This is a genomic window from Arthrobacter sp. 05T47, assembly GCF_056395825.1.
Genome location: NZ_JBFTKG010000029.1, coordinates 1 through 54580 on the forward strand (window position 1 = coordinate 1; position 54580 = coordinate 54580).

At 67.7% G+C, this 54580-nt stretch carries 47 protein-coding genes, 6 tRNA genes and 1 riboswitch; of the genes, 30 read left to right on the forward strand and 23 right to left on the reverse strand.

The window, feature by feature from the left end:
* The first annotated feature begins 151 nt into the window (after nucleotides 1–151).
* Nucleotides 152–535 carry a VOC family protein gene (locus AC1DEY_RS17300; protein WP_476869037.1) on the forward strand — a complete coding sequence of 128 codons (384 nt, stop codon included), beginning with the start codon at nucleotides 152–154 and terminating at the stop codon, nucleotides 533–535.
* Between the two features lie 163 nt (nucleotides 536–698).
* On the opposite strand, the gene AC1DEY_RS17305 is transcribed toward AC1DEY_RS17300, so the two are convergent.
* Nucleotides 699–3227, reverse strand: a complete 2529-nt coding sequence (locus AC1DEY_RS17305) for a DNA gyrase/topoisomerase IV subunit A (protein ID WP_476869038.1) — start codon at nucleotides 3225–3227, stop codon at nucleotides 699–701.
* A 68-nt stretch (nucleotides 3228–3295) separates the two neighbouring features.
* On the opposite strand from AC1DEY_RS17305, the gene AC1DEY_RS17310 reads away from it, so the two are divergent.
* The 3 genes from AC1DEY_RS17310 (at nucleotide 3296) to AC1DEY_RS17320 (ending at nucleotide 8122) form a co-directional block, all read left to right on the forward strand.
* On the forward strand, nucleotides 3296–6007 hold the full coding sequence (locus AC1DEY_RS17310; protein WP_476869039.1) for a bifunctional acetate--CoA ligase family protein/GNAT family N-acetyltransferase: 2712 nt from the start codon (nucleotides 3296–3298) through the stop codon (nucleotides 6005–6007).
* Nucleotides 6008–6087: 80 nt separating this feature from the next.
* Nucleotides 6088–6831: a DUF5998 family protein gene (locus AC1DEY_RS17315; RefSeq protein ID WP_441409865.1), complete on the forward strand. Its 744-nt coding sequence runs from the start codon at nucleotides 6088–6090 to the stop codon at nucleotides 6829–6831.
* A 52-nt stretch (nucleotides 6832–6883) separates the two neighbouring features.
* The gene (locus AC1DEY_RS17320) at nucleotides 6884–8122 is read left to right on the forward strand and encodes an alkaline phosphatase family protein (protein WP_476869040.1); all 1239 of its coding nucleotides are present in this window, start codon (nucleotides 6884–6886) and stop codon (nucleotides 8120–8122) included.
* Between the two features lie 261 nt (nucleotides 8123–8383).
* On the opposite strand, the gene sepH is transcribed toward AC1DEY_RS17320, so the two are convergent.
* Complete coding sequence (gene sepH, locus AC1DEY_RS17325; RefSeq protein ID WP_476869041.1) at nucleotides 8384–9799, reverse strand: septation protein SepH; 1416 nt, start codon at nucleotides 9797–9799, stop codon at nucleotides 8384–8386.
* A 333-nt stretch (nucleotides 9800–10132) separates the two neighbouring features.
* On the opposite strand from sepH, the gene AC1DEY_RS17330 reads away from it, so the two are divergent.
* Nucleotides 10133–10432, forward strand: a complete 300-nt coding sequence (locus tag AC1DEY_RS17330; RefSeq protein WP_091255680.1) for a DUF4193 domain-containing protein — start codon at nucleotides 10133–10135, stop codon at nucleotides 10430–10432.
* 121 nt (nucleotides 10433–10553) lie between these two features.
* Here AC1DEY_RS17330 and AC1DEY_RS17335 read toward each other — a convergent pair whose 3' ends face one another.
* Nucleotides 10554–11039, reverse strand: coding sequence for a DUF3093 domain-containing protein (locus AC1DEY_RS17335; protein ID WP_476869042.1), 486 nt, complete (start codon nucleotides 11037–11039; stop codon nucleotides 10554–10556).
* Nucleotides 11040–11249: 210 nt separating this feature from the next.
* On the opposite strand from AC1DEY_RS17335, the gene dut reads away from it, so the two are divergent.
* The 4 genes from dut to AC1DEY_RS17355 all read left to right on the forward strand — a co-directional run bounded on the left by dut (nucleotide 11250) and on the right by AC1DEY_RS17355 (nucleotide 14110).
* Nucleotides 11250–11768, forward strand: coding sequence for a dUTP diphosphatase (gene dut / locus AC1DEY_RS17340; protein WP_441409861.1), 519 nt, complete (start codon nucleotides 11250–11252; stop codon nucleotides 11766–11768).
* Between the two features lie 290 nt (nucleotides 11769–12058).
* Nucleotides 12059–12805 (forward strand): DUF3710 domain-containing protein, encoded by a 747-nt coding sequence (locus AC1DEY_RS17345; protein ID WP_476869043.1) that lies wholly within the window; start codon nucleotides 12059–12061, stop codon nucleotides 12803–12805.
* On the forward strand, nucleotides 12798–13256 hold the full coding sequence (locus AC1DEY_RS17350) for a hypothetical protein (protein WP_476869044.1): 459 nt from the start codon (nucleotides 12798–12800) through the stop codon (nucleotides 13254–13256). The genes AC1DEY_RS17345 and AC1DEY_RS17350 overlap by 8 nt, the downstream gene beginning before the upstream one ends.
* A complete protein-coding gene (locus AC1DEY_RS17355) occupies nucleotides 13253–14110 on the forward strand; it encodes a DUF3159 domain-containing protein (RefSeq protein ID WP_476869045.1) in 858 nt (285 codons plus the stop codon). The genes AC1DEY_RS17350 and AC1DEY_RS17355 overlap by 4 nt, the downstream gene beginning before the upstream one ends.
* A gap of 79 nt (nucleotides 14111–14189) precedes the next feature.
* Here the strand turns inward: AC1DEY_RS17355 and AC1DEY_RS17360 are convergent, their stop codons facing one another.
* Together AC1DEY_RS17360 and AC1DEY_RS17365 are read right to left on the reverse strand one after the other, a co-directional pair.
* Nucleotides 14190–14933 carry a potassium channel family protein gene (locus AC1DEY_RS17360; RefSeq protein WP_476869046.1) on the reverse strand — a complete coding sequence of 248 codons (744 nt, stop codon included), beginning with the start codon at nucleotides 14931–14933 and terminating at the stop codon, nucleotides 14190–14192.
* Nucleotides 14934–15605, reverse strand: coding sequence for a potassium channel family protein (locus AC1DEY_RS17365; protein WP_476869047.1), 672 nt, complete (start codon nucleotides 15603–15605; stop codon nucleotides 14934–14936). It abuts the gene before it with no gap.
* Nucleotides 15606–15760: 155 nt separating this feature from the next.
* On the opposite strand from AC1DEY_RS17365, the gene AC1DEY_RS17370 reads away from it, so the two are divergent.
* The 11 genes from AC1DEY_RS17370 to AC1DEY_RS17420 all read left to right on the forward strand — a co-directional run bounded on the left by AC1DEY_RS17370 (nucleotide 15761) and on the right by AC1DEY_RS17420 (nucleotide 30799).
* Nucleotides 15761–17737: an APC family permease gene (locus tag AC1DEY_RS17370; RefSeq protein ID WP_476869048.1), complete on the forward strand. Its 1977-nt coding sequence runs from the start codon at nucleotides 15761–15763 to the stop codon at nucleotides 17735–17737.
* Entirely contained in the window at nucleotides 17734–19122 is a 1389-nt protein-coding gene (locus AC1DEY_RS17375) for a class I SAM-dependent RNA methyltransferase (protein WP_476869049.1), read from the forward strand. The genes AC1DEY_RS17370 and AC1DEY_RS17375 overlap by 4 nt, the downstream gene beginning before the upstream one ends.
* 224 nt (nucleotides 19123–19346) lie before the next feature.
* On the forward strand, nucleotides 19347–22160 hold the full coding sequence (locus AC1DEY_RS17380) for an aconitate hydratase (protein WP_476869050.1): 2814 nt from the start codon (nucleotides 19347–19349) through the stop codon (nucleotides 22158–22160).
* A gap of 155 nt (nucleotides 22161–22315) precedes the next feature.
* The gene (gene dxs / locus AC1DEY_RS17385) at nucleotides 22316–24289 is read left to right on the forward strand and encodes a 1-deoxy-D-xylulose-5-phosphate synthase (RefSeq protein WP_476869051.1); all 1974 of its coding nucleotides are present in this window, start codon (nucleotides 22316–22318) and stop codon (nucleotides 24287–24289) included.
* Between the two features lie 75 nt (nucleotides 24290–24364).
* Nucleotides 24365–24922: a hypothetical protein gene (locus tag AC1DEY_RS17390; protein ID WP_476869052.1), complete on the forward strand. Its 558-nt coding sequence runs from the start codon at nucleotides 24365–24367 to the stop codon at nucleotides 24920–24922.
* A 96-nt stretch (nucleotides 24923–25018) separates the two neighbouring features.
* The gene (locus tag AC1DEY_RS17395; RefSeq protein WP_441409850.1) at nucleotides 25019–25237 is read left to right on the forward strand and encodes a helix-hairpin-helix domain-containing protein; all 219 of its coding nucleotides are present in this window, start codon (nucleotides 25019–25021) and stop codon (nucleotides 25235–25237) included.
* 62 nt (nucleotides 25238–25299) lie between these two features.
* Nucleotides 25300–26277 (forward strand): aldo/keto reductase, encoded by a 978-nt coding sequence (locus AC1DEY_RS17400; protein WP_476869053.1) that lies wholly within the window; start codon nucleotides 25300–25302, stop codon nucleotides 26275–26277.
* A gap of 86 nt (nucleotides 26278–26363) precedes the next feature.
* Entirely contained in the window at nucleotides 26364–27407 is a 1044-nt protein-coding gene (locus AC1DEY_RS17405) for a nucleoside hydrolase (RefSeq protein WP_476869075.1), read from the forward strand.
* 112 nt (nucleotides 27408–27519) lie between these two features.
* On the forward strand, nucleotides 27520–28404 hold the full coding sequence (locus tag AC1DEY_RS17410; RefSeq protein WP_476869054.1) for an ECF transporter S component: 885 nt from the start codon (nucleotides 27520–27522) through the stop codon (nucleotides 28402–28404).
* 71 nt (nucleotides 28405–28475) lie between these two features.
* On the forward strand, nucleotides 28476–29234 hold the full coding sequence (locus tag AC1DEY_RS17415; RefSeq protein ID WP_476869055.1) for an energy-coupling factor transporter transmembrane component T: 759 nt from the start codon (nucleotides 28476–28478) through the stop codon (nucleotides 29232–29234).
* Nucleotides 29231–30799 carry an ABC transporter ATP-binding protein gene (locus tag AC1DEY_RS17420; RefSeq protein ID WP_476869056.1) on the forward strand — a complete coding sequence of 523 codons (1569 nt, stop codon included), beginning with the start codon at nucleotides 29231–29233 and terminating at the stop codon, nucleotides 30797–30799. Before AC1DEY_RS17415 ends, AC1DEY_RS17420 begins: the two co-directional genes overlap by 4 nt.
* 132 nt (nucleotides 30800–30931) lie before the next feature.
* On the opposite strand, the gene AC1DEY_RS17425 is transcribed toward AC1DEY_RS17420, so the two are convergent.
* The 9 genes from AC1DEY_RS17425 to AC1DEY_RS17465 form a co-directional block, all read right to left on the reverse strand.
* On the reverse strand, nucleotides 30932–33109 hold the full coding sequence (locus AC1DEY_RS17425) for a 3-hydroxyacyl-CoA dehydrogenase NAD-binding domain-containing protein (RefSeq protein WP_476869057.1): 2178 nt from the start codon (nucleotides 33107–33109) through the stop codon (nucleotides 30932–30934).
* Nucleotides 33106–34428, reverse strand: coding sequence for a thiolase family protein (locus AC1DEY_RS17430; RefSeq protein WP_476869058.1), 1323 nt, complete (start codon nucleotides 34426–34428; stop codon nucleotides 33106–33108). The genes AC1DEY_RS17425 and AC1DEY_RS17430 overlap by 4 nt, the downstream gene beginning before the upstream one ends.
* Nucleotides 34429–34577: 149 nt before the next feature.
* Nucleotides 34578–35936, reverse strand: coding sequence for an HRDC domain-containing protein (locus AC1DEY_RS17435; RefSeq protein ID WP_476869059.1), 1359 nt, complete (start codon nucleotides 35934–35936; stop codon nucleotides 34578–34580).
* 61 nt (nucleotides 35937–35997) lie between these two features.
* Nucleotides 35998–36645: a DUF3000 domain-containing protein gene (locus AC1DEY_RS17440; RefSeq protein ID WP_476869060.1), complete on the reverse strand. Its 648-nt coding sequence runs from the start codon at nucleotides 36643–36645 to the stop codon at nucleotides 35998–36000.
* Nucleotides 36646–36717: 72 nt separating this feature from the next.
* Nucleotides 36718–37806 (reverse strand): threonine aldolase family protein, encoded by a 1089-nt coding sequence (locus AC1DEY_RS17445; RefSeq protein ID WP_476869076.1) that lies wholly within the window; start codon nucleotides 37804–37806, stop codon nucleotides 36718–36720.
* Nucleotides 37807–37879: 73 nt separating this feature from the next.
* Nucleotides 37880–38653 carry an SDR family NAD(P)-dependent oxidoreductase gene (locus tag AC1DEY_RS17450; RefSeq protein WP_476869061.1) on the reverse strand — a complete coding sequence of 258 codons (774 nt, stop codon included), beginning with the start codon at nucleotides 38651–38653 and terminating at the stop codon, nucleotides 37880–37882.
* Nucleotides 38650–40062 carry a DUF6421 family protein gene (locus tag AC1DEY_RS17455; protein ID WP_476869062.1) on the reverse strand — a complete coding sequence of 471 codons (1413 nt, stop codon included), beginning with the start codon at nucleotides 40060–40062 and terminating at the stop codon, nucleotides 38650–38652. The genes AC1DEY_RS17450 and AC1DEY_RS17455 overlap by 4 nt, the downstream gene beginning before the upstream one ends.
* Nucleotides 40063–40303: 241 nt before the next feature.
* Nucleotides 40304–40828, reverse strand: coding sequence for a peptide-methionine (R)-S-oxide reductase MsrB (msrB, locus tag AC1DEY_RS17460; protein WP_476869063.1), 525 nt, complete (start codon nucleotides 40826–40828; stop codon nucleotides 40304–40306).
* A gap of 14 nt (nucleotides 40829–40842) precedes the next feature.
* On the reverse strand, nucleotides 40843–41331 hold the full coding sequence (locus AC1DEY_RS17465; RefSeq protein ID WP_390202991.1) for a hypothetical protein: 489 nt from the start codon (nucleotides 41329–41331) through the stop codon (nucleotides 40843–40845).
* A 179-nt stretch (nucleotides 41332–41510) separates the two neighbouring features.
* Between AC1DEY_RS17465 and AC1DEY_RS17470 the strand changes: the two genes are divergently transcribed.
* On the forward strand, nucleotides 41511–42884 hold the full coding sequence (locus AC1DEY_RS17470; RefSeq protein ID WP_476869064.1) for an alpha/beta hydrolase family protein: 1374 nt from the start codon (nucleotides 41511–41513) through the stop codon (nucleotides 42882–42884).
* A 116-nt stretch (nucleotides 42885–43000) separates the two neighbouring features.
* On the opposite strand, the gene ybaK is transcribed toward AC1DEY_RS17470, so the two are convergent.
* From ybaK to AC1DEY_RS17485, 3 genes are all read right to left on the reverse strand, one after another.
* Nucleotides 43001–43498 carry a Cys-tRNA(Pro) deacylase gene (gene ybaK, locus AC1DEY_RS17475; protein WP_476869065.1) on the reverse strand — a complete coding sequence of 166 codons (498 nt, stop codon included), beginning with the start codon at nucleotides 43496–43498 and terminating at the stop codon, nucleotides 43001–43003.
* 28 nt (nucleotides 43499–43526) lie between these two features.
* Nucleotides 43527–44000 (reverse strand): SufE family protein, encoded by a 474-nt coding sequence (locus AC1DEY_RS17480; RefSeq protein WP_476869066.1) that lies wholly within the window; start codon nucleotides 43998–44000, stop codon nucleotides 43527–43529.
* A gap of 145 nt (nucleotides 44001–44145) precedes the next feature.
* Complete coding sequence (locus tag AC1DEY_RS17485) at nucleotides 44146–45066, reverse strand: sulfurtransferase (RefSeq protein WP_476869067.1); 921 nt, start codon at nucleotides 45064–45066, stop codon at nucleotides 44146–44148.
* Between the two features lie 227 nt (nucleotides 45067–45293).
* Here AC1DEY_RS17485 and zapE point away from each other — a divergent pair, with 227 nt between their 5' ends.
* On the forward strand, nucleotides 45294–46331 hold the full coding sequence (gene zapE, locus AC1DEY_RS17490; protein ID WP_026536986.1) for a cell division protein ZapE: 1038 nt from the start codon (nucleotides 45294–45296) through the stop codon (nucleotides 46329–46331).
* 228 nt (nucleotides 46332–46559) lie between these two features.
* On the opposite strand, the gene AC1DEY_RS17495 is transcribed toward zapE, so the two are convergent.
* The 6 genes from AC1DEY_RS17495 to AC1DEY_RS17520 form a co-directional block, all read right to left on the reverse strand.
* A complete protein-coding gene (locus tag AC1DEY_RS17495; RefSeq protein ID WP_476869068.1) occupies nucleotides 46560–46829 on the reverse strand; it encodes an antitoxin in 270 nt (89 codons plus the stop codon).
* Nucleotides 46830–47077: 248 nt separating this feature from the next.
* A tRNA-Val gene (locus AC1DEY_RS17500) sits at nucleotides 47078–47152 on the reverse strand.
* 49 nt (nucleotides 47153–47201) lie between these two features.
* Nucleotides 47202–47274 (reverse strand) — tRNA-Gly (locus AC1DEY_RS17505).
* Between the two features lie 60 nt (nucleotides 47275–47334).
* Nucleotides 47335–47409 (reverse strand) — tRNA-Val (locus AC1DEY_RS17510).
* A gap of 39 nt (nucleotides 47410–47448) precedes the next feature.
* Nucleotides 47449–47519: transfer RNA gene (locus tag AC1DEY_RS17515), tRNA-Cys, on the reverse strand.
* Between the two features lie 46 nt (nucleotides 47520–47565).
* Nucleotides 47566–47638: transfer RNA gene (locus AC1DEY_RS17520), tRNA-Gly, on the reverse strand.
* 423 nt (nucleotides 47639–48061) lie between these two features.
* On the opposite strand from AC1DEY_RS17520, the gene AC1DEY_RS17525 reads away from it, so the two are divergent.
* From AC1DEY_RS17525 to AC1DEY_RS17560, 8 genes are all read left to right on the forward strand, one after another.
* Nucleotides 48062–48133 (forward strand) — tRNA-Val (locus AC1DEY_RS17525).
* Between the two features lie 86 nt (nucleotides 48134–48219).
* Nucleotides 48220–49065 carry a cytochrome gene (locus AC1DEY_RS17530; RefSeq protein ID WP_476869069.1) on the forward strand — a complete coding sequence of 282 codons (846 nt, stop codon included), beginning with the start codon at nucleotides 48220–48222 and terminating at the stop codon, nucleotides 49063–49065.
* A gap of 89 nt (nucleotides 49066–49154) precedes the next feature.
* On the forward strand, nucleotides 49155–49727 hold the full coding sequence (gene def / locus AC1DEY_RS17535) for a peptide deformylase (protein WP_476869070.1): 573 nt from the start codon (nucleotides 49155–49157) through the stop codon (nucleotides 49725–49727).
* The gene (gene fmt / locus AC1DEY_RS17540) at nucleotides 49724–50644 is read left to right on the forward strand and encodes a methionyl-tRNA formyltransferase (protein WP_476869071.1); all 921 of its coding nucleotides are present in this window, start codon (nucleotides 49724–49726) and stop codon (nucleotides 50642–50644) included. Before def ends, fmt begins: the two co-directional genes overlap by 4 nt.
* On the forward strand, nucleotides 50641–52236 hold the full coding sequence (locus AC1DEY_RS17545; protein ID WP_476869072.1) for an RsmB/NOP family class I SAM-dependent RNA methyltransferase: 1596 nt from the start codon (nucleotides 50641–50643) through the stop codon (nucleotides 52234–52236). The genes fmt and AC1DEY_RS17545 overlap by 4 nt, the downstream gene beginning before the upstream one ends.
* Before the next feature lie 81 nt (nucleotides 52237–52317).
* On the forward strand, nucleotides 52318–52974 hold the full coding sequence (rpe, locus tag AC1DEY_RS17550; protein ID WP_476869073.1) for a ribulose-phosphate 3-epimerase: 657 nt from the start codon (nucleotides 52318–52320) through the stop codon (nucleotides 52972–52974).
* A 110-nt stretch (nucleotides 52975–53084) separates the two neighbouring features.
* Nucleotides 53085–53236, forward strand: a riboswitch (FMN riboswitch).
* 94 nt (nucleotides 53237–53330) lie between these two features.
* Nucleotides 53331–54050 carry a nicotinamide riboside transporter PnuC gene (gene pnuC, locus AC1DEY_RS17555; RefSeq protein ID WP_476869074.1) on the forward strand — a complete coding sequence of 240 codons (720 nt, stop codon included), beginning with the start codon at nucleotides 53331–53333 and terminating at the stop codon, nucleotides 54048–54050.
* 140 nt (nucleotides 54051–54190) lie between these two features.
* The coding region (locus AC1DEY_RS17560; RefSeq protein WP_476869077.1) for a bifunctional diaminohydroxyphosphoribosylaminopyrimidine deaminase/5-amino-6-(5-phosphoribosylamino)uracil reductase RibD at nucleotides 54191–54580 on the forward strand (390 nt) is incomplete at its 3' end.

A 54580-nucleotide genomic window follows, 5' to 3' on the forward strand; every position in this document is an offset into this window, starting at 1 on the left:
GCGCCAGCCGAAGCAGTAACCCCCGCACTACGGACAAAGGCGCAGGCCACGCAGCTGGAGACCGCTGGAATCCGCTGTTCGGCTCACAGGTACTTGGGCGGCGGGAGGAGTATCATTCCTCCCGGGGGGCGGGCCTGGAAAGGGAATAGCCATGCTCAAGGACGTGCAAGCCGTTGCAGTGCTACCGGCAGCGGACATCACCCGTGCGCGGGATTTCTACCGCGATAAGCTCGGGCTCGAGCCCGAAAACCCGGATGCCGAGGACAATCTGCAGTACAAATGCGGTGGGGGAAGCGGGTTCCTCCTGTATCAGACACCCAATGCCGGAACAGCCAAGAACACACAGATCGGGTGGTTGGTCGATGACCTGCCGGCAACTGTTGCCGAACTCCGCGCCAAGGGARTCGTCTTCGAGGAATACGATTTCCCGGGCTTAAAAACCGAGGRCGGCATCGCCRCCACTCCGGACGGAAGCACCGCCGCSTGGTTCCTGGACACCGAGGGCAACATCCTGAACCTCAGCCAYATGCCCTAATCGGCCCGTTCACTGAATGCAGGCGAGGCCTCACCAGGATTACTGGGCCCGGTCACGCATCCAGATCACAAACAGYCAACRYAARGAAACGCAGCCCGGCCGGAGCGCGAAAACGACTCCGGCCGGGCTGCGTTGTCCTCGCACCTGTGCGTGCTCCGTGGGGCTACGCGTCCGTGCCGGCGGCCTGTTCCTCTGCCCACGCCATGCTGGGTCCGATCGCGTCGATCGCCTGGGACAGCGGTATTCCGGAGCCGTCGCGGCGGCCRTGCTCGCCCGGGAGCGAGCGCGCCACGCCAGCCAGGGAGGAAGCCTTGGCCGGACCATGGCCGGCCCAGCCGAGAAGCAAAGTGTCCTCGCCCTTGAGGAAACGGTGAGCSCGCACACCCGCCGTSGCCCGGCCCTTGGCCGGATATTCCTCCAGCGCGGTGACCTTCGCAGCCCCSGGTGCCGTGCCCGGCAGSGCGCCGTCGGTCCCCGCAATGGTCACCACRACGGCGGCGGCGTCAGCGGCGCTGGCTGTCCCGAAGAACATCACYCGGTCCCCGGCGGCCAGCTTGATGCCGGCCATGCCGCCGGCGGTCCGTCCCTGCGGGCGGACGGYGGAGGCGCCGAAGCGCAACAGCTGGGCYTGRCGMGTGATGAAGACGAGGTCGACGTCGTCGGATCCGGCGGGCGCAACGCCAATAACGGTGTCCTTGTCCTTGAGGGCGATCACTTCCCAGTCCTCGCGGTTCAGCGGATAGTCCGGCTGCACCCGCTTGACCACGCCCTGGACTGTTCCGATGGCMAGGACCTGGTCCAGCGGCGCGAACGCCACCAGCGTCTCGCCCTTGAGGAGCGTGATGAAGTCCTTGGCCGGTACGCCGCCGGCCATATTCGGCGTGCCCGAGGTTGGCGGCAGGACAGGCATGTCCATGACCTGCAGGCGCAGCATGCGGCCCTGCGAGGTCACGGCCGCGATCTCGCCGCGGGCGGTGGTCTTGACCACGGAGGAGAAAACGTCGTGCCGGGTCCGCGGGCCGGCCTCCGCCAAGCTGTCCTGGTTTGCGGTGCGGGCGATCTGTCCGGACACGGTGAGGATGGCCCAGCAAGGATCGTCGGCGATTTCAAGGGCCAGCGGTGCGGCCTTGCCCTTGGCTCCGGCGGCGGCGCCCACGGCGGCTGCCACGGTGGGGGAGACGGCCTCGGATTCCAGCAGCACGGTCCGGCGCGGGGTGCCGTACTTCTCCGCGATCTCGCCCAATTCGTCCGACACGAGGGCGCGGAGCAGTGCGGGGGAGCCCAGGATCGCTTCGAGTTCGGCGATCTCCCGGCGCAGCTCCTCCTGCTCCTTCTCCAGTTCGATCCGGGAATACTTGGTCAGCTGCCGCAGCCGAAGTTCCAGGATGTAGTTGGCCTGGATTTCGGAGAGGTCGTAAATGGACATCAGCCGGGTCCGGGCGGCGGCAACCTCGTCGGAGGAMCGGATGATCTGGATGACCTCGTCAATGTCCACGATCGCGACCAGGAGGCCCTCGACCAGGTGGAGGCGGTCCTTCTTCTTGCCCAGCCGGAACGCGGTGCGGCGCCGGACCACGTTGATCCGGTGGTCCACGTAGACCGAAAGCAGCTGGAGCAGCCCGAGGGTCTGYGGCTGGCCRTCGACCAGCGTGACGTTGTTGATGCCGAAGGAGTCTTCCATCGGGGTGAAGCGGTAGAGCTGCTGCAGCACGGCCGTGGGGTTGAAACCGTTCTTGAGCTCAATGACCAGGCGGAGGCCGTGCTTGCGGTCGGTGAGGTCCACGACGTCGCTGATGCCGGTGAGCTTCTTGCCGTTGACGGCGTCCTTGATTTTCTCGATGACCTTTTCCGGGCCCACCATGTACGGCAGTTCCGTGACCACCAGGCCGGTGCGGCGGGCCGAGAGCTGCTCGATTTCCACCTTTGCCCGGGTCTTGAACGAGCCGCGGCCCGTGGCGTAGGCGTCGCGGATACCGTCCAGGCCCACGATCCGGCCGCCCGTGGGCAGRTCCGGTCCCGGGACGAACCTCATGATGTCCTCAAGMGTGGCGTCCGGGTTGTCRATCAGGTGCCGGGCGGCGGCGATGACTTCCACGAGGTTGTGCGGRGCCATGTTCGTGGCCATGCCGACGGCGATGCCCGTGGCGCCGTTGACCAGCAGGTTCGGGAACGCAGCCGGCAGCACGTCCGGCTGGGTCAGCTGGTTGTCGTAGTTGGGAACGAAGTCGACGACGTCCTCGTCGAGGTGGTCCGTGAGGGTCAGGGCGGCGGCCGCCAGCCGGGCCTCGGTGTAGCGGGGGGCCGCGGGACCGTCGTCGAGCGAGCCGAAGTTGCCGTGTCCGTCGATCAGCGGCAGCCGCAGCGAGAAGTCCTGGGCCATGCGCACCATGGCGTCGTAGATCGCCGCGTCGCCGTGCGGGTGCAGCTTGCCCATGACCTCGCCCACCACGCGGGCGCTCTTGACGTGGCCGCGGTCCGGGCGCAGCCCCATGTCGGACATCATGTACAGRATGCGTCGCTGCACGGGCTTCAGCCCGTCGCGGGCGTCCGGGAGGGCCCGMGAGTAGATCACCGAATAGGCGTATTCGAGGAATGAGCCTTCCATCTCGGACGTGACATCGATATCAACGATGTTYTCGGTGAAATCYTGGCTGGCTTCCCCTGCCGGGGGCGTGGTTTGGCGGCGTGCCATAAGGCTGGTGGGTCCTTCTGAGGGAGTGCTGAACGGGTACTGCGTAAGTTTATGACTAGGCTAAGCCTATGGTGGATCAGCCCGCGGACGGCGTATATCCGGAATATTGGGAAGCCGATGTTGTCCTGCGCGACGGCGGCACCGCCCATGTTCGCCCCATCCACCCCTCCGATGCCGACGCTGTCCAGGCCTTCCACGTGGGCCAGTCCCAGAAGTCCATCTACATGCGCTTCTTCGCCTTCAAGTCCAAGCTCTCCGCCAAGGAACTCAAACGCTTCACKGAGGTGGACTACAAAGACCGSGTGGCCCTGGTGATCACCATCGGCGGCGAAATCCTCGGSATCGGCCGTTACGACCGGCTCGACGACCCGGCSGAGGCCGAGGTCGCCTTCAACATYGCCGACGCCCACCARGGCCGCGGCATCGGCTCCATCCTGCTCGAACACCTTGCCGCGGCCGCCCGCGAGAACGGGATCCGCAAATTCAGCGCCGAAGTGCTCCCGGAGAACCGCAAGATGCTCATGGTGTTCTCCGATGCCGGCTACGACGTCAAACGCCACTTTGACGACGGCGTGGTGAGCCTTGAGTTCAACATCGACCCYACCGACAAGTCCCGTGCGGTGATGGAATCCCGCGAGCACCGCGCCGAGGCGCGCAGCATCCAGGAGCTGCTCGCCCCGTCATCGGTCGCCGTAATCGGCGCCAGCCGCAAATGGGGCAAAGTGGGATACCAGCTCCTYGAGCACGTCATCGAAGGCGGMTTCAGCGGCCCGGTCTATGCGATCAACCCCGAAGCCCTGGAACTCGCCGGCATGCTCTCCTTCGCCCGGCTCTCCGAGGTCCCCGGCCAGGTCACGCTCGCCATCATCGCGGTCCCGTACGACGAGGTTCCCAAGGTGGTCCAGGAATGCGCGGCAGCCGGAGTGAAGGGRATCGTGGTGGCCACCGCCGGMTACGCGGACGACGGCGAACGCGGCCTCGCSCGCCAGCGCGAACTCGTGCGGCAGGCMCGTGCCAACGGCATGCGCGTGATCGGCCCGGCGTCCCTGGGCATCGTCAACACCAACCCTGCGGTGTCCCTCAACGCTTCGATGGCGCCGGCCCTGGCACGCCGCGGTGGCCTGGGCTTGTTCAGCCAGTCGGCCGCGATCGGKGTCTCCCTCTACGCCGCCTCCAGCCGCCGCCGSGTCGGCATCTCGACCTTCCTCTCCGCCGGCAACCGAGCGGACGTCTCGGGCAACGACATGATGCAGTACTGGGAGGACGACGCCGACACCACTGCYGTGGGCCTGTACCTGGAATCGATCGGCAACCCGCGCAAGTTTTCCCGGCTGGCCCGACGCCTCGCCCGGACCAAGCCCGTGATTGTGGCCAAGTCCGACGCCATGGGCCTGAACCTGCCGCCCGGSCATGCCGTCCGCACCACGCTGGCGCCCCCGGAAGCGCTGGACGCCATGATGCGCCAGGCCGGCGTGATCCGGGTCGAGACCATTGAAGAGCTCATGGATGTCGCCCAGATYGTGTCGAGCCAGCCGCTGCCCGGGGGCCCGGGAATTGCCGTCTTCAGCAACTCGCGCGCGCTGGGCAAGGTGGTCGCGGACAGTGCAGCCCGGCAGGGGCTCGGAGTGGAACGSATCATCGGGGACCTTGAYCTCGATGYGGGCATGTCCCGGGCGCTGCCGGCGCTGCGGCGAAGCCTGCAGGAAATCCTGACCGCCGACACCGTGCACGCGGCGGTGGTGGCGCTGCTTCCTGCGCAAGGTCTCACGGTTGAAAAGATCGCCGGCGTGCTGGCTGAATGTTCGGCGGCGGCCGGTAAACCCGTGGTGGCAGCGTTCAGCGGAATTCTTGATCCGTCCATCTATGTGGAGGGCATGGTCGGTGCGGAGCCGGAGCACCCACACGGCTCCGTGCTCGCCCTGCCGGTTCCGTGCTACTCCAACCCGGGTGCGGCGGTGGCGGCACTGGCCGCCGTCGTGCGGTACGCCCAGTGGCTGGACCGGGACCAGGGCCTCTTCGTGGAACCCGAGGGCTGCCACCCGGACGCCGCCCGGGAGGACCTGGAGCARCTGCTGCGCAAGGTGGGCGGCGAGCAGCTCGTCCGGCTGGACCAGGACACAGCCGCACGGCTGCTGGGSCATTACGGCATYCGGGTGGTCCCGTCYGTGGGATTCGAGACGGCGGAGGAGGCCGTAGCGGCGGCCGGGCAGCTCGGCTGGCCGGTGGCRCTAAAGACTACRGATCCCGCMCTTCGGCACCGGCTGGACCTCGGCGGCGTGCGGCTGGACATCCAGGACACGGACTCCCTGCGGCTCAACGTGGCGCAAATGCGCAAGTCGCTTGAGCGGTACGGGTCCCCGTCCCTGGAAGTGCAGACGATGATGCCGGTCGGGCAGGCCTGCACCTTCCGCGCSATCGAAGACCCGCTGCTGGGACCGGTCATCTCTTTCGGCCTGGCCGGCGACGCCGTGAAYCTGCTSGATGACTGGGCGCACCGTGTGCCGCCGCTCTCSGGTTCCGATGTGCACGATTTCATCCGGGCACCCCGGGCGTCGAGGAAACTCTTCGGGTAYCAGGGCCTGCCGGCCGTTGAYGYCACGGCGCTGGAGGATCTCGCCGCCCGCCTCACCAGGCTCAAGGACAACCATCCGGAGGTMGCCCTGGTTGAGTTCAACCCCGTCCTCGCCGGGCCSGACGGSGCCTCRATCCTTGCCGCCGACGTCAGGATCGCGAACGCCGCCCAACGCACCGACAGCGCACGCCGGGCGATGCGCAGTTAGGCCGGTTGCTGCCCGGCCCTAAGCCGCATTCCGGGCCGGGCAGTTAGCAAGTCCCCAGCCGATCTGTGAAAATGGAGACTATGAGCTCCCAGCCTCCAACACCCAAGCCMCTGGCGACCGCCCCCGGACGCCAGACCGCGCACCACCACGGGCTCCATGACCACAGTGCGCAGGGCCAGAGCCTGGAAGGGTCCCTCCAGCAGGCCGGTTTCTACCCCCGGCTCGTGGCCGACGTCGTCGCCGACGCCCTGGACGGCCGCGACTGCGTGGCCCACCTGGTTCATCTTGAGACTCACTTCGACCGCGCCGAGGTCCGCCGCCACATTACGGTCCTGGTGCTGACCGAGGACATGCTGGTCATCACCCACGTGGACGACCAGCAGCTTGACGAGGCCGGCGAGCAGACCGTCGCGCAGGTGTCGACCGAGTCCGTTCCCGTGACCCAGATCCGCTCGGTGGTCCTGAGCTACGTTTACGCCCAGCCGCAGGACTACAAGCCCTCCGACCCGGTSCGGGAGCTGACGCTCTCCATTGCCTGGTCCGGCGGCCAGCGCCTGGACATGGGCCCGGCCAGCTGCGGGGACCCGCAGTGCGAGGCCGATCATGGCTACAGCGGCACCATCGCGCAGGAAGACATCGTCCTGCGGATCAGCGCCGAAGCGGACGGTCTGCAGGCTGTGCAGGACGCCAAGCTCTTCGCCCGCGCCTTGCGKGCAGTGAACACCGGYTCCGCGGCCCCGGTCCCRCACATTGGGCCCGGCCTGCCGCCCCGACCGCGGATGGGCGTGTTCGGAAACCGCCTCAGCCGCGGCCACCAGCGCTGACATGGCCCACTTCCGCCAGCCTGAGCCCGCGCAGGATCRGCTGTCWGATCCGATGCYCATTCCYTCCCTGGCCGCCTCCGGCGTCGCCTCGCCGGTYCCGCTGTCCGCCGGCACSTCCYCRYTGCCSCCCGCGCCGGCGTTCGGACAGCGYTCCATCGCCGAGGTCCTGACCAGCGCCGCCGCCAGCCTGGGAGTCCCGGGGTTCGAGAACAAACTGAACCTTCCGGCCGCCAAACGGGTGTGCGTGGTGCTGGCTGACGGGCTGGGCCGGAACCTGTTGAAGCAAAAGATCGCCCACACCCCCTTCCTGCGAGGAATCCAACAGGCCGGCCAGGGCCAGGTGCCCGTGTCGCTGGACTCGGCGTTCCCGTCCACCACAGCTGCGTCGCTTGCAAGCTTTGGCACCGGGCTCTCGGCCGGCCAGCACGGCATGGTGGGCTATGACGTCCTGGATCCGGACCAGGACCGGGTGGTGAACATGCTTGGCAACTGGGACGCCGGCGTGGACCCGCGGACGTGGCAGCCGTTCCCGACGGTYTTCGAAAGGGCCGARGGYCACGTCGATGTCACCACCGTCAGCCTCCCGCAGTTCAGCACCTCGGCCATGACCGAGGCCGCGCTCCGCGGAGGCCGCTTCATCACCGGAACCACGTCCCACGCACGGACCGAGGCGGCCGCCGAAGCCATGGCCGGCCCCGGGCCCTCGCTGATGTACTTCTACGTCAACGAGCTCGACAAGGCCGGGCACCGCCACGGCTGCCAGTCACCCCAGTGGGARCACCAGCTCGAGGAACTCGATGCCACAGTGAGCCGGCTCAACGCCACCCTGCCGCCGGGCACCACCGTGYTGCTGACCGCTGACCACGGCATGGTGGATGTGCCCGAGTCGCAGCGGATCGACTACTCCGCCGAGCCRGCGCTCCTTGCCGGTGTGCGGCACACCGCCGGCGAGCCGCGGATGGTCCACCTGTACCTGGAKGATGGAAACGACGACGGCGCCCGCGMCCGGCTGCTGGCGAACTGGCGGTCCCGTTTTGGAGACAGAATTTGGGCCTTCACCCGAGAGGAAGCGATCGGGGCCGGGTTGTTTGGCGACGTGCGGGCCGAGGCCGCCCTGCGGATCGGCGAYGTCATGATCGCGGCTCGGGATGCCCTGGCGCTTTACGATACGCGCAGRGTCCGTCCCACCGCCCTGGAAGTCGTGGGCCAGCACGGTTCCCTCACGAAGGCCGAGCGGGAAGTCCCGCTGCTGTGCTTCCARGCCGACGGCAAGAGAGCGCCGCGGCGCTGACTGCCGGAGCCCGATTCCCGGCCGATCCGATCCCAGCACCCGGCAGGTACCTGGATCCGGCGGCTCAGAACTTGAGAATGTTCAGGTCCCCWGCGGGCTCGAAGCCCAGCCTGGCATAAAAGCTCTGTGATTCGGGGTCGTCCGTGAGGGAGGGATCCTGCTCTGCGGCCCATGCCACGCGGAGCCCCGCAAGGCCGGGTGTGTCTTCCGGACGTCCTTCTCGAACCATCAGCATGGGGTCACCCCAAGTTGCCGGCTGCCTTATTGGTCGTTGCGGGTTCCGAAGACGATTTCGTCCCAGCTGGGAACGCTTGAGCGCTTCGGCTTGGTTGGCTGGCGCTCAGGCTGGTCGGTGCCGGCTTCATTCCTGCCAGCGGCGTTGGATTCGCGGTGCTGCCGCCGGGACGTGCCGCCGCCGATCAGTTCATCCAGGCCTGGGCTAGCGGTGGGGCTCTTGCCCGCCGGACGCAGTTGCGAAGCTGCGATGGTGACTTCCCGGGTCTCGGTGCTGACGCCGTCGTGCAGCTTCAGGGCATCGTCCTCCTCCGGGAGGCGCGGCGCGAGGGTCAGCCGGGACATCATGGACGGCCTGCCGTCGCGTCGCCGCGTGAAGGCATCGGTGTCCGAGGGCGCGGCCTCCGCGGTCGGAACGTCGGCCGGTGCGGGGTCCGCGGTCGGAACTTCGGCCAGAGCGGGTTCGTCAGCCCCGGCGGTTTCGGAAGCCGACTCCGGTTCTGTCGGCTGCGGAACTTCGGGCGCCTCGGGTACCTCTGCCGGGCGGGGGTGAGCTGCGGGAACCCCGGTGGCCATGAGCATGGCAAGGGCGTCGTCCGCGTCCTCGTCCACTCCAATCCGGTGGCCGCGGCGGGAACGCAGCATGTCCAGCAGCCCGTCGGCGTCCTGCTCCTGGTGGATCCTGTCCTGCTGGAGCAGCATCTGGTGAATGATGCTGTGCTGGCCGGTCGCTGTCCGGGCTGCGGCCTCGGCGTCGGTTTCAAAGTCAAAGGGCCGGTCGGAGACGGCAGTAAGGCGCCGGGTCGGCACGGGGCCTTCGAGCGGCTCCAGCTCGCTCAGCTGCTGCGCCCAGCGGTTGGCGTTTTGCAGGGACTTCCGGGCGGGATGGAAGGTCCACATAGCCGGCGGCTCCTCGCCGATGCCGGCCGGTCCGCCGGGCTTGGGCTCGAAACGGGCCACGACGTTCCAGCTGCCGTCCTGGCGCCGCCAGGAGTCCCACTCCAGTGTTGAGGGCTCCACGCCGTAGGCCCGCAACCGGTGTTCGACCATGTCGTTAAGGGATGCCGGGTTGTCGCCGAACACGGACCGGAAGAGGTCCTGGCCGGGGGCGGGGGAGGCCACTTCCACCTTGCGGGCCTGCTGGGCAATGTACTCGCGCTCGGCAAGGACCGGTCCCTCGTAGCGCTGGACTTTCTCCAGCGGGATACCGGAGAGCTCTGCCACTTCGGCGGCGGTTGACCCGTTGCGGATCCTCGTCTGGATGTCGCGCGGAGACATGGCAATGGGAGCTGCGGCCGCGCTGGACGCGGCCTTCGCCGCCGTCCGGCTGGCAGCCACCCGAAGTGCTTCATCGATCGGCAGCTGGAACATCTCGCCGCCGGTGCCACTCAACAGGAGATGCTCTCCGTCGTCGTGGACGCCTACAAGCCGTAGATCCTGCATACAAATCCTCCACCCTGGCATTACTAACAATCGAAACTCTGCCACCAGCGGGACACATTTCGGGTTAGGACGGCTGGCGCGCCGTGATTTTCCGCGACATTCCGCGACTTTCCGCCGGTTTCGGATTCTCCACGGAAAAGATCCCAGGGAGGAGACCCGTGGGCTCTGGCATTCCTGAGGCGCTTAAGCAAAAATGACCCGACACCGGGCACAAAAACCGCATGTCCGGTGTTACATCGGTGAACCGCTCCCGGAGCCCAGGGTTACCATCCCGGCGGGGCCATCTTGGAGCGGCGAGCCAACCGAACGAATGCGGAGTGTGAGCGACAAATAATGGCGACCGATTACGATGCGCCGCGCAAGACCGAAGAAGACCTCAGTGAGGATTCCATTGAGGCCCTGAAGGTGCGGCGTACAGAGAAGCCTTCCGCCGTGGTGGATGAAGACGAGTCCGACCTTGCCGAAGGCTACGAACTTCCCGGCGCTGACTTGTCCGGGGAGGAACTGCTGGTCCGGGTCCTGCCCGCCCAGGCAGACGAATTCACTTGTGCCTCCTGCTTCCTGGTCCGCCACCGTTCGCAGATTGCCCGCGAAAAGGACGGCCTGAAGTACTGCAAGGATTGCGAGGGCTAGGCAGGCGGCAGCCCTGGAGAGGAACCCGGATCCCGGGGCCCGGGGCCCGCGACGGTGCGAAGCGGGCCGCGGGCCACTAACAACTAGGAGCAGGAGCCCAGCTAACTAGGAGCCCAGCTAGCTAGGAGGCCAGCGCGGCGATCAGTTGCTCCGGGTGCCGTGTGGACGTGAGCCAGTAGGGGGTGCGATCCGAGGGGTCCTCGATCTCGATCCGGACCACCGGATCCACCCAGCCGCGGATACACAGAAATGCCAGTCCATTTAGCCGCGTTCCCCGCTCGGCCGTGGCTTCCTTGCCCCGGAACGCCGTGGCCTTGCCCAGGAACCCGCGTTCGATCGTGGCCCTGCCCACCGTCAGCGTGGTCCTGGTGACCGTGATCGAGGGCGTGGACAGCACCAGCAGCACGGAGATGACGACGAAGATCACGATCGCCGCGGTAATGCCGGCCCAGATGCTGATGGGCGCCAGCATGAGGATCCCTGCGCTGGAGAACAACACCGACACCAGCCAGATCCAGAAGTTCGGCCAGAGCTTCTCGGCGTAAAGGACAGGGGAGTCGCTCGGGGCGCTCTTCGGGGCAGGCGCAGCTGCGCTGGATTCGGGCATAGGCACAGCTTTTCATCTTTAGCTGGGTATTTCATCTCGGCCCCTTGCTGAGGGGGCACCCCGTTTCAGGGCTGCTGCCGCCCCACTTGAAGGCCGCTTGATGGCCACCCTGAACGCCGCTACAAGCCTGCGTGAACACCGCGGGCGGCATGCGCGGGCGGCCAGCGGCGGCTAGGTCGATGTTACGTGCGGGCGTTAGAGTGAGGGACTGTGACTGAAGAAAACACCGCCGTCGCCAGTGCCGCACCTACGGCCGGCGACGCAGCCTACGGAACGCCCACTTTGACGGTACAGCTGAAAATGCTCGACGACGGGCTGGAGCCGCCGTCGTATGCGCACCCGGGCGACGCCGGCGCCGACCTTCGCGCCCGCGAGGACGTCGTCCTCGCGCCGGGGGAGCGCCGCCTCGTTCCGACCGGCGTCGCCATTGCGCTCCCGGATGGTTTTGTTGCGCTCATCCACCCACGCTCTGGCCTCGCCACGAAGCACGGACTGACGGTTGTGAACGCCCCCGGGACGGTGGACGCCGGCTACCGCGGAGAAATCGCGGTGACACTGCTGAATACTGACCGTGACGAGGCGATCGAGCTGCGGCGCGGCGATAGAATTGCACAGATGGTCATTCAGCGCGTGGAGTACGCGAAGTTCCTGCCGGTCGAGGAGCTCGAYGGCTCGGTCCGCGGCGGGGGCGGCTTCGGCTCCACTGGCGGTTTCGGCGGACCGGCCTGAAGCCCAGGTTCKCCCTAAACGCTGGGACAACCGGGCGCTGGGCGACCGGGGATWTTCGGCGCCGCGCACTTTGAACCAAYGCAGGCACCGAAGAACACCAGCACGTAAGAACATCAGCACGGAAGCATCACCAACACTGCACGAGACACGCATCCAGGCAACAGCAGCGGTGCACCAACGGGTGCAGGAGTATTGAGCAGGCGGCCGCAGGGTAGCGGGCAGCCACGCGGACAGGCGCCAGGACGGCGCCGGGCGGCGGCACAGGATCACAACTGAAGGAGACAACCCCCATGGTTTTTGGGCGTGGCAGGAAAGCCAAACAGGAGCAGCCGACCGGGGCCGATACGGACCAGAACGCTGTGGCCGCGGACGCTGCGATTGACGGCGCCGGCACGCCGGCCGGGAATGACGCCAAAACTGCCGGCCGGGCCGCGACCGGGCCCTTCGACGTCTCGGAGATCGAGGCCCAGGACGGGTACGTGGACCTCGGCGCGCTCCTGATCTCCCCCCGCGAGGGACTCCAGCTCCGCCTGGAAGTTGAAGAAGCGAGCCAGCGCGTCGTCGCCGTCACCATGGACCTGGAGGGTTCCAGCCTGCAGCTGCAGGCCTTCGCCGCCCCCCGTTCCGAGGGGCTGTGGGATGAAATCCGTGAACAGATCGGCCAGTCGGTCGGGAGCCAGGGCGGCCAGGTCGAGGAGGTCGAGGGCGGCTTCGGCACCGAGCTCGTGGCCAAGCTTCCGGCCGGAGCGGCGGATGGCAGCCAGGGGTACCGTGTGGCCCGCTTCATCGGCGTCGACGGCCCGCGCTGGTTCCTCCGCGGCGTTTTCGGCGGCGAGGCGGCAATGGACCGGGACGCCGCAGCCGGGCTCGAAGAGCTGTTCCGGCAGATCGTCGTCGTCCGCGGCGAGAACCCCATGCCTCCGCGCGACCTGCTGCAGCTCCGCCTGCCCAAGGACACCCCCGCCGCCCCGACGCCTCAGGCGGCCCCGGAATTCGGACAGCCCGAACGCGGACCGGAGATAACCCAGATTGGCTGATGCCGCCGGCAAAAAAGCGGCCGCCGTGTCCGTCCGGGAGCTGCCGGACCGCGGGCGGGTGCTGTGCCACGGCTTCATCGAGTCCGTCACGTACGTGCCCGCCAGCCAGGTGGCGTCTTTCATCGCGATCCTGATCGATCACGAAGCGCCCCCTCCCGTTACCCGCCTCCTGCCCTTCGGCGGCAAGGGCCAGGGCGGCAAAGGTGCCGGAACGGCCAACAGCCTTCCCGCCAACGGGGTGGCCACGCACAAGGTCAGCCCCAGTGCACAGCGCCAGCGGCCCGCCGGGCCCAAGGAACGGCTGCGCGTCGTGTGGCTTGGCCGCCGCCGGATTCCCGGTGTCGACGCCGGAACGGAGCTCCGGCTCGAGGGCATGGTCACCATGCGCGACGGGCTGCCCACGATCTTCAATCCCCGCTACGAAATACTCTCCCGCCAGGAGGAGCAATGACATTGCCCGAACATCCCGAGCGGGCACGCCCGGACCGGGCGCATCAGGACCGGTCACAAGAGGAAACAGCCCAGCAGGAAGCGGGGGAAGCCGCGGCGCTGACCCGGGACGATGCCGCACCTGCTGCGTCCCAGCCCACCAGCACCCAGCCGACCAGCACCCAGCCCACGGTGGCCCAGCTGGCCGAGGACTATGCCGCAAAGGCTGGTTTGCACCGCTCCAGCAACGGCAACATCGATGTGCTCAAGAGCGCCGGCGGCGTCCAGGGCATCGCGGAAAGCATCCTGCCGGGACTCGTCTTCCTGATTGCCTTCACCATCGACCGGGAAAACCTGACGCTGGCCGTTATCGCCTCGCTTGCGGTCGCCGCCGTCTTTACCGTGGCCCGGCTGGTCCAGCGCAAGCCGCTGACCCAGGCGCTGGCCGGGTTCATCGGCGTCGGACTCTCCGCGTGGCTGGCCACCTCGACCGGCAAGGCAGAGAACTTCTACGTCCTGGGGTTCTTTACCAACCTCGGCTACATCCTGGCGATGTCCATCTCCGTGGCCGTGCGCTGGCCGATCGCAGGGCTGCTCTTCGGCTTCATCCGCAACGAGGGCCTGGAATGGCGCAAGGACCCGAAGCGGGTCAGGGCGTACTCAATCGGCACATGGGTGATTGTCGCGGTGCTGGTCCTGCGGCTGGTGGTGCAGGTGCCGCTGTACTTCATGGGGGAGCAGGGCCTCGCCGCCCTGGCAACCACCCGGCTTCTGATGGGCGCCCCGCTCTACATCCTCGGCGTCTGGATTGCCTGGCTGCTGACCCGGCCGGCCCGGGAGCCAGCCGAGGCCAACGAGGCCGAAAAAGCCAACTGACCCGATGCGCTGTCAGTTGTGGCTGTTCCCGAGCGTTGGGAACGGCCACAACTGACAGCGCAACTGGTTTAAAACGGGCTTAGCCGTCGAAGCCGTCGTTCTCGGCCGGCTGGGGGCCGTGGCCGTGCTGGTCCGAAGTCACGGGGTGCTGGTCCTCGAGCGGGGATTCCGGTGCCAGCAGGGCGCGGAGTTCGTCCTCGGCCGCGATCGTGGTCACAAAGAACAATTCGTCGCCGCCGTCGATCACGTCGTCCCGGCTCGGCGTGATGGGCGCCTGATCCCGCAGGATCGCGACGAGGGTGGAGTCCTCGGGCCACTGGACATCACCCACGGTCAGCCCGATCACATGGGAGTCGTGGGGAACCGTGAACTCAACCAGCGAGGACACCCCGGTCTGAAGCGTCAGCAGCCGGACCAGGTCACCGATCTCCACCGCCTCCTCCACGAGGGCGGTCATGAGCTGCGGGGTGTTGACCGCGACGTCGACGCCCCATGAGTCGTCGAACATCCAGTCGTTCTTGGGGTTGTTGACCCGGCCGACCGTTCGCCCGACGCCGAATTCCGTCTTGGCCAGCAGGGAAACGACGAGGTTGACCTTGTCGTCACCGGTGGCGGAGACCACGACGTCGGCGTCCTCAAGTTTGGCGTCCTGCAGCGTGCTCAGCTCGCAGGCGTCACCGACCAGCCAGTGCGCGCCGCGCAGGCCGCTCCGGCCGATGACCTCCGGCTTCTCGTCGATCAGCAGGATTTCGTGCTTGTGGGCCAACAGCTCCCGGGCGATCGAGGAACCGACGCTTCCGGCACCGACGATGACGACTTTCACTTAGGACTCCTTGGCGGGGGATTTGGCGAGGATGTGGCCGATCTCGGAGCTCCGGTCCACGTTCAGCATGGCGTGGACGGTGTCGCCGTCCTGATAGGACGTGCCGGCAGCGGGTAGCATGCCCTCGCCGAACCGGGTCAGATACGCGATGCGGATGCCGGCCGCCTTCTCGATCGAGGAGACCGGGTGCCCGATCCAGTCGGGGTTGAGGTCCACCTCGGCGAGGACCAGCCGGCCCGAGGGCTCCCGATAGTCGCCGGCGATGTGCTGCTCGGGCAGGATGCGGCGCAGCACCTGGTCGGCGCTCCAGCGGACCGCGGCGACCGTGGGAATGCCGAGGCGCTGGTAGATTTCCGCGCGGCCCGGATCGTAGATCCTCGCCACCACGTGAGGAACGTGGAARGTCTCCCGGGCCACCCGGGTGGCGAGGATGTTGGAGTTGTCGCCGCTGGAAACGGCGGCGAAGGCATAGGCTTCCTCGACGCCGGCCCGCTTCATCGTCTCGCGGTCGAATCCGACCCCCGTGACCTTCCGTCCGGAAAACCCTGCGCGGAGCCGCCGGAAGGCACGGTCGTCCTGGTCGATGATGGCCACCGAATGGCCGGCGTCCTCGAGCGTGTGCGCCAGGGTTGACCCGACACGGCCACAACCCATGATCACGAAGTGCGCCACATGGGCCTCCTCTTGGTTCTTACGTCTGATACTGCGTAAAACTCTACCGGCCACGCGGCGGCGGGAGGCCACGGCCACGGGGCGCCGGCCGGCGTTCCTGTGCACGCCAACTTCGCCGTCATGACATCGCGTCCGAATCAGACTAGCTTTGTGTGGTGCTGACAATTTTCAATGCCGTGAAGCGGGTGCTGGTAGGCAAGCCCTTCCGGAACGACCGTCTGGCCCACACGCTCTTGCCGAAGCGGATCGCGCTGCCCATTTTCGCTTCGGACGCCCTGTCTTCGGTGGCCTATGCGCCGGATGAAATCCTCCTGACCCTGGCCCTGGCCGGCGTGAGCGCGGTGGCCATTGCGCCGTGGGTGGGCCTCGCCGTCATGGTGGTGCTCCTGACCGTGGTTGCCTCCTACCGCCAGAACGTCCACGCCTACCCCTCCGGCGGCGGCGACTACGAGATCGCCAACGTCAACCTCGGCAAGTACGCAGGGCTCACCGTAGCCTCGGCTCTGCTGGTTGACTATGTGCTGACCGTTGCCGTGTCCATGTCCTCGGCCGCGACGTACCTGACCACCGCCGTGCCCTCGCTGCACGGACAGCAGGCCGCGATCGCCACGATCGGCGTCGTCATCCTGGCCCTCGTGAACCTGCGCGGCATCAGGGAGGCTGGCAGCGTCTTCGCCGTCCCGACCTACATCTTCATGGCCTCAATCCTCGGCATGACCGCCGTCGGTGTCTTCCAGGCGGCCACCGGCCAGCTGGGGCAGGCGCCGTCGGCAGCGTTCGAGATCGTGCCGGAGCAGGGCTTCGACGAAGGCCTCGTCGGGCTGGCCGGGGCATTCCTGCTGCTGCGCGCCTTCTCCTCCGGCGCCGCGGCCCTGACCGGCGTCGAGGCCATCAGTAACGGTGTGCCCAACTTCCAGAAGCCCAAGAGCAAGAACGCTGCCACCACGCTGCTGCTGCTCGGCGTGATTGCCTCCGCCATGCTCGCCGGCATCATCTACCTGGCCAACGCCACCAAGGTGCACATCGTGCAGGATCCGGCCACGGAGTTCCTCCTGAACGGCAATCCGCTGCCAGAGGGGTACATCCAGAACCCGGCCATCAGCCAGATCGCGCAGACCGTCTTCGGTGCGGGCTCCATCCCGTTCTACATCGTGGTGGCCGCCACCGGCGTCATCCTGGTGTTCGCCTCCAATACGGCGTTCAATGGCTTCCCGGTGCTCGGCTCCATCCTGGCCCAGGACGGCTACCTGCCGCGCCAACTGCGCACCCGTGGCGACCGGCTGGCCTTCAGCAACGGCGTCCTGGCCCTGGCCGCAGGCGCCCTCGTCCTGATCATCGCCTTCAACGCGGACGTCACGAAACTCATCCAGCTCTACATCGTGGGCGTCTTCATCTCGTTCACCATGAGCCAGCTGGGCATGATCCGGCACTGGGGCCGGGAACTGAAACTGTCCAAGGAGCCTGCCGTGCGGCTGCGCATCATCAAGTCCCGGACCATCAACACCGTGGGCTTCTGCATGACCGCCCTGGTTCTGGTCATCGTCCTGATCACCAAGTTCTCGCAGGGCGCCTGGATCGCGCTGCTGGCCATGTTCGTGCTGTTCCTGATCATGTGGAGCATCCGGGCGCACTATGACAACGTGGCGAAGGAACTCGCCGTGGACGAGGACTCCTCGCCGCGCGCACTGCCCACCCGTGTGCACGCCGTGCTGCTTGTCTCGCACGTGCGTAAACCGGTGCTGCGCGCCCTGGCCTACGCCCGGGCCTCACGCCCGTCGCGGCTGGACGCCATCACCGTGGACATCAGCCCGGAGGAGACCGAAGCGACTGTCGCGGACTGGGAAAAGCTCGAAATCCCGGTGCCCCTGACCGTKCTKGCCAGCCCGTTCCGCGAAACGGTSACKCCSATCATGGAGTACATCAAAAACATGCGCCGGGATTCGCCCCGCGACCTGATCGTSGTCTACATYCCCGAGTAYGTCGTGGGCAAATGGTGGGAGCAACTGGTCCACAACCAGACCGCGCTGCGCATCAAGACCAGGCTGCACTTCGAGTCTGGCGTCATGGTGTGCAGTGTGCCGTGGCAGCTGAAATCATCCGAAGAAGCCAAGAAACTGCAGGATATCCAATGACCCCCGACACCCGGACGCACACCCACACCGATCTCGTCGTCGACGTCGGACCCGTCGCCCACGGCGGGCACTGCGTGGCCCGGCATGAGGGACGCGTCGTGTTTGTCCGGCACGGCATTCCCGGCGAGAAGGTCCGGGTCCGGCTCACCGACGCCGGCCCCGACGCCAAGTTCTGGCGCGCCGATGTGGTGGAGGTCCTGGAGGCCTCACCGGACCGCGTCCCGCACTTCTGGGACCTCGCCGATTCGGCGCGCTCCTGGTCACACCGGCATCCTCCGGTCGGCGGCGCCGAACTCGGCCACATTTCGCTGCCGCGCCAGCGCAGCCTCAAGGCYGACGTTCTGGCCGAACAGCTCAAGCGGCTCGCCGGCGTCGAACTCTCTCCCGCAGGGGAGATCACCGTCGAAGCCGTCGGCGCTGCCGCCGAAACTGCCGCCGAAACTGCCGCCCCGGGCGGCGCTCGCGTATCCGGCCTTGGCTGGCGGACGCGCGCCGGCTTCGCGGTGACTCCCGCCGGCAAGCTTGGCATGCACGCCCACCGCTCAGACGCCATCCTGCCCGTGCGCGAAATGCCGCTGGCCGTGGACAGCATCAACGCACTCCGGCTCTGGGAAATGGACCTGCAGGGCATCGACCGCGTCGAGGTCGCCGCCCCGGCGAACGGCTCCCGGCCGCTCGTACTGCTCGTCCCCGCCCCCGGCACCCGGTCCAAACGGCTCGGCGGCATCCTGGCCCAGTTCCCCGACGACGTCTCGGTGGCCAGCCTGGACCCGGCCACGGGAGAGGTGCTGCAACTGCGCGGCCGCACCTATGTCCAGGAGACCGCGGCAGGCCACGACTACCGGGTTACCGGCGACGGCTTCTGGCAGATCCACAAGGACGCCCCGGAGACACTCGTCGGGGCTGTGACCGGGTTCCTGCACGACGGCGGCTACCTCGCGCCGGGCTCGGTGGTGGCGGACCTGTACGCCGGTGCCGGGCTGTTCACGGCACCGCTGGCCGATGCCGTCGGCGTCACGGGATCGGTGCTCTCGGTCGAGGGCGCGCCCGGCACCAGCCGTGATGCACGCAAGAACCTGCACGACGCCACCCAGGTGGAGATCGTCCAGGGCCGCGTGGAGCGGGTGCTGCGGCAGAAGCCCCGCAACTTCGATGCCCTGATTCTGGACCCGCCGCGCGCCGGTGCCGGCAAAGCCGTGGTCAAGCAGCTGATCGACGCCGGTCCCCGGGCCGTCGCGTATGTCTCCTGCGATCCGGCGTCGTTTGCCCGCGACCTCGGCTACTTCCGGCAGGGCGGCTGGGGGCTGGCCGGGCTGCGTGCCTTCGACCTGTATCCGCACACCCATCACATGGAGACGGTGGCGTTACTGACTCCCCAACCGTGATGCCACTAGGATGGGCGTAGTAGTCCGTCGTCGCGCTGCATCACCACAGCTTGTACTTCAGCGTTGCTGTGCATGAGATTGGCGTTATTGAAGCGGCCGTTCCCTGCGTTTCTTACCTGCATTTCGTACCACGATGTACTGATGCCTGTATTAGTTAGGCCGACCTAACTAGCTTGGGTCCTGCGGCGCGACAAAGATGAAACTGTTGCGAGAGGAGTCCTGCGATGAGCATTGTGGACAGCTTCGGTTCAAAAGGCAAACTTAATGTAGCCGGAACCGAATATGAAATTTTCCGGTTGAACTCCGTCGAAGGTGCAGAAAACCTTCCGTTCAGCCTCAAGGTATTGCTTGAAAACCTGTTGAGGACCGAGGACGGTGCCAACATCACGGCCGACCACGTCCGTGCGCTTGCAGGCTGGGACCCCAGCTCCGAGCCCGACACCGAGATCCAGTTCACGCCGGCGCGCGTGATCATGCAGGACTTCACCGGCGTGCCCTGCGTCGTTGACCTCGCCACTATGCGTGAGGCCGTCAAGGAGCTCGGCGGTGACCCGAAGCGGGTCAACCCGCTGGCACCGGCCGAAATGGTCATTGACCACTCGGTCCAGATTGACGCCTTCGGCAACTCCGGCGCGCTGGAGCGCAACATGGAGATCGAATACCAGCGCAACGGTGAGCGCTACCAGTTCCTGCGCTGGGGCCAGACCGCATTCGATGACTTCAAGGTTGTCCCCCCGGGCACCGGCATCGTGCACCAGGTCAACATCGAGTACCTGGCCCGCACCGTCATGACCCGCGAAGTTGACGGGGCGCTGCGCGCATACCCGGACACCTGCGTCGGCACCGACTCGCACACCACCATGGTCAACGGCCTGGGCGTGCTCGGCTGGGGCGTTGGCGGCATCGAAGCCGAGGCAGCCATGCTCGGCCAGCCCGTCTCCATGCTCATCCCGCGCGTCGTGGGCTTCAAGCTCACCGGCTCGATTCCGGCCGGCGCCACCGCCACCGACGTCGTCCTGACCATCACCGAGCAGCTGCGCAAGCACGGTGTGGTGGGCAAGTTCGTCGAGTTCTACGGTGAAGGCGTCGCGGCTGTGCCGCTGGCGAACCGTGCAACGATCGGCAACATGAGCCCGGAGTTCGGCTCCACCGCCGCGATGTTCCCGATCGACGACGTCACCCTCGACTACCTGCGCCTCACCGGCCGGTCCGACGAGAACGTCGCCCTCGTGGAGTCCTACGCGAAGGAACAGGGCCTCTGGCACGATCCCTCCCGCGAGATCAAGTTCTCCGAGTACCTCGAGCTGGACCTGTCCACGGTTGTTCCGTCGATCTCCGGCCCGAAGCGCCCGCAGGACCGCATCATCCTCACCGAGTCCAAGGCCCAGTTCCGCGAGGACCTGCGCAACTACGTGAAGGAAGACCTGGCCGACGGAAGTCTCGACGAAGCGATCGACGAAAGCTTCCCGGCTTCAGACTCGCCCTCGTTCACCGCCTCAGCCTCGCACCTGAGCGACGTGGCCCCGCACGCACACGGCCCGAAGTCCAACGGCCGTCCGTCCAACACGGTCAGCGTCAAGACCGCGGACGGACGTGAGTTCGAGCTGGACCACGGCGCAGTGTCGATCGCCTCGATCACCTCGTGCACCAATACGTCCAACCCGTCCGTGATGCTGGCCGCCGCGCTGCTGGCCCGCAACGCAGTCGACAAGGGCCTGACGTCCAAGCCGTGGGTCAAGACCTCCGTGGCTCCGGGCTCCAAGGTAGTCACCGACTACTACAACAAGTCCGGCCTCACCCCGTACCTGGAGAAGCTCGGCTTCTACATCGTGGGCTACGGCTGCGCGACCTGCATCGGCAACTCCGGTCCGCTGGACGCCGAGATCTCCGAGGCCATCCAGGCCAACGACCTCTCCGTCACCGCCGTGCTGTCCGGCAACCGCAACTTCGAAGGCCGGATCAACCCGGACGTGAAGATGAACTACCTGGCCTCCCCGCCGCTGGTCATCGCCTACGCCCTGGCCGGTTCCATGGACTTCGACTTCGACAACGACGCGCTGGGCCAGGATGAGGCCGGCAACGACGTCTTCCTGAAGGACATCTGGCCGAACCCGGTCGAGGTCCAGCAGGTCATCGACTCCTCGATCGACAAGGACATGTTTGCCCGCGGCTACGAAGGCGTCTTCGAAGGCGACGATCGCTGGAAGGCGCTCGACACCCCGGCCGGCGACACCTTCGCCTGGGACGAGAAGTCCACGTACGTCCGCAAGCCCCCGTACTTCGAGGGCATGAAGGCCCAGCCGGAGCCGGTCCAGGACATCACCGGCGCGCGCGTGCTGCTCAAGCTCGGCGACTCCGTCACCACGGACCACATCTCCCCGGCCGGTTCCTTCAAGTCGGACACCCCGGCCGGCCAGTACCTGCTGGCCAACGGTGTGGAGCGCAAGGACTTCAACTCCTATGGCTCACGCCGTGGCAACCACGAGGTCATGATCCGCGGCACGTTCGCGAACATCCGCATCAAGAACCAGCTCCTGGACGGCGTGGAGGGCGGCTTTACCCGCGACTTCAGCCAGGCTGACGGCCCGCAGGCTTACGTCTACGACGCCGCGCAGAACTACCAGGTTGCCGGCACCCCGCTGGTGGTCCTGGCAGGCAAGGAGTACGGTTCCGGTTCGTCCCGTGACTGGGCGGCCAAGGGCACGGCGCTGCTCGGCGTCAAGGCTGTTGTGGCCGAGAGCTACGAGCGCATCCACCGCTCCAACCTGATCGGCATGGGCGTCCTGCCGCTGCAGTACCCGGCCGGCCAGAACGCTGCCACCCTGGGCCTGACCGGCACGGAATCCTTCGCAGTTGAGGGCGTCACCGCCCTGAACGAAGGCACCACGCCGAAGACGCTGAAGGTCACCGCCACCGCCGAAGACGGTTCGGTCACGTCCTTCGACGCCGTGCTGCGCATCGACACCCCGGGCGAGGCGGATTACTACCGCAACGGCGGGATCCTGCAGTACGTTCTGCGCCAGATCTCCGCGAACTAGGCGGAGCTGCCGGCTGGTCCGGTAACGCAGTCAAAGGCCCCGGCCGGTCACTGACCGGCCGGGGCCTTTGCGTACCCGGATTCGGACACCGGCGCGGCGGCCCGTCCCGAGGCGTTAGAGTTAAAAGGCATGTCTACCACCCGAAGGAGGGGCCGTTGGGAATCTTGGACACCATCCGGAATCCGCAGGACCTGAGTAAGTTGTCCGAGGCGCAGCTGGAACAGCTGGCAGCCGAAGTCAGGGACTTCCTGATTGGCAACGTCTCCCAAACGGGAGGGCACCTGGGCCCGAACCTCGGCGTCGTCGAGCTCACCATCGCGGTGCACCGGATCTTCGATTCCCCCCGCGACAGCATCGTTTTCGACACAGGGCACCAGTCTTACGTGCACAAGCTCCTCACCGGACGGCAGGACTTCAGCACGCTTCGCCAGCAGGGCGGCCTGTCCGGCTACCCCGACCGCGGAGAATCCGAGCACGACATCGTCGAAAGCTCACACGCGTCCTCGTCACTGTCCTGGGCCGACGGCATCTCCCGTGCCCGGCAGCTGACCGGCGACGGCGACCGCTTCGTCGTCGCGGTGGTGGGCGACGGCGCCCTGACCGGCGGCATGGCCTGGGAGGCCATCAACAACATCGCGGCGGACAAGAAGCGCCGGGTGGTGATTGTGGTCAACGACAACGGCCGCTCCTACGCCCCGACCGTCGGCGGGTTGGCCGACCACCTCGCGTCCCTGCGCCCCACAATCGACTCCCTACGCGCTGCCCCCTCCTACGAAGGCACCCTCGATTGGTGGAAGCGGAAACTGCAGAACGGCGGGCCTGCGGGCCAGTTCACGTACAAGAGCCTGCACGCCATGAAGAAGGGCATCAAGGACTGGTGGGCCCCGCAGGGCATGTTCGAGGACCTCGGCATGAAATACATCGGTCCCGTCGACGGCCACAACCTCCAGGCCATGGAAAACGCCCTCTCCACTGCCCGGAACTACGCCGGCCCAGTGATCGTGCACGCCATGACGGAAAAGGGCCACGGCTACGCCCCGGCCCGCGCCCACGAGGCGGACCAGTTCCATGCCGTGGGGATCATCGATCCAGAGACCGGCGCACCCACCGAGGCCGGCGGCGCCAAATCCTGGACCGCGGTCTTCGCCGATGAAATCGCCGACATCGCCGACGAACGCAAGGACATCGTCGGCATCACCGGGGCCATGCTGATTCCGGTCGGACTGCACAAGTTCGCCGCCCGGCACCCGGAGCGGGTATTCGACGTCGGCATCGCCGAACAGCACGCCCTCACCTCCGCCGCCGGCATGGCGTTCGGGGGACTGCACCCGGTGGTCGCGGTCTACGCGACATTCCTGAACCGTGCGTTCGACCAGCTGCTGATGGATGTGGCCCTGCACAAAGCCGGTGTCACGATCGTCCTGGACCGGGCCGGCGTCACCGGACCCGACGGCGCCAGCCACCATGGCATGTGGGACATGGCCATGGTCCAGATCGTCCCCGGGCTGCACCTCGCGGCACCGCGCGACGCCACCCGCTTGCGGGAGGAACTGCGCGAGGCCGTGGCCATTGAAGACGCCCCCAGCGTGATCCGCTATTCCAAGGGCAGCGTCGGCGCCGAAGTCGAGGCCGTCGAGCGCCTGGACGACGGGGTGGATGTACTGGCCCGCCGCCCCGAGGGTTCCAGCGAGAACGACGTCCTGATTGTCAGCGTGGGCGCAATGTCCGAACTCGCGCTGGACGTCTCCAACCGGCTCGGCGCCCAGGGCATCAGTTCCACGGTGGTGGACCCCCGCTGGGTCCTCCCGGTCCGGCGGTCCATCATCGACCTCGCCGCAAGCCACCGCCTGGTCATTTGCATCGAGGACGGTGTGCGGGCCGGCGGCGTCGGTTCCCGGATCCGCCAGGAGATGCGGGCCGCCGGCGTGGACACCGCCCTCAACGAGGTCGGCCTCCCGGTGGAGTTCCTCGATCACGGCACCCGCAGCCAGGTGCTCGAACGCGTCGGGATGACTGCCCAGCAGATCACGCACGACGTCGTCGCCCAGGTATTGGGCACCAAGGTGCCGTTTGCGCGTCCCCTGCCCGGCCAGGAACACCCCAGCACCGGCAGCCTGCCGCTGCTGTAGCCAGCACATCTGTTGAGCACAACCCGTACGGCGCCATCACTTCCGGCGCCGGACGGCCCAGGAAGGAACTGGCATATGAGTGGAATTATCAGGGTTTACAAACGTGACGAAGAGGGCATCCTGCAGTTCAGGGAAGCCTGGTTTGACGAGGACTACAGCCAGTTCGTGATGAACCACGGCGTCGTGGGACACCAGAGCAAGACCGATGAGACCGACGTCGTGGACGCCGAGGCCGCCGAGCGACTCATGGACGCCTTCGCGGTGCAGTGCGCCGAGGACGGCTACGCCGAAATCCCGGTGGAGGAGCAGTCCTGGGTGGTGGCCCAGTACGCGCTTAAGACCAAGGACGGGACCAGCCGCGACCGTTATCTCGAGGAAAAGGCCAAAGACGCCCTCATCAGCCACCTGGCCTGGCGGGGCCTGGGGATTGTGGACCGCAGCGAGTTTTCCGACGCGCGGCTCAACATCTTCTGCCTCACGCCCGACGTCAACAAGACGGTCAACGCCATCAAGGTCTGCATCCGGGGCGAGGACCTGGACTTCACCAAGCTGAGCATCGGCGCCGCGCACTATGGCGAAGAGACCTTCAAGCTTAAGCACTCGCCGAAGCCGGCCAACAGCTTCACGCTCTAGGCATTACCTGTTTGCGCATTACCTGTTTGGGCATCACCTGTAGGGAGCCGGGCACGGCTCACATCAATTTGGGGGATCCGACTGGAAGGGAACGCAATGACGCGAAAAACCACGAAACCAGGCTGCACTCCTCTCCCGGCGGGTCTGGACGCGCCGGCGCGCAAGTCGCTCGCGCACGCGGGGGTCGAAACCCTCGAACACCTCGTGGAGCTTGGCCGGCGCCGGCTTGCCGGCATGCCGGGCGTCTGCCCGCGCACCGTCGCGCAACTCCAGGACGCCATGGACGAGCACGGGCTGGAACTGCCGGCAGGGTAGTGGCACTGCCGCCCGCGGCGGGCTTGAACGGGATGCCGGTCTGGTCGATATAGGCTGATTCCATGACTGAATACCGCCGCGTGGGAAATTCCGGACTGTCCGTCTCGGTCGTGGGGCTTGGGTGCAATAACCTGGGCCGCTCCGGGACTGTGACTGAATCGCAGGAGGGTACGGACGCCGTCGTGCACGCGGCACTGGACGCCGGGATCACCTTCTTTGACGTCGCCGATACCTACGGCCGGGAACCCGGGCTCAGCGAGTCCATGCTTGGCCAGGCCCTTGGCGCCCGCCGCGGCGACGCCGTCATTGGCACCAAATTCGGCATGGACATGCGCGGCGCCAACGGCGAGGACTTCCGCGCGCGCGGATCCCGCCGCTACATCATCAAAGCAGCGGAAGCCTCCCTGCGCCGGCTCGGCACGGACTGGATCGACCTTTACCAGTTCCACACCCCGGACCCGCTGACCCCTATCGACGAGACGCTGGCCGCCCTGGACGACCTCGTGACCAGCGGCAAAGTCCGCTACATCGGCCACTCCAACCGGGCCGGCTGGCAGCTCGCCGAAGCCGAGTTCGTGGCCCGCGCCCGCGGGGGAGCACGCTTCATCTCCAGCCAGAACCACTACAACCTCCTGGACCGCCGCGCCGAACTCGAGGTGACCCCTGCGGCCGAGGCCTACGGCCTGGGTGTCCTGCCGTACTTCCCGCTCGCCAACGGCCTGCTCACCGGAAAATACTCCAAGGGCGCCGCCCCCGAGGGCTCCCGGCTCAGCCACACACGCACCAACCTGGTCCACGACGCCGACTGGGAACAGCTGGGCGCCTTCGGCGAGTTCGCCGCCGCGCGCGGGCTCAACGAGGTCCAGGTGGCGTTCTCGTGGCTTGCCGCCCAGCCGTCCGTCAGCAGCGTCATCGCCGGCGCCACCACCCCGGAGCAGGTGCGCCAGAATGCCGCCGCCGTCGCCTGGATCCCCAGCCATGCCGATCTTGCCGAACTGGACGACCTTTTCCCGCGCACGCCCAAGGTGGCGCTGTTCTGAACGATCCAGCTGTGAACGATCCAGCTCTGAACGGCCCGGCCCTGGGCACCACGGCAGCGGTCCCGGCCGCCACCCAGTCGATCCTGATGGACCTCGACACCGGGATCGATGACGCCCTGGCCCTGGTCTACCTGCTGTCCCGGCCGGAGGTGCGCCTCCAGGCGATCACTTGCACGGCCGGGAACGTTGGGGCGCGGCAGGTGGCGATGAACAGCCTGGCCCTGCTCGAACTGTGCGGCCGCGAGGGTGTGGAGGTGGCCATCGGCGCCGAGGTCCCGCTGGAGATCCCGCTGGTCACCACCGAGGAAACCCACGGGCCGCAGGGGATCGGCTACGCCGAGCTGCCGCCGCCGGCGCAGCAGATCTCGGCAAGGCACGCCGTCGACGTCTGGGTGGAAGAGGTGCGGGCGCACCCGGGGGAGATCACAGGCCTGATTACCGGCCCGCTGACCAACTTCGCGCTGGCCCTGCGCCGCGAACCCGAACTCCCGCGGCTGCTCAAGGGGCTCGTCATCATGGGCGGGTGCTTCTACTACCAGGGCAACACGACGCCGACGGCCGAGTGGAACACTTCGGTGGACCCGCATGCCGCCAAGGAAGTGTTTGCCGCCTACCGCGGCCTGCCCGAGGACAAACTGCCGATCCTGTGCGCCCTGGAAATGACCGAGCGGATCGAAATGCACCCGGAGCACCTGCGCCAGCTCGGCGAGGCCGCCGGCGCGCCGGAGCCTGAACTCGTCCTTCCAGAGCAGCCCGAAGGCCAGCGCAGCCTGTCCGGCAACCCCCTGGTCGCCTGCCTGTCCGACGCCCTGCGCTTTTACATGGAGTTCCACCGGCTCTACGACCAGGGCTACGTGGCGCACGTGCACGACGCCTTCGCGGCCTGCGTCGCCGCGGGCCGGACGCCATTCGCCACCCGGCTGGCCACGGTCGACGTCGAAACGGACGCCCCGCTGCTGATCGGCACCACGGTGGCCGACTACCGCGGGCTGTGGGGCCTGCCGCCGAACGCCAGGATTGTCTCCGACAACATCCCGGCGCGCTGTTTCGACGAGCTGATTTCCTCGATCGGCTCCCTCGCGCGCGACGTGGGCACGGGGTCAGCGACCTCGACGTCACCGACGGCCTGAGGCTGGGCCGGCCGGAGGGAGTTCCCGGCCTGTCAGCGGATCGCTAAGATGGTAGCTGCGCCGAGGTGACATGAGGCGGATCTTGTCGCACCCAGCCGAAGGACCACCCCCCATGTCACAGCCAGCACTTACCGTCACTGCCCCTGGACAGGCGGCCGGGCGCGGCCGCCGCCTGCTCGAAATCGCAGGTGCCGCCGCGATCGCCGCCACCTACATCTTCCTGGTCCTGACCCAGCCGGCGGACATCGCCAACGGCCCGTCGAGCTTCTCGGCACTTGTGGCCCTGGGCGGCTTCCTGCTTGGTGCGGTGCTGCTGATTGTGGCCGTCGTGCCCGTACTGCCCACCTCCACCCTGGTCCTGATCCCCGTGGCGTTGGTCCTGAACGTAGTCCTCGGACAGCTCATGGGCAGCACGGGCCTGCCGTTCTACATCGACGCGATCGGCACCGTCCTGATCGCCGTCCTCGCCGGCCCCGCCGCCGGCGCCGCCACGGGGGCGCTGAGCAGTATCGTCTGGTCCTTCTTCAACCCCACCGTCCTGCCGTTCGCCGCCGGTGCGGCCCTTATCGGTTTCCTGGCCGGCATGGCCGCCCGCGGGGGCCTGTTCCGCCGTTTCTACCTCGCCCCCTTCGCCGGCTTCGCCACCGGCATCCTCGCCGGCGTCGTCTCCGCACCGATCGCCGCGTTCGTCTTCGGCGGCACCTCTGGCCTGGGTACGGGAGCGATCGTCAGCGCCTTCCGCGCCATGGGGGACACACTCCTGGCCGCCATCACCAAGCAGGCACTGATTTCTGACCCCATGGACAAGGCGATCGTSTTCACSATCGCRGCGCTSCTGGCCTACGCCCTGCCCCGCCGGACCACCTTTCAGTTCCCGTTCGTGCGGCGCTACCGGGTGCTCGCCGGCAAGGCCCCGGCGACGCCGGCAACGCCAGCAGCCCCGGCAACATCAGTAGCCCCTGCAGCCCCGGCAACACACTCAACGCCGGACGCCTGAGACCTGTGACTGCCTGACACAGTGACACGGTGACGAATCCTCGATGACGTTCCCTCCATGACACTTCCTCCATGAAAGCGCGCCTCCACCCCCTCACCGCGCTGACCGCGGCCGCCTGTACCGCCGTCATCACGACGGCGGCCGCCAGCTGGCCGCTGTCTGTCGCCGTGGCACTCGTCGCGGCGGTCCTCGCCGCGCGCCGTGGAGTCGCGGGCCGGGTCCTGCCGGCCGCGGCGGTGATCCTGACTCCGCTGTTGCTGTCCTTGCTGGTGCTGCACGGCCTGTTCTTCCCCGAAGGCCAGACTGTCCTGGCCCAGTGGGGCCCCGCCCGGGTCACGGCCGAAGGCCTCGCGTTCGCGCTGGAGCTCGGAACCCGGACCACTGCCTGCGTCCTGGTGTTCCTGCTCTTCTCCTTCACCGTGAGCGTTCCCGACCTCGTCTCCGCCCTCGCCGCGCGCAGGATCCCGCCGCAGTTCGGCTTCGTGCTGGCCTCCACCCTCACGCTCCTGCCCGCCGTCGTAGGCCGCCTGGACCGGATCCGGCAGGCCCAGGAAACGCGCGGACTGGTGGTCCGGCGTGGCCTGCTGTCCCGCCTCGGGGCTCTCCGCCTGCAGATGGTGCCGCTGGTCCTCGCCCTGATCGACGACGCCGGCAGCCGCGCCCAGGCGCTCGACGCCCGCGGCTTCGGCAGCCCGGGTCCCCGGACCAGCTACCGCGACGTAGTGGACCCGCCCGCCCAGCGGTTGTTCCGGGCCGCAGCCCTGGTGCTCACGGCAGCCGCCGTCGCCGTGCGGATTATTGCCTCCTGGCCCGCCGGGGCGCCGTCATGACCGCGACCACCGGGACGGCGCTGCGGATCCGGATCGAGGCATTCACGTTCCACGGCGAGGACACGCCTGTCCTGGCCGACGCGGCGATTTCGGTCACCCCGGGTACCCTGACCGCCGTCCTGGGCGGCTCCGGAAGCGGGAAATCCACGCTGGGCAAACTGCTGGCGGGCTGGCTCCGCGCCGGCCACGCGGGACAATTCCGCGGCAGCCTGGAACTCGACGACACCTTACTGGAGTTCCACGGCACGCCAGAGGATCCCCGGATCAACCCCGCCGAATGGTCCCGTCGCGTGGCCTTCGTACCCCAGGACCCAGCGGCCATGCTCTCCACCGTGCGGGCCACAGTCGCGGAGGAGCTGGCCTTCGGCCTGGAAAACCACGCAACACCGCGGGCGGACATGCTCCGTGCGGTGGAGCGGACGGCCGCGCGCACGGGATTGACGGACCTGCTGGACCGGGACCCGGCCACCCTGTCCGGGGGAGAGTTGCGCAGGCTCGCCGTGGGCTGCGCCGTCATTGGAGAACCGGAGGTTCTCATCCTGGACGAGCCGCTGGCATCGCTCGACGCGGCCGGGGCAGCACAGATTGAGGAGCTTGTCCGCAGCCTCTGCCGCACGGGCACCGGCGTCGTCGTGTTGAGCCAGGCGGTGGACCGGCTCGCCGGGGAAGCCACGCACTGGAGCGTTCTCGACGGCGGGACGGTGACCGCGGCGGGAGCGCCGGCACAACTGGCGGGTTCGGCCGAGCTGGGGCGCTCTGGTGTTGTCGACGGCACCGGCGCGGGCGTTGCGGGATTCGGTGTTTCAGGATTCGGTGTTTCGGGATTCGGTGTTTCAGGATTGAAGGCTAGCGGTCCCGACGCCATTGGCCCCGGCAGTCCCGGGCCCGCATCGCTCGAATTGCGCCGGGTGGGGTTTGGCTACGGGCAGGACCCGCGGCGGTGTGGGACCGGTGCGCAGGACTGGGTTCTCCGGGACGTGGACTTCGCCGTGTTCCCAGGGGAGATCATCGCCGTGACCGGGCCCAACGGGGCCGGCAAATCGACATTGCTGCGCCACTTCAACGGATTGCTCCGGCCCTCAGCGGGGGAGGTGCTCGTCTGCGGGCGCAGCATCTCCGGCGTGCCGGTGGGAGCAGCAGCCGCCTCCATGGGCCTGTTGTTCCAACACCCCCGGGACCAGCTGTTCGAACGGACGCTCCTGCGCGAAGCCGCGTTCGGGCTCAGGCAGCTGTTCGGGAAAGCCGAGGCGCTGGGGAAGGCCCGGGCGGCGCTGGCCGCGGTGGGATTGTCGGGGATGGAGGCGGTCCACCCGGCCGAACTCTCTTCCTCCCGGCAACGGCTGCTCGCCCTCGCCACGGTCCTGGCCCGTGAACCGGCGGTGCTGGCCCTGGACGAGCCCACAGTCGGGCTGGACCGGCACGGCCTCGAACATCTGGGACGGGCCGTAAACGCCGCGGCAGCGCGGGGGACCGCCGTCGTCATGGTTACCCACGACCTCGCCTACGCACGAAAGAACGCGCACCGTGTCCTGGAACTCAAGGGCGGCCGGCTGAGCGAGATCTAGGCCGTTTCCCGGACAGTGATTGCCGCGCGCGCCCAACACACGCGCCTCAATCGAAAGCGGCGCCGCCGCCCGGACGAAAGTCCAGACGACGGCGCCGCAAGGAGCCAGGCCGCGCTGCTTCCTTTGCCGGCCCTACGCCGGTGCGGACGCCACTCCGGGTGCCAGGAACTTCTTGCCGTTGACCCGCTCCGAGGCCCCGACGCGGTCGAGGTACGGCGTGATGCCGCCCAGGAACATCGGCCAGCCGGCGCCCAGGATCATGCAGAGGTCGATGTCCTCGGGTCCAGCCACCACGCCTTCCTCGAGCATGAGTCCGATTTCCTGCGCCAGCGCGTCCTGCGTCCGTCGCAGCACCTCCTTGCCGGTGGACGGCGTGCTCCCGAAGGACATCAGCGCCAGGGTTTCGGCCGGGATGAACGGCTGGCCGTCCGGACCCGGCTGCGGCGCCCCGTTCTGGACGGCCCAGATGGACTTCACGCCGTTGTCGATCAGCGCCTGGAGGTTCCGCGAGACGGTGAAGCGGTCGGGGAAGGCGGCGTGCAGGGATTCCTGGACGTGCTGCGCGACCGGCAGGCCCACCATGGCGCCGAGGACGAACGGCGTCATCGGCAGTCCCATCGGGCGCAGCGCGTTATCCGCCACCTCGGCGGGGGTGCCCTCGTCGAAGGCCGCGGTCACCTCGCCCATGAGRCGCAGCAGGATGCGGTTGACCACAAACGCCGGGGCGTCCTTGACCAGCACGGCTGACTTCTTGAGCCCCTTSGCGAGCTCGAACGCGGTGGCCAGCACGGCGTCGTCGGTCTTCGGGGCGCGGACGACCTCCAGCAGCGGCATGACGGCCACCGGGTTGAAGAAGTGGAACCCCACCAGGCGTTCGGGGTGTTCCAGGTCTTCGGCCATCGCGGTCACKGACAGCGAGGASGTGTTGGTCGCGAGGATGCACTCTGCCGAGACGATCGCCTCGACCTCCTTGAAGACCTGCTTCTTGACGTTGAGTTCCTCGAACACGGCCTCGATGACGAAGTCGGCGTCGGCGAAGGCCTCCTTGGAAACCGAYCCSGTGACCAGCGCGCGGGTCCGGTTGGCRGCGTCGGGGCTGATCCGTCCCTTCGCCAGCAGCTTGTCCACCTCGGCGTGGACGTAGCCCACACCCTTGTCCACCCGGACCTGGTCGATGTCCGTCAGCACCACYGGAACCTTGAGCTGGCGGGCGAAGAGCAGGGCCAGCTGGCTGGCCATCAGCCCGGCGCCCACGACGCCGATCTTGGTCACCGGGCGCGCGAGCTTGCGGTCCGGGGCACCGGCCGGGCGCTTGGCGCGGCGCTGCACGAGGTCCAGGAAGGCATAGACCGTTGAGCGGAACTCGTCGGTCTGCATGAGGTCCGCCAGGGTCTCGCATTCGAGCTCGGCGGACTGTGCCTGGGTCAGGGTGCGGCTGGCTTCCATGACGTCCAGGACCTTGGCCGGCGCCGGCGAGGCGTTGGAGGTCTTGGCCTCCACAAAGCCACGGCCCTTGGCGACGGCGGCCGCCCAGCGGGCCGCGACGTCGSGGTCGGAGGGGTCGACGGCGTTGGACCGCTCCGGCACCACCGCGCCGGCAATGACCTGYGCTGCCCACGCGACGGACTGCTCGATGAAGTCGGCCGGTTCGAACATCGCGTCMGCCACGCCGAGTTCGTAGGCCTGCGGCCCGGTGAGCGTGCGGTTGTTGCTGAGCGGGTTTTCGATCATCACCTTGAGCGCGTTCTCSGGCCCGATCAGCCGCGGCAGGATGTAGACCCCGCCCCAGCCCGGGATCAGYCCGATGAACGCYTCGGGCARGGCCAGGGCGCCGGCGCCGGTGGAGACTGTGCGGTAGGTGGACTGCAGGGCRATCTCCAGGCCGCCRCCCAGGGCCAGGCCGTTGATGAACGCGAAGCTTGGCACGCCCAGGTTGGCCAGCGTGGCGTAGACGTCGTGGCCGAGCTGGGCCATCCACCGGCCCTGCTCGCGTCCGCTGACCGACTTGACCGTGGAGAGGTCGGCGCCGGCCACGAGGAAGTACGGCTTGCCGGTGACCCCGACGCCGGCAAGCTCGCCGCGGGCTGCGCGTTCCTTGAGCCCTTCCAGGACGGTGCCGAGTTCAATSAGGGTGTTCGGACCGAGGGTGGTGGGCTTGGAGTGGTCCAGGCCGTTGTCCAGYGTGACCAGCGCGAAGGTGCCGGGGCTCTTCCCGTCGACGGGCGGCAGCTCGATGTCCTGAACGTAGGAGTGGGTGACCGTCTCGTTSGGGAAGAGATCGGCAAGCTTGCGGAAATCAGCGGCGCTCATGCTGTGGCTCCAGTCTCGGTGGCGGTGGTCTCGGCCGGGGTTGCRWCGGTGTCGGGTGCCTGGCTGGCAGGTGCATCCGTGCCGTAGTCCGCGTGATGCGGGTTCTCCCAGATTACGGTGGCGCCCATGCCCAGGCCGATGCACATGGTGGTCATGCCATAGCGGACCGAGTGGTCCTCCTCGAACTGCCGGGCCAGCTGGTTCATCAGCCGGACCCCGGAGGAGGCGAGCGGGTGCCCGACGGCGATCGCGCCGCCGTAGCGGTTGACGCGGGGGTCGTCGTCGGCGATCCCGAAGTGGTCCAGGAAGCTCAGGACCTGGACGGCGAAGGCCTCGTTGATCTCGAAGAGGCCGATGTCCCCGATGCCGAGGCCGGCGTTCTTGAGTGCCTTTTCGGTGGCCGGGACSGGGCCGATGCCCATCACCTCGGGTTCCACGCCGGCGTAGGCGTAGGCGACCAGGCGCATCCTGACGGGCAGGCCGAGTTCCTCGGCGGTGTCGGCGGATGCCAGCAGGGCRGCTGTGGCGCCATCATTGAGCCCGGCGGCGTTGCCCGCGGTGACCCGGCCGTGGGCACGGAACGGGGTCTTGAGTGCGGCGAGGTCTTCGACCGAGGTTCCGGGGCGCGGCGGTTCGTCCACGGTGTTGACGGTCCAGCCCTGGCCCGGCTTCATCGTGGCGACGGGTACCAGGCCGGGCTGGATCTGGCCGTTGGCGTAGGCGGCGGCGAGCTTGTCCTGCGAGGCGACGGCGTAGGCGTCGGTGCGGTCTTTGGTGATGGCAGGGAAGCGGTCGTGSAGGTTCTCGGCCGTGTTGCCCATGTTCAGGGCTGCCGGGTCCACGATCCTTTCGGACATGAAGCGCGGGTTGGGGTCCGCGCCGGCGCCCATCGGATGGTTGCCCATGTGTTCCACGCCGCCGGCAATCACGACGTCGTACGCGCCGAAGCCGATGCCGCTCGCCGTCGTGGTTACCGCCGTCATGGCGCCGGCGCACATGCGGTCGATCGCRAAGCCGGGMACGGTCCTCGGGAGTCCGGCCAGCAGGGCGGCCGTGCGGCCGATGGTCAGGCCCTGGTCGCCCGTCTGGGTGGTGGCCGCGATTGCGACCTCGTCGATCCGGTCTGCCGGAAGGGAGGGGTTGCGGCGCATCAGTTCGCGGATGCACTTGACCACGAGGTCGTCGGCGCGGGTGCCGGCGTAKATGCCTTTTTCGCCKGCGCGGCCGAAGGGGGTTCGGACGCCGTCGACAAAGACGACCTCGCGAATGGCSCGGGGGCGSGCGCTGCTGGTTTTTCCGCTGGTGTGGGCTTCGCTCACGTGGGACTCCTCATTGAGACATGGTTGCCGGACCCGTGCCGGTGGCAGGGCTTGCCACTGGCAGGAGGGATCCGGGCGACATCATGAATCATGTTACTCGMCAGTAACATAGCTGGCAAGGAGGTGGGGAGGGGTCCCGGGCAGATTTCCTAGACCGTGGAACGCGATGGCGCCTCRGCGGGGGCCTTGGGCTCCTTCGCGGGCAGCGGCTCGGGGTGCAGGAAGGACTCKGCGATCAGCGGGGCGGTAATTTCGATCTGCCACTGGCGCGCGCCGAGGTTTGCCAGTTCCTCGGCCACGCCTTCCTCGCTGAGTTCTGCCGGCGGACGCCACGCGACACGCCGCAGGTAGTCCGGAGTGAGCAGGTTTTCCACCGGCAGGTTCAGTTCCTCGGCCCTGGCCTGGAGTTTCGGGCGCGCGGTGGCGAGCCTGGCGGCCGCCTCCGGATCCCGGTCCGCCCAGACGCGCGGGGGCGGGGGAGCGTTGGTGGGCAGGTGCAGCGGCGGCAGGTCCTCCAAGGCCCTTGCCGTGCTGATGCACCGCAGCCAGCGGGGGGCCTCGCGCTGGGCGGCGCGGCCATGGAAGCCCTTGGTGCCAAGAAGCTGGGGGACCGTGGAAGGCATGGCCTTGGCGGCGGCGACCAGCGCGGAGTCGGGGATCAGCCGGCCCGGGGCGACGTCGCGTTTCTGGGCGAGAGAATCGCGTTCCAGCCACAGCTCCCGGACCGCTGCCAGCTGGCGGCGGTCACGGATCTGGTGCAGTCCGGACGTCTTGCGCCACGGATCAACGCGCGGCGGGGCCTGTCCGGCCTCGAGGATGGCGGCGAATTCCTGCTCGGCGTACTCCAGTTTTCCGTCGGCCACGAGGAGTTCGATCAGTTCCTCGCGCAGTTCGGTCAGGACTTCGACGTCGAGCGCGGCATAGCGCAGCCACGGTTCGGGCAGCGGGCGSGTGGACCAGTCGGCGGCGGAGTGTTCCTTGGCCAGGCCGAAGCCCAGGAGCTGTTCGATGACTGCGGCCAGGCCCACCCGGGGCAGCCCGGCCAGGCGCGCGGCGAGCTCGGTGTCAAAGAGCTTGTCCGGCCACATGCCGAGCTCGGACAAGCAGGGCAGGTCCTGGCTGGCGGCGTGCAGGATCCATTCGACACCGCGSAGAGCGTCATGGATGATGCCCAGGTCCCCGAACGGTTCGGGATCGATCAGCCAGGTCCCGGAGCCTTCGCGCCKGATCTGGACCAGGAAGGCGCGCTGGCCGTAGCGGAAGCCTGAGGCCCGYTCCGCGTCSACRCCCGCAGGGCCGTGGCCGGCTGCGAGGGCTGCCGCGCAGCGTTCGAGTCCGGACTGGGTTTCAATCACCAGTGGCACGCCGTCGCGGGGTACGTCGAGGTCGATCACTTCAGGGACCAGGCTGTCGAAGCCTTCCACCGTGATGTGGGCTGTGGTGTCAGTGGCTTCGGCAGTGTTGCGCATGGCGCCGGCCGTGCTGATTTCCGGATTTTGAGGGGTCATGGTCTCTACAGTTTACCGACAACATGGCGTATAAGGCCGTGACCGTGGCCGGACATGCGCCTCATGCGTGTCCGCGGGGGCGCCTGGGAAGGGCCGTTACACCCTCGGGCAGCGGCGGCAGTCCGGCGAACGTGCAGACCATGTCAGACCACGCCTCCAGGTGCGAGGTGATATCCGGGGTGGMCGGTGTCCAGGAGGCCCGGAGTTCAATGTCGATCGAATCCGGGCGGTCGGACAGCGTGCCAAAGCTCTCCGAGAGCACCCTGGTGGCCGTGCCGCCGGCGGAGCGGTAGGGGGCCTGGTGGTTTTCCAGCGCCTCGACCAGCCAGTCCCACGCCACGGATCCCAGGAGTGCGTCGTTGCCCATTTCGGGTTCCAGCTGGGCACGGATGTAGGTGACAATCCTGAACTCCCCGTCCCACACGGCAGAACCGTCTGGATCGTGGAGCAGGATGAAGCGGCCGGTGGCCAGTTCGACGTCGTCACTGCCCGATGCCCGTGCCAGGGCTGCGGCGGCCGGGCCGTGGACGGGGCCACTGGCGGGGGCACCGCCGGGGCCGATGACCTCGGCTCCCAAGGCCACGGCGAACGGCGCCAGCCGCGACGGTGCAGGAATCTCGTCCAGGTGGAGCTCGCTGCGGCAGCGTGCCTGTCGAAGGGTCCCCAAGGCGAAGAGGAAATCTGCCGGGACCTGATCGAGGGAGCTCACCTTGGAAGGTTATGCAACGGCCGGGCCCCTGCCCGGCAGACTCGCCGCCGGGCAGGGGAAGCCGTGCATGGCTCAGGCGGCCGCGAGCTCGCGCTTGATGGCCGCGATGAAGGAATCAACGTCTTCCTCGGTGGTGTCGAAGGAGCACATCCAGCGGACCTCGCGGGCCGCCTCGTTCCAGTCGTAGAAGCGGAAGGACTTGCGCAGCCGGTCCGCGACGCCGGCRGGCAGGACGGCGAAGACGCCGTTGGACTCGGTCTTCTGGCTCAGTTCGACGCCGGGGATCCCCTCGACGCCRGCGCGCAGCCGGGCGGCCATGGCRTTGGCGTGCGAGGCCGACCGCAGCCACAGGTCCCCCTCGAGCAGGGCAATGAACTGGGCGGACATGAAGCGCATCTTGGACGCCAGCTGCATGTTCATCTTGCGCAGGTAGATCAGGCCGTGGGCGGCYTCCGGGTTCAGCGCGATGACAACTTCGCCGAACAGCAGGCCGTTCTTCGTGCCGCCGAAGGAGAGGATGTCCACGCCGGCGTCGCGGGTGAAGGCCCGCAGCGGGACGCCCAGGTGGGCTGCGGCGTTGGCCAGCCGGGCRCCGTCCATGTGCAGTTTCATGCCCTTGGMGTGGACATGCTCGGCGATGGCGCGGACCTCGTCCGGGGTGTAGCAGGTGCCAAGCTCGGTGGTCTGCGTGATGGACACGGCCAGCGGCTGGGCGCGGTGCTCGTCGCCCCAGCCCCAGGCTTCCTGGTCGATCAGTGCCGGGGTGAGCTTGCCGTCGCTGGTGGGGACCTGCAGCAGCTTGATGCCGCCGATGCGYTCCGGTGCGCCGTTTTCGTCCATGTTGATGTGGGCGGTGGAGGCGCAAATGACGGCACCCCAGCGCGGCAGCAGCGACTGCAGGGACAGGACGTTGGCGCCGGTGCCGTTGAACACCGGGAAGCACTCGATGCCTTCGCCGAAGTGGTCTTCCATCAGGTGCTGCAGGCGGGCGGTGTAGTCGTCTTCGCCGTAGGAGACCTGGTGGCCTTCGTTGGCTGCGGCCAGGGCCGCGAGGACCTCCGGGTGCACGCCGGAATAGTTGTCCGAGGCGAAGCCGCGGACKGAGGGATCGTGGAGCCGCACCGCAGTGCTGGCAGGGGCATTTTCAACTGTGCTGGTCATCGCTTTGCTCACGCTTTCAGTCTAAGAGGTTGGGCCGCAGGGACTAAGTCCGCGCCGCTGAATAGGAGCCAGTTCAGCGGCTCAGGGGCAGCCGCTGCCCGTTCAGCTCGGCCGCCGGGGTGCTGAAGAGCCCGACGGCGGCCGCGGCCAGGTCTTCGACATCGGTAAAGCCGGGGAAGGTGCGTTCCGGGGATTTGGCCCGCATTGCGGGGTCAACCAGTGCCTTCACCACGAAAATGGYGGCGGCGCTGTGAATTYCCGGGGTTTCCTGGCCGGCGCTATCCCCGGTTTCCCCGGTCGCGCCGGGGCCGGCGGCTGCAGCGTGGATCCGGTTGAACCCGTCCGCAACCGCCAGCGTCCAGGCCTCGGCGGCGGCTTTGGCCGCGGCGTAACTGGCCCCGCCCGCCGTCGGGGCACCCACTGCCGTGGAGGAGACCATGGCAAAGCGTCCGGTGTCAGAGGCGGCGAGGTCGTCAAAGAAGACGCGGGTGACGTTCCTCAGTGTGGTGACGGCGTTGCGYTCCAGGAAGTCCCAGTCSTCRTCGCTCTGGTCCGYGATGCCTTTCGCGCCGCGCCAGCCGCCCACAAGGTGGATGACGCCGTCGACATTTCCGGCCATGCCGGCGACGCTCGCCCGCAGGGCCTGGACGTCGGCCAGGCTGGCGAGGTCGCTCACCARCGGGGTGACGCCGCTGCCGGCTTCGGCAGCGGCGGCCTCGATGCGGGCAGCATCAGAACCGACGGTAAAGACCCGGTGGCCGGCGTCGCGAAGGGCACGGGCGGTGGCGATCCCAGAGGGGCCGCCGCCGCCCGTGACCAGCACGTTCAAGGTGCGTCCGTTGCTCATCCGGCGTTCAGGGCCTGGGCGGCTGCGCYGGCGTCGGAGGACGCCGTATCCGAGGAACCGGTGATGCCGGCCGTGGATTCGATGACCGGGCGCATTTTCTTCTCSAGGGCCTCGTAGAACATGGACAGCGGGAACTCGTCGTCRAGRACCTGGTCSGTGAGGCCGCGGGGCGGGCCGTCCAGSGGGAGGGCGTCCGGACCCTTGGCCCASACCGAGGCCGGGTTGGGCGTGACCGTGCCGGAGATGAGCTCGTAGGCGGCGAGCCAGTGGGCCATCTTGGGGCGGTCGATCGAGCGCCAGTACAGTTCCTCGATCTTCGCGGCGAGTTCAACCACGACGTCGGCCGCCTCGTCCCAGTCGATGCTGAGCTTGCTGTCGGTCCAGTGCAGGACGTGGTGCTGGTGCATCCAGGCGAAGAGGAGCTGGCCGCCGAGGCCGTCRTAGTTGCGGACGCGGGTCCCGGTGATGGCGAAGCGGAAGATGCGGTCAAAGATCACGGCGTACTGGACAAGCTTGGCGTGCCGGCGAGCCTCCGGATCAGCGTCCTCGTCCTTCTCGATCTTCACCGATTCGCGGAAAGCGGTGAGGTCGCAGCGCAGTTCCTCCAGCGAGTACAGGAAGAACGGCATGCGCTGCTTGATCATGAACGGGTCGAAAGGCAGGTCCCCGCGCATGTGGGTGCGGTCGTGGATGAGGTCCCACATGACGAACGTTTCCTGCGTCAGCTCCTGGTCCTCCAGCAGYGCGGCGGCGTCCTCGGGCAGCTGCAGGGACGTGATCTCGGCGGCGGCGCGCAGGACGCGGCGGAAACGGGCGGCCTCGCGGTCGGCGAAGATCGCGCCCCACGTGAACGTCGGGGTCTCGCGGACGGCGACGGTCTCGGGGAAGAGCACGGCGGAGTTGGTGTTGTAACCCGGCGTGAAGTCCAGGAAGCGGATCGGGACGAAGAGCTTGTTGGAGTACTCGCCCGTTTCCAGGCCRCCGATGAAYTCGGGCCAGATGACCTCGATCAGTACGGCCTCGACCAGGCGGCTGCTGCTGCCGTTCTGGGTGTACATCGGGAACACGACGAGGTGCTGGAGTCCGTTGACCCGGTGCTGCTGCGGCTGGAAGGCCTGGAGCGAATCCAGGAAGTCCGGGACRCCAAASCCGCCGTCGSCCCACCGGCCAAAGTCGGTGACGAGCAGATCCAGGTAGCGGGCGTCGTGCGGGAAGGACGGGGCCAGGGCCGAAATCGCKGCGGTGATGGTGGCGACGTGGCCGGCCGCGGCGTCGTGGGCTTCGGCRTCCGGSACGGAACCGTCCTTGACCTGGAGGGCCTGCAGKGCGGTGGCGGCAGCCTTGAGGCGCAGCCATTCCTGGTTGCCGGAGGTGATCGGGGCGGGGGCGGTGAGAGCGGTCGTGGTCATCGTCGACGTCGCCTTTCTGGTTGCTGTGGAGCATGTCGCTGAATCTAAATCGAGCGTAGCAAGCAAACAGGAGCCCTAATGCAAAATTGCCTTGAGCATAAGAAAGACTGTGGCAAGTGATTCCGGGAAGCCGTTCCAGCGGAAGGAAAGGGAGGCCTGCCGGCCACTGCGGACCCCYGCAGGGAAACCRCAGKGACCCGCAGTGCGCRGCGCCGGACTGGCTGCCGGCGCGGCTGCCTGGCTACTTCCCKGCGTCGTCCGCGGGAACCAGCTTCAAYGAGACCGAGTTGATGCAGAACCGCTGGTCCGTKGGGGTGCCGTAGCCCTCGCCGTCGAACACGTGGCCCAGGTGGGAATCGCAGGTGGCGCAGCGGACCTCCACCCGGTCCATTCCCATGGTGCGGTCATGGATGTAGCGCACGGTGCCCTCCGCGAGCGGCGCCCAGAAGGAGGGCCAGCCGCAGTGCGAGTCGAATTTTTCGTTGCTGGTGAACAGYTCGGTGCCGCAGGCCCGGCACTGGTAGACGCCCCGGGTGTGGGTGTCCCAGTATTCGCCGGTGTACGGACGCTCGGTGCCGGCCTGGCGGAGCACGCGGTACTCCTCCGGGGTCAGTTCCTCGCGCCACTGGGCATCGGTCTTYCCGGCCGGCTGCCCKGCCGCGGGCTGTTCGCCCGGGGCASCGGCAKGATCGCCGGCGGGGTCGGCGGCAGACGCTGCGCCGGGAATGGCCTGGGGCATGGATTTGGACCTGTTAAAGATGCTCATAGCCTAARTAACGCTCAGGAGTCCCCGATAAATCCCGAACCGGCGTACAGATGCAGGACGGGCAGRCCGAGCTTGTCCTGAGCCTTGGTGGCCCAGTCTGTGTGGAAGGTGTCGGCGACAGCGTGCGGACGGGTGATCACCACAGCCTGGCCGGCGCTGAGTTCCTTGACCTTGGCAACCAGCCCGTCGACGGCCTTGCCCTCGACGACTTCGCCCGTGACACCGCCGCCCAGGCCGGCCAGCGCGGCCAGCGAGGCGGCCAGGGTGTCGGCTGCTTCGGCCCGCTCACCGGCGGGATCGGAGTGTGCAGTCAGTTCGCGGAAGGCTTTGGCGATTTCGAGCAGGGAAAGGTTCTCCAGGAAATCCACCACCAGGTGCCGCTCGGTGTTGGCCGGCACCAGGATCAGCAGGGGCGAATCACCACCGGCAACCAGGGTTTCAATGTTGACGCGGTCATCCGCACCGAGGGGCTCTTCTGTCAAAATGACGATTGGATCACTCATGACCCCAGCCTAGTCGCGCTCGTGTTGCCCCGCATGCTTGTGCCCCGCAGAGCCTGCGTGTCTGKGCCCGTGTTCGTGGCCGTGTCTGTGCCTGTGTCTGTGCCGGCGCAACCCGTTGCCTTGGTTGCCTGARCAGCRGCAATGCCGTGGTTGCGCCGGAGTTCCGTCAGAATGGTGCCATGGCATCCTCCTTGCGCCTCAGCCCGGACCYTCGCCCCGACCTCCGCCGCGCCGCCGCCCGGTCTGTGCCCCGGGGGAAAGCGGTCCCCGTTGCGGCCGCCMCTGRCCCCTCGCCSTCGGGGAGCGCCAAATGGGCGCTGGGGGGAATCATCGGCGGCAGCGCCGCCGCGGGCGTGCTCGCCGCCGGGTCGTCCGCCCTCGCCCTGTATTTCGCCCGCCGCGTCATCACTCCGGCCAGGTTCCGCGCCGAGGACCAGGAAGTGCTGGCGGTGATCGGCGAGGGGCGGGGGCTGCAGGTCATTCTCGCCGCCACCCCGGATTCGACGGTCGACGGCGTCTATGGCTTCTTTTTCGACGGCGGCCGGGGCCACGCACGCATCGGCCGGATCCTGTCCTACTCGCCSGCCGAACGCACAGTCCTCCGCSAGGTGGAGCACGTCTACAGCGGGGACCTGGCCACGGTCCGGCGCGGCTGGTGGAGCGGGGCTGCCTATCCGGACCCGGCGGCAATGGGGCTCCCGGTGGAGGACGTGCTGATCGACGTCGATGCCGGCACGGCGCCGGCCTGGCTGGTCCGCGCAGCGCCGGCGTCGGGGGACGTTGAAGCGGAGGATGCGGAATCGAACGTCTGGGCSATCATGGTCCACGGCCGGGGCGCCACCCGGCTGGAGGGCCTGCGYGCTCTTCGKCCGGCCCGGGAACTGGGCATGTCCAGTCTTCTGATCTCCTACCGGAACGACGGACTGGCCCCGTCCGCCAGCGACGGGCGCTACGGCCTGGGCTCCACCGAGTGGCGCGACGTCGAGGCCGCCATTGACTTTGCCCTGCARCAGGGTGCCCGCGAGGTAGTCCTKTTCGGCTGGTCGATGGGCGGCGCGATCTGCCTACAGACGGCTGACCTCTCCCGGCATCGCCACCTGATCCGGGCAATGGTCCTCGACGCCCCGGTRATTAATTGGGTCAATGTGCTGGCCCACCAYGCKGAACTGAACCGGATCCCGTCGTCCGTGGGCCGCTACGGGCAACTGATGCTCAGCCACCGCCTGGGCAGGCGGTTGACCGGGCTGGCCGCCCCCGTTGACCTCAAGGCGATGGACTGGGTTTCGCGGGCCGTGGAGCTGCGGACGCCGACCCTCATTGTGCACAGCGTGGACGACGAATACGTCCCCTACGGGCCCTCTGCCGTGCTGGCCGAAAAAAATCCTGAGATGGTCACGTTCGAGCCCTTCGACCGGGCCCTGCACACTAAGGAATGGAACGTGGATCCGGAGCGGTGGGAGCGGCAGGTCACGGCGTGGCTCCGGCTGCAGCTGGCCCCCCGCGCCAACCCCGGCGGCCAGGAGCCGGCRGCCGGGAACGCGGCATCKAACTAACAGCCGCGCCGAACTAGCGGCCCCGCACGTCTAGCAGCCCCGCCGAAACGGCAGAACACGGCAGTGTTTCGCGCYGGCACTGCCRTGATCTGCCGTCTCGACGCCGACKMCGGCCGTCAGTCGCGCCGGGTGCCGATCCTGGCGGTCCGGGCMGCCGTGAGGCGGATGAGTTCGGCCGGATCCAGCTCGATGTCCAGGCCACGCCGTCCGCCCGAAACCARGATGGTCTGCAGCGCCAGGGCRCTCTCATCRACCACYGTGGGGGAGGGCTGGCGCTGCCCSAGCGGTGAGATGCCGCCGAGCACGTAACCGGTCCGGCGCTGCGCCGCGGCCGGGTCCGCCATCTCGGCCTTCTTACCGCCCAGGGCGGCGGCCATCGCCTTGAGGTCCAGGTTTCCGCTCACGGGAACGACGCCGACGGCGAGCCGGCCGTCGACGTCGACCATGAGCGTTTTGAAGACCCGGGCCSGGTCGACGCCGAGCACATCCGCCGCYTCCAGGCCATAACTGGCCACGCYGGGGTCATGCGTGTAGGGATGTGCGACAAAGGGAACCCCGGCGGCCGCGAGTGCTGCGGTGGCCGGAGTTCCCTGCGAGGCGTGCTTGCGTGCCATGTTCCCTTGGCTGTCCGGGCGCCTGGGCTCAGGACTGTGCCGGCGACTGCCGGTTTCCGGACGCGACGACTTTCCGCTTGATCCGGCCCAGCATGGCCGTCATCCCGCGCATGCGCAGCGGAGTGATGGCCCGGGTGAGGCCCAGCAGTTCGGGCATGTCGTCCGGGACGGCCAGGATTTCSGCGGCGCTGAGGCCGTCGAGTCCTTCATGGAGCACCCCGGCGAAGCCGCGGGTGGTGGGGGCTTCCTTGGGTGCCTTGAAGTAGAGCCGGACGCGTTCCGGCTCAACGCCGTCGGTCTGTTCCGTCTCGACGGTGAGGAAGAGCGGCGTCTGGCATTCCACAACCTGCTCCAGCAGCTCCGGGTGGTCCCGGAGCCGCTCCGGAAGTTCCGGGAGTCCCTGTGAGAACTCGAGGAGCAGCTGCAGCCGGTCTGCTTCGGTCAGGGCCTGGAAGTCGTCGACAATTTCCGCCAGCGCGGCGGGGAGGGCTGAAGTATTCATCATTCCCAGCTTACGCACGCGCGCCGAATGTGTCCCTGTCGCGTCCGGTTTCGGCCCAAGATGCCAGTGGCTCCGGTTCAGTTGTACTGTGCCATCAGCTGTTTCGGGCCCTCAGCTGTACTGTGCCATCAGCAGTGCTGCGCCCTCAGTTGTACTGTGCCGGAACCGTGCCGCGTTCGGTGCCCTTGACGATCGGGACGCGCACGGCRTTGCCCCATTCGGTCCAGGARCCGTCATAGTTCCGGACAGTCTCGAAGCCCAGCAGGTACTTCAGCGCAAACCAGGTGTGGCTGGACCGCTCGCCGATCCGGCAGTACGCCACGACGTCGTCGCCTTCCTTGAGCCCGGCCTCGCCGAGGTACAGGGCCTCAAGTTCGCCGCGGTTGCGGTAGGTGCCGTCGCCGGCGGCCGCGCGGGCCCAGGGGATGGAGGCCGCGGTGGGGATGTGGCCGCCGCGCAGGGCACCTTCTTCAGGGTAGGCGGGCATGTGGGTCCGCTGGCCGGTGTATTCCTCGGGCGAGCGGACGTCGATCAGCGGCTTGCCGAAGTGRGCCAGGACGTCATCCTTGAACGCCCGGATCGGGGCGTCATTGCGCTCCACGACGGGGTAGTGGGCGGGGGAGGGGACGGTTGTTTCGGTGGAGAGCGCCCGGTCCTCGGCGATCCACTTGTCCCGGCCGCCGTCCAGGAGCCGAACGTCCTCGTGGCCAAACAGCGTGAAAACCCACAGGGCGTAGGCGGCCCACCAGTTGGACTTGTCGCCGTAAATCACCACGGTGCTGTCCCGGGAAATCCCCTTGGCTGCAGCCAGCGCGGCGAAGGCCTCGCCGTCGACRTAGTCGCGGGTCACTTCGTCGTTGAGGTCGGTGTGCCAGTCGATCTTCACGGCCCCCGGGATGTGGCCGGTCTCGTASACCAGGACGTCTTCGTCGGACTCGACCACCACCAGGTTGCCGCCGTCGAGGGCKCCGGCCTCGATTTCCGTTGCGAGCCATTCGGTGGATACCAGGCGCTCGGGGTGGGCGTAGGCGGAGAATTTCTCGTTCTGTTCAACGGGGTAGGACATTTCGATGGCCTTTCACTGGAACGGTCAGGAGGCCCGGGCGCGGAAAGCGTGCGCGGCGCCGGGCCTGTTACAACACTAGTCACGGGCCGGCGGGAATGCTCCACCGGGTTCATACGGGGAAATGTGGCCTTGCTCACGCCTGCGCCGCGTTCGCGCCCGCGCACGCAGGCCGGCCATTCTTTGCCGGTATTCTTGCTGGGGACAAGAGACCAGCAGAACGGACCACCTTGGTACAGATCGAACAGCTCGCCGCCCGTACGCCGGCAGTTTCCGTGGACGAACTCCTCAATGGGTTCTATCCGTCGCCGCGGTTCGGTGAGGTGTCGTTTGCCAGTTACCGGCCCGATCCCGCCCAGCCCAGCCAGGCCCACGCGGTCCACGCCCTGCAGCACTTCGCGGCCGGTGTTGGCGCGCGCGACGGTGACGGCCTGTTCAAGCGGCTCTTCGGCAAGAAGGACACGTCCCGCGCCGGCATCTACCTCGACGGCGGATTCGGTGTGGGAAAGACCCACCTGCTGGCATCGCTGTGGCACGCCGCGCCCGGGCCCAAGGCCTTCGGCACGTTCGTCGAATACACCAACCTGGTCGGTGCGCTGTCCTTCCGCAAGACCGTGGAGGCCCTGAGCCACTACAAGCTCGTGTGCATCGATGAATTTGAGCTCGACGACCCGGGCGACACGGTGCTCATGTCCCGGCTGATGCGCGAACTCGCCGACGCCGGCGTGAAGCTCGCCGCAACCTCGAATACCCTGCCGGGCTCACTGGGCGACGGGCGCTTCGCGGCCGTCGACTTCGCCCGYGARATCCAGGTGCTGGCCGACCAGTTCGACGTCGTGAGGATCGACGGCGAGGACTTYCGCCAYCGYGGCCTGCCGGCCGCGCCCGCGCCGCTGCGCAACGATGAYCTGACGCACCAGATGCATGCCGAATTCGACGGCAAGACAGTGGCCCGCGATGAGTTCAGCACCTTGATCAACCACCTGGCSGGCGTGCACCCAAGCCGCTACCGCCAGTTGCTGGAGGGGATCGAGGGCGTCGTCTGGAAGAACGTGCACACGATCACCGAGCAGGCCGTGGCGCTGCGCTTCGTGGTGCTGGCGGACCGGCTGTACGACAAGGACGTGCCCATCCTTGCCAGCGGTGTGCCGTTCGACCAGCTCTTCACCGAGGAAATGATGACCGGCGGGTACATGAAGAAGTACTTCCGCGCCGTCTCCCGGCTCACGGCGCTGGCCCGCGAGGGCCAAAACCACGAACCGTCGTAGCCGCTCCGGGCCCACCCGGCTTACMCGGCKTGTGRCGCTCMCACKGCACACAGCAACGCGGAGTCATTCCGCGCCCTCCTGACCTACCGGACGGGCGCGGARTGACTCCGCGTTGTCCTTTAAGGCGCCTTAAACGCCGAAGGTGCCTTAAACGCCGAAGGTGCCTTAAACGCCGAAGGTGCCGGCGCCGCCTCCCGGCGGGACCGACACCTCGCTGACGTACCTGGGTCAGAGGCCCTGCTGCCGGGGTTCACCGGCTACAGGGGGCTCTTCCGCGACGGGCGGCTGAYTGGCGACASGAGCCTCGTTGGGCTSGTCGTCTGCCTTGTCCACGAAGTCGGAAGCACCCTTCTGCACTGCATCGACCTGATCGGCGTACTTGCCGCCGGTCTTCGAGTCGACGAAATCGCCGGCCTTCTCGATGCCGTCCTTGATGGTCTCTTCGTTGCCACCAATGACTTGCTGAGCCTTGCCCTTCAGATCGTCAAGTAAACCCACGGGCACCTCCCTTCGGTCGCGGAGCCAGATCGCTCCTCCGGCTTCGATAGTAACTGCCGCAGAAGATCGTGCCAAGGGTTGATCCGCTTCCCGAAGTCGGCGCTGTCAAGAGTCTTGTGGCCCGGTCGGGGAACGGGCGGCGYGGGGTTCGCGGGGCAAGTGCCGCTGCGGRACGGGCGCTGAGGCGCCGYGGGCGCGGGCCGCTCCGGTTGTGGGCATGAAAAAAGCAGCTCCGGAGAGCTGCTTGATGGTGGGCGATACTGGGATCGAACCAGTGACCTCTTCCGTGTCAGGGAAGCGCGCTACCGCTGCGCCAATCGCCCGCAACCGGAAGAATCCGGAGTGGATTTTTGTGAATCTAATACACAACAGAGCGGACGACGAGATTCGAACTCGCGACATCCACCTTGGCAAGGTGGTGCTCTACCAGCTGAGCTACGTCCGCAATTTATGAAGTCCTTGCCGGCTRGGCCGGTGGTGCTGCATCAAGCAAGTTGCCTTGCTTTGGTGGGCGATACTGGGATCGAACCAGTGACCTCTTCCGTGTCAGGGAAGCGCGCTACCGCTGCGCCAATCGCCCCTTGCATCCGGTCGGAACCGGAAACCAGGGTTTTCACCGAGGTGGGTACGGGATTCGAACCCGTGTATACGGCTTTGCAGGCCGCTGCCTCGCCTCTCGGCCAACCCACCGTGTAGACAGGATTCCGAAGAACCTTTGCCGTGACAGTGTCCTGCGAGCGGACGACGAGATTCGAACTCGCGACATCCACCTTGGCAAGGTGGTGCTCTACCAGCTGAGCTACGTCCGCATTGTTGGAGTGCATTTCCCTGCCGCATTTGGCATTTCCTCGCGTTCCAACGAGTAAGAACTCTATAGGAGGTTCAGRGAATCTACAAATCGAGACGCGTCGGCCTTCCTTCGATGTCCCTACTTCCTTGATTTCTAGGGGATTTTGCTAATTACAGCGCTGTAATTAGCGCACTCCTCCCGAGCCGCGGAACAAGTCGCAGCTGAATGCGGATCTGGATGCAGCGGACCGTAAAGACTGGGCCGTAGAGAAAGCGTCRTAGAGAAAGCGTCATGGAGATAGGGCGAAGACGCTGAGCAATATGACTGCCTCGCAGACACRGGACCTCGGCACTGGTGAAGGGAGTGCGGATCCGAGGTGCGGCCGGGTTCTGCTGGCCGATTTCTAAAATCCGTCCGGGTGGGCTAGCATTCAATGTCGTTAGGGCGATTGGCGCAGTGGTAGCGCGCTTCGTTCACACCGAAGAGGTCACTGGTTCGAACCCAGTATCGCCCACTAACGAAATGGTCCGTTCCGCTGACTCAGCGGGGTGGGCCATTTTGCTTTTCACCGTTGTCTGACCCCCGTGAAAGAGTCTTCATATGACCGCTCCACTCCTCGCCCACGCCACTGACTACGGCCGCATGTACGCCCGCTCCACATCGGMACARTTCTCCGTCCCCTCCATCACCACGGTGATCGGCCAGCAGCCTCATGGCCTGGATGGCTGGTTTGGATACATGGGCGCGAACAGCCTGGCCCAGGATCCCGAGCTCTCCGGCATCCTKGGAAGCCCCGCCAAACTGCGCCAGGCCGTAAGCCGCGCAGCCAAGGCGGCGGAGTCGTACCGGGACGAGGCMGCTAAGCGCGGGGACCGGGTCCACAACTACTGTGAGCAGGTTGCGCTGCGTGCGCTCGGCCGGCCGCACCAGATGAAGGAAACGCGGGAGGCGCTGGCCGCCAACGGTGAGGAAGCCTTCGCGGCGCGCTTCGACGAATGGTGGGAGCTGTTCCAGGTTGAGCCCATCGCCCCGGAAATTACGGTGTGGAACAAGACGGTCGGCTACGCCGGCACCCTGGACCTCGTGGCAAAGATCAACGGCAGGACGTGCCTCATCGACTACAAGACGAAGGGCACCAGCCGSGACGGCACCGTCAAGCCGCTGGATGACAAGGTGGTCATGCAGCTCGTCGCCGGCATGAAGGCAGAGGAGAGCCTGGTCGATCCCGTGGCGGGGGAGTGGGAGGCCTGGCAGCAYGGTGAATCCCCGATCCTCCTGGCGGTGGCGGTGGGCGAGACCGAAGTCCGTCCGCAGCGGGCCAACCCCGTTGTCCTGAAGCATCACTGGTGGAAATTCTGYGCGCTGCGCCGCGTCTGGGARATGTCCGCCGATACGGCAACCGCCGGAGCGGCGCTGCTCCCGCTGGCACCTCCCGTGAAGCGCTGAGCCGGGAACCCTGAGCCGGAGCGCTGGCCCGGCAGCTGCAACTAAACTGGACTGGATCCCTAGCCGACCACCGTGAGGACAGACTGCACATGGCCATTTTGAATATCCGCATCATCGGCGATCCTGTGTTGCGCACAGTCGCCGATCCCGTGACGGAATTCGGGCCTGAACTGGCAAAGCTCGTCGCCGACATGACYGAAACCATGGAGGATGTCGAGGGCGCMGGCCTGGCCGCGCCCCAGGTCGGTGTGAGCCTGCGWGTCTTCACCTACCGGATCGGCGGGGTYGAGGGGCACATCATCAACCCCGTGCTGGAAAACAGCGAGGACTTCCAGCCGGACCAGGTGGAGGGATGCCTGTCCATCCCGGGCCTCGGCTTCCCGGTGCGCCGGTATCGCCATACCCGCGTGACCGGTGTGGACCTTCATGGGAACCCCGTCACGGTGGAGGGCGAGGACATGCTGGCGCGCTGCTTCCAGCACGAGACCGACCACCTGGACGGCATCCTCTACACGGACCGGCTGGAGGGCGATGACCGGAAGGCCGCCCTGCGCGCCATCCGCAATGCCAACTACGACGCCATTACGGAACAGACMACAACCAAGCGCGCGAAAARCGTCGGGACGAGCTTTGGCGGGTCCAGCTTCGGGCTCAACCCGTGAGGGTTCTTTTCGCSGGGACCCCCGCCGTCGCCGTGCCCTCCCTGGACGCCCTTGTTGACGCCGGGTTCGACGTCGTCGCYGTCCTCACCCGACCTGAYGCCCCRCTGGGACGCAARCGGGTCCTGACGCCGTCGCCSGTGGCGGCCCGGGCCGCCGAGCTYGGCATCGAGRTCATCCACGCCGCCAAAGTGGAKGCCGRGGTCACCRCCCGCATCGCCGGCGCTGCGCCGGAYGTCGCGGCGATCGTCGCMTACGGCGGMCTGATTCCCCGTGCCGCCCTGGACGTYCCCCGCCACGGCTGGGTGAACCTGCACTTCTCCCTGCTCCCGGCCTGGCGCGGCGCCGCCCCCGTGCAGCGTGCCGTCATCGCAGGCGACGACGTCACCGGTGCYGTGACCTTCCGTCTCGAAGAGGGGCTGGACACCGGTCCCGTCTTCGGAACGCTCACGGAGACCGTGCACCCCGGCGACACCGCCGGGGCCYTGCTGGAACGGCTCTCCCACAGCGGYGCCGTCCTGCTGGCCCAGACGCTGTCCGCCATCGACGCCGGCAAGGCCGTCGCGATGCCGCAACARGGSGAGKTCAGCCTGGCACCCAAGCTCAGCCTCGAGGACGGCCGGCTCGACTGGCGGCAGCCCGCCCTGGCGATCGGGCGCAGGGCCCGCGGCGTCACGCCGGAGCCCGGRGCCTGGACCTTGCTCGATGGCCAACGGATCAAGCTGGAACCGGTGCAACCYGCCCCGGAGTCCGCCGYGCTTCGGCCCGGACAGCTGGCCATGGACGGGAAACGCGTCCTKGTAGGCACGGGGTCACACCCCGTGGAATTGACCCGGGTCCAGCCCGCGGGCAAGAAAATGATGGCCGCCGCTGATTGGGCGCGTGGGCAGGCAACACTTGAAAGCGTGGTATTCGAATGAGCGAATCCGGGACCAGCGGCAGCAGCCGAGGCAGGGGCCCCCAGCGCGGCGCCGGGCAGGAGGGTGGCCAGGGCGGCCGGGGACGTGACGGCAGCATCCGAAACGCCCAGGGCCGGGAACGCAACCGCGGCCCACAGCGCGGCTTCACCGARAACGCACCGTCACAGCGCACCCGCCGCGCCGATCCCGCCCGGCTGGTKGCCTTCGAAGTGCTCCGCGCCGTGGCGTCCGAGGACGCCTACGCGAACCTCGTGCTGCCGGCCCGGATCCGGCACCACGGGCTGGACAAGCGCGACGCCGGTTTYGCCACCGAGCTCAGCTACGGCGCCCTCCGCGGCCAAGGCACRTAYGACGCGATCCTGGCSCGATGCGTTGACCGGCCGCTGGACGAACTGGATYCGGCCATCCTSGACGCGCTCCGGATCGGCGTTCAYCAGCTGCTCGCCATGCGCGTGCCCGCCCACGCCGCCCTGGACCAGACTGTCGGCCTGGCCCGGGCCGTGATCGGCGCCGGGCCCTCGGCACTGATCAATGCCGTGCTGCGAAAGGTCTCCGCACGCACCCTTGAAGAATGGCTTGAACTGCTGCTCAGCACCGAGACCGATGCCACCAGGATCGCGTCCATCCGCTACGCCCACCCGGAGTGGATCGTCCGCGCGCTCCGCCAATCGCTCGTGGCCCACGGCCGGTCGGCTGCCGAGATTGACGCGCTCCTCGAGGCCGACAACGCCGCGCCCGTGGTGAACCTTGTGGCCCTGCCCGGCGTCGGCAGCCTGGACGAGGCCCTGGAAGGCGGGGCCACCCCGGGTGAACTCGTCGAGGGTTCGGCCCTCTCCAGCGGCGGAGACCTCGGCCGGCTTGCCTCGGTCCGCGACGGAAGCACSCGTGTYCAGGACGTCGGTTCGCAGCTCGTGGCACGGGCCATGGCCGCCGTCGACCTCGGCGGGAATCCCGGCGSAGACGGAGATACGGGARCGGACAGCGGAGGCGCGGRGGAACGCTGGCTCGACCTCTGTGCCGGCCCCGGCGGCAAGGCCGCCCTGCTCGGAGCCCTCGCCCGGCAGCGCGGCGCGCACCTGCTGGCCAACGAATTCGCCCCGCACCGTGCCAAACTGGTCCGCCAAGCCCTCTCGGCCGTCCCGCGGGAGGCCTGGGAAGTCAGRACCGGCGACGGCCGTGAGATTGGCGCGGAGCAGCCGGAATCCTTCGACCGCGTCCTCGTYGACGTCCCGTGCACCGGCCTGGGCGCCTTGCGCCGGCGCCCGGAGTCACGCTGGCGGCGCACGCCCAAGGACCTCGTAGACCTTGGTCCGCTGCAGCGCCAGCTGCTCAACTCAGCGATCGACGCCGTCAAACCCGGCGGCGTGGTGGCGTACGTCACCTGCTCGCCGCACCCGGCGGAGACGACCGCCGTCGTGAGTGATGTCCTGCGTAAGCGGGAGGACCTCGAGCTCCTCGACGCCGGCGCCGTGCTGGACAGCGTCAGCCTCACCGGCCACCTCGAGGCCGGAAATGAGCTCACCGCGCAGCTTTGGCCGCACGTGCACCACACGGACGCAATGTTCCTGGCGCTGATTCACAAGAAGGCCTGAGTCTCACCGATACTGGGGCACTGATACCTAGAAAAGAACCAGCCATAACGAACCAGCTGAGTACGAACACGAAGGACATCCATGGCCCAGTGCTGCATCAACCCGAGCATCCTTTCGGCAGATTTCGTCAACCTTGAAGCCGAACTGCGCCGCATCAGCAATGCCGATGCGGTGCATGTGGACGTCATGGACAACCACTTCGTGCCCAACCTGACCATCGGKTTGCCCGTAGTGCAGCGCATCCAGGCCGTCAGCCCGGTGCCGCTGGACGCCCACCTGATGATCGCCGACGCCGACCGCTGGGCRCCGGGCTTCGCCGACGCCGGCGTCGCCTCAGTGACGTTCCACGCCGAAGCCTCGATCGCGCCCATCAAACTCGCGCGGGAACTGCGGGCCCGCGGCGCCAAGGCCGGCATGGCACTGCGTCCCGGCACCCCCGTGGAGCCCTACCTGGACATGCTCYCGGAACTGGACCTGCTGTTGATCATGACGGTTGAGCCCGGTTTCGGCGGGCAGTCMTTYCTGGACCTGACGCTGCCGAAGATCCGGCGGGCCCGSGCGGCCATTGACGGCTCCGGCGTGGGSGTGGCGCTGCAGGTCGACGGCGGCATCACCGAGGAGACGATCGTGCGTGCGGCGGAAGCGGGAGCAAACGTCTTCGTYGCCGGATCGGCCGTATATGGCGCCGCGGACCCGGCGGACGCGATCGAACGGCTCCGCGCGGCCGGRAGCCGCTGAGGGYCCGGCGGTCCYCGCGGGAGCTGCCACGCAAAGATGACTCAGACCGTAACTTCCGCGACCGGGAATAGCYGGAGACCGGTCCGGGTTGTGTCAGAATAGCAACACACATACGTGCTCCGGGGTCGGTGTAAGTCCGAACCGGCGGTGACAGTCCGCGACCCGCGCGCCAGCGCCTTCCTTCGGGAGGGACACCGGCAAACGGTTGAATCGGTGAAATTCCGATACCGACAGTTAAAGTCTGGATGAGAGAAGCACGTACAGCTGTTACGGCGGTGCCCAGAAGGCACCGCATAATTGTGCTGTCGTATACCCCCGGAGCCATCGCGGTTCTTGAGGGAAGGAACGACATACACATGGACTTTCTGCGATGGCTCTTCGAAGCACAGATCCCGGTAGGCGGATCTGTCCTGATTCTTCGCGAAGTGCTTGGCAACATCTTTGGGCTCGCCGGCGCCCTGGGCGGCATGCGCCGCCGGGTCTGGGCCTGGCCCGTCGGCATCGCCGGCAATCTCCTGCTCCTGACCGTCTTCCTTGGCAATGTCTTCGGCTCGGCGACGCCGGCCACGCTGTGGGGCCAGGCAGGCCGTCAGGTCATGTTCATCGGCGTCGCCGTCTACGGCTGGTACCGCTGGCGGCAGGCCGCACACACAAGCGGCGCCGCGGAAGCCATTGCGCCACGCTGGGCCAGCAACAAGACCCGGCTGCTCCTGGCRGCATCGCTSGTGGCCGGCACCWTGGCRCTGACCCCGGTCTTCGATTCGMTCGGCTCCTACCCKCCGGTCTGGGCCGACGCCTGGACCTTCATGGGGTCCCTGCTCGCCACCTACGGGATGGCGCGCGGCTGGACGGAGTTCTGGCTCATCTGGGTAGCCGTCGACATCGTAGGCGTCCCCCTGCTCTTCAGCGCCGGGTACTTCGCCAGCGCCTTCATGTACCTGTTCTACGGCTTCTTCACGCTGGCCGGGTTCTTTGTCTGGTGGCGCGCGGCCMGGGTCGCSGCACKCTCCGGCGCAGCAGTTTCCRCCACGGCAGCATCCGATGAMCCGGCCCCCGRCCTGGCGSTCAGGGCATGAGCGGSTCACAGCCCGYYGCGACGGCCGCAATCGGCGKGCCCGACGCCGTCCGCCCATCCAGCGCCGCCGAATCTAGCACCCCAGAATTCAGCGCTGCCGAATCCAGCATTGGCGAATTCAGCGCTGCCGAAAATGCCGCGATGCAGGATGCCCTCGCCGCCGCCGCGCAGGGCCCGCGGGGCGCCAACCCGCTCGTCGGCGCCGTCATCATGGGACCCGACGGAACGCACCTCGCCACCGGCTACCACCGGGGAGCGGGGACCGCGCACGCCGAGGCTGACGCCATCACCCAGGCGACGGCGGCCGGCCAGGATCTGCGCGGTGCCGCGATGGTGGTGACCCTGGAACCCTGCAACCACTGCGGCCGGACCGGCCCCTGCGCCCAGGCCATCATCGACGCCGGCATCACCGACGTCATCTATGCCATCGACGACCCCCACGATCCTGCCGCCGGCGGCGCCGTGACGCTCCGCGCCGCGGGCGTCCGGGTCCGCTCCGGGCTGGCCGCCGACGCCGCACTTGACCTGAAC

Excerpts from the sequence above, each read along its gene's own strand:
- AC1DEY_RS17355 (WP_476869045.1), top strand. The coding sequence starts at position 13,253 with ATGACATTGCCCGAACATCCCGAGCGGGCACGCCCGGACCGGGCGCAT.
- AC1DEY_RS17420 (WP_476869056.1), top strand. The coding sequence starts at position 29,231 with ATGACCGCGACCACCGGGACGGCGCTGCGGATCCGGATCGAGGCATTC.
- AC1DEY_RS17415 (WP_476869055.1), top strand. The coding sequence starts at position 28,476 with ATGAAAGCGCGCCTCCACCCCCTCACCGCGCTGACCGCGGCCGCCTGT.
- AC1DEY_RS17335 (WP_476869042.1), bottom strand. The coding sequence starts at position 11,039 with ATGCCCGAATCCAGCGCAGCTGCGCCTGCCCCGAAGAGCGCCCCGAGC.
- AC1DEY_RS17400 (WP_476869053.1), top strand. The coding sequence starts at position 25,300 with ATGACTGAATACCGCCGCGTGGGAAATTCCGGACTGTCCGTCTCGGTC.
- AC1DEY_RS17395 (WP_441409850.1), top strand. The coding sequence starts at position 25,019 with ATGACGCGAAAAACCACGAAACCAGGCTGCACTCCTCTCCCGGCGGGT.
- AC1DEY_RS17405 (WP_476869075.1), top strand. The coding sequence starts at position 26,364 with ATGGACCTCGACACCGGGATCGATGACGCCCTGGCCCTGGTCTACCTG.
- sepH (WP_476869041.1), bottom strand. The coding sequence starts at position 9,799 with ATGCAGGATCTACGGCTTGTAGGCGTCCACGACGACGGAGAGCATCTC.
- AC1DEY_RS17380 (WP_476869050.1), top strand. The coding sequence starts at position 19,347 with ATGAGCATTGTGGACAGCTTCGGTTCAAAAGGCAAACTTAATGTAGCC.
- AC1DEY_RS17390 (WP_476869052.1), top strand. The coding sequence starts at position 24,365 with ATGAGTGGAATTATCAGGGTTTACAAACGTGACGAAGAGGGCATCCTG.
- AC1DEY_RS17330 (WP_091255680.1), top strand. The coding sequence starts at position 10,133 with ATGGCGACCGATTACGATGCGCCGCGCAAGACCGAAGAAGACCTCAGT.
- AC1DEY_RS17345 (WP_476869043.1), top strand. The coding sequence starts at position 12,059 with ATGGTTTTTGGGCGTGGCAGGAAAGCCAAACAGGAGCAGCCGACCGGG.